General features: G+C 70.9%; 48 protein-coding genes, 1 tRNA gene and 1 pseudogene (2 of these 50 only partly in view). 24 read left to right on the top strand and 26 right to left on the bottom strand.

Going from position 1 to position 57,477, the window contains the following annotated elements; genetic code table 11:
- Positions 1–243, top strand: partial view of a molybdenum cofactor biosynthesis protein MoaE gene (locus ACRYCC_RS12955; RefSeq protein WP_433811612.1) — the 3' portion only. Its footprint begins 180 nt before the window's first position; only the last 243 of its 423 coding nucleotides appear in the window; its start codon lies off the left edge, out of view; the stop codon is at positions 241–243.
- Positions 244–264: 21 nt separating this feature from the next.
- Positions 265–1,323, top strand: coding sequence for a YlbL family protein (locus ACRYCC_RS12960; protein ID WP_433811614.1), 1,059 nt, complete (start codon positions 265–267; stop codon positions 1,321–1,323).
- Positions 1,324–1,339: 16 nt separating this feature from the next.
- Here ACRYCC_RS12960 and ACRYCC_RS12965 read toward each other — a convergent pair whose 3' ends face one another.
- Entirely contained in the window at positions 1,340–1,861 is a 522-nt protein-coding gene (locus tag ACRYCC_RS12965; protein WP_433811616.1) for a PPA1309 family protein, read from the bottom strand.
- 157 nt (positions 1,862–2,018) lie between these two features.
- On the opposite strand from ACRYCC_RS12965, the gene ACRYCC_RS12970 reads away from it, so the two are divergent.
- Positions 2,019–4,886 carry a UPF0182 family membrane protein gene (locus ACRYCC_RS12970; RefSeq protein WP_433811618.1) on the top strand — a complete coding sequence of 956 codons (2,868 nt, stop codon included), beginning with the start codon at positions 2,019–2,021 and terminating at the stop codon, positions 4,884–4,886.
- 72 nt (positions 4,887–4,958) lie between these two features.
- A tRNA-Met gene (locus ACRYCC_RS12975) sits at positions 4,959–5,035 on the top strand.
- Between the two features lie 150 nt (positions 5,036–5,185).
- Here ACRYCC_RS12975 and ACRYCC_RS12980 read toward each other — a convergent pair.
- Positions 5,186–6,079: a LysR substrate-binding domain-containing protein gene (locus ACRYCC_RS12980; RefSeq protein WP_433811620.1), complete on the bottom strand. Its 894-nt coding sequence runs from the start codon at positions 6,077–6,079 to the stop codon at positions 5,186–5,188.
- Positions 6,080–6,158: 79 nt separating this feature from the next.
- Between ACRYCC_RS12980 and ACRYCC_RS12985 the strand changes: the two genes are divergently transcribed.
- Positions 6,159–7,412, top strand: coding sequence for an MFS transporter (locus ACRYCC_RS12985; protein ID WP_433811622.1), 1,254 nt, complete (start codon positions 6,159–6,161; stop codon positions 7,410–7,412).
- Positions 7,413–7,437: 25 nt separating this feature from the next.
- The gene (locus ACRYCC_RS12990; RefSeq protein ID WP_433811624.1) at positions 7,438–8,322 is read left to right on the top strand and encodes an SDR family oxidoreductase; all 885 of its coding nucleotides are present in this window, start codon (positions 7,438–7,440) and stop codon (positions 8,320–8,322) included.
- An 11-nt stretch (positions 8,323–8,333) separates the two neighbouring features.
- On the opposite strand, the gene ACRYCC_RS12995 is transcribed toward ACRYCC_RS12990, so the two are convergent.
- Positions 8,334–9,338, bottom strand: coding sequence for a LacI family DNA-binding transcriptional regulator (locus ACRYCC_RS12995; RefSeq protein ID WP_433811626.1), 1,005 nt, complete (start codon positions 9,336–9,338; stop codon positions 8,334–8,336).
- Positions 9,339–9,453: 115 nt separating this feature from the next.
- Between ACRYCC_RS12995 and ACRYCC_RS13000 the strand changes: the two are divergent.
- Positions 9,454–9,498: pseudogene (locus ACRYCC_RS13000) on the top strand (hypothetical protein); the annotation flags it as partial.
- Between the two features lie 101 nt (positions 9,499–9,599).
- Here ACRYCC_RS13000 and ACRYCC_RS13005 read toward each other — a convergent pair.
- From ACRYCC_RS13005 to ACRYCC_RS13055, 11 genes are all read right to left on the bottom strand, one after another.
- Complete coding sequence (locus tag ACRYCC_RS13005) at positions 9,600–10,493, bottom strand: acyl-CoA desaturase (RefSeq protein ID WP_433812166.1); 894 nt, start codon at positions 10,491–10,493, stop codon at positions 9,600–9,602.
- 47 nt (positions 10,494–10,540) lie between these two features.
- A complete protein-coding gene (locus tag ACRYCC_RS13010; RefSeq protein WP_433811628.1) occupies positions 10,541–12,166 on the bottom strand; it encodes a peroxidase family protein in 1,626 nt (541 codons plus the stop codon).
- Positions 12,163–13,473 (bottom strand): cytochrome P450, encoded by a 1,311-nt coding sequence (locus ACRYCC_RS13015; protein ID WP_433811630.1) that lies wholly within the window; start codon positions 13,471–13,473, stop codon positions 12,163–12,165. Before ACRYCC_RS13015 ends, ACRYCC_RS13010 begins: the two co-directional genes overlap by 4 nt.
- A gap of 36 nt (positions 13,474–13,509) precedes the next feature.
- Positions 13,510–15,090 (bottom strand): flavin monoamine oxidase family protein, encoded by a 1,581-nt coding sequence (locus tag ACRYCC_RS13020; protein ID WP_433811632.1) that lies wholly within the window; start codon positions 15,088–15,090, stop codon positions 13,510–13,512.
- A gap of 24 nt (positions 15,091–15,114) precedes the next feature.
- The gene (locus ACRYCC_RS13025; protein WP_433811634.1) at positions 15,115–15,369 is read right to left on the bottom strand and encodes a hypothetical protein; all 255 of its coding nucleotides are present in this window, start codon (positions 15,367–15,369) and stop codon (positions 15,115–15,117) included.
- A gap of 98 nt (positions 15,370–15,467) precedes the next feature.
- Positions 15,468–17,750, bottom strand: a complete 2,283-nt coding sequence (locus tag ACRYCC_RS13030; RefSeq protein ID WP_433811636.1) for an acetoacetate decarboxylase family protein — start codon at positions 17,748–17,750, stop codon at positions 15,468–15,470.
- A 70-nt stretch (positions 17,751–17,820) separates the two neighbouring features.
- Positions 17,821–18,012: a hypothetical protein gene (locus ACRYCC_RS13035; RefSeq protein ID WP_433811638.1), complete on the bottom strand. Its 192-nt coding sequence runs from the start codon at positions 18,010–18,012 to the stop codon at positions 17,821–17,823.
- Between the two features lie 240 nt (positions 18,013–18,252).
- Positions 18,253–18,867, bottom strand: coding sequence for an FMN reductase (locus ACRYCC_RS13040; protein ID WP_433811640.1), 615 nt, complete (start codon positions 18,865–18,867; stop codon positions 18,253–18,255).
- Entirely contained in the window at positions 18,864–20,003 is a 1,140-nt protein-coding gene (locus tag ACRYCC_RS13045) for an LLM class flavin-dependent oxidoreductase (protein WP_433811642.1), read from the bottom strand. Before ACRYCC_RS13045 ends, ACRYCC_RS13040 begins: the two co-directional genes overlap by 4 nt.
- A 120-nt stretch (positions 20,004–20,123) precedes the next feature.
- Complete coding sequence (locus ACRYCC_RS13050; RefSeq protein WP_433811643.1) at positions 20,124–20,918, bottom strand: polysaccharide deacetylase family protein; 795 nt, start codon at positions 20,916–20,918, stop codon at positions 20,124–20,126.
- A gap of 34 nt (positions 20,919–20,952) precedes the next feature.
- Positions 20,953–21,771 (bottom strand): N-acetylmuramoyl-L-alanine amidase, encoded by an 819-nt coding sequence (locus ACRYCC_RS13055; protein ID WP_433811644.1) that lies wholly within the window; start codon positions 21,769–21,771, stop codon positions 20,953–20,955.
- A 263-nt stretch (positions 21,772–22,034) separates the two neighbouring features.
- Between ACRYCC_RS13055 and ACRYCC_RS13060 the strand changes: the two genes are divergently transcribed.
- Positions 22,035–22,736 carry a TetR/AcrR family transcriptional regulator gene (locus ACRYCC_RS13060; RefSeq protein ID WP_433811646.1) on the top strand — a complete coding sequence of 234 codons (702 nt, stop codon included), beginning with the start codon at positions 22,035–22,037 and terminating at the stop codon, positions 22,734–22,736.
- Here ACRYCC_RS13060 and ACRYCC_RS13065 read toward each other — a convergent pair.
- Complete coding sequence (locus ACRYCC_RS13065; RefSeq protein ID WP_433811647.1) at positions 22,722–23,372, bottom strand: TetR/AcrR family transcriptional regulator; 651 nt, start codon at positions 23,370–23,372, stop codon at positions 22,722–22,724. The genes ACRYCC_RS13060 and ACRYCC_RS13065 overlap by 15 nt on opposite strands.
- Positions 23,373–23,794: 422 nt before the next feature.
- Positions 23,795–24,970 carry a hypothetical protein gene (locus ACRYCC_RS13070; protein ID WP_433811648.1) on the bottom strand — a complete coding sequence of 392 codons (1,176 nt, stop codon included), beginning with the start codon at positions 24,968–24,970 and terminating at the stop codon, positions 23,795–23,797.
- 258 nt (positions 24,971–25,228) lie between these two features.
- On the opposite strand from ACRYCC_RS13070, the gene ACRYCC_RS13075 reads away from it, so the two are divergent.
- Together ACRYCC_RS13075 and ACRYCC_RS13080 are read left to right on the top strand one after the other, a co-directional pair.
- Positions 25,229–26,242: a hypothetical protein gene (locus ACRYCC_RS13075; RefSeq protein WP_433811650.1), complete on the top strand. Its 1,014-nt coding sequence runs from the start codon at positions 25,229–25,231 to the stop codon at positions 26,240–26,242.
- Between the two features lie 39 nt (positions 26,243–26,281).
- On the top strand, positions 26,282–26,797 hold the full coding sequence (locus ACRYCC_RS13080; protein ID WP_433811652.1) for a hypothetical protein: 516 nt from the start codon (positions 26,282–26,284) through the stop codon (positions 26,795–26,797).
- Positions 26,798–26,955: 158 nt separating this feature from the next.
- On the opposite strand, the gene ACRYCC_RS13085 is transcribed toward ACRYCC_RS13080, so the two are convergent.
- Together ACRYCC_RS13085 and ACRYCC_RS13090 are read right to left on the bottom strand one after the other, a co-directional pair.
- The gene (locus ACRYCC_RS13085) at positions 26,956–28,455 is read right to left on the bottom strand and encodes a hypothetical protein (RefSeq protein ID WP_433811654.1); all 1,500 of its coding nucleotides are present in this window, start codon (positions 28,453–28,455) and stop codon (positions 26,956–26,958) included.
- Between the two features lie 54 nt (positions 28,456–28,509).
- Positions 28,510–30,120, bottom strand: a complete 1,611-nt coding sequence (locus ACRYCC_RS13090) for a CpaE/TadZ family protein (protein WP_433811656.1) — start codon at positions 30,118–30,120, stop codon at positions 28,510–28,512.
- Positions 30,121–30,276: 156 nt separating this feature from the next.
- Between ACRYCC_RS13090 and ACRYCC_RS13095 the strand changes: the two genes are divergently transcribed.
- Both ACRYCC_RS13095 and ACRYCC_RS13100 read left to right on the top strand, forming a co-directional pair.
- The gene (locus ACRYCC_RS13095) at positions 30,277–32,802 is read left to right on the top strand and encodes an ATP-binding protein (RefSeq protein WP_433811658.1); all 2,526 of its coding nucleotides are present in this window, start codon (positions 30,277–30,279) and stop codon (positions 32,800–32,802) included.
- Positions 32,803–32,888: 86 nt separating this feature from the next.
- Positions 32,889–36,785, top strand: coding sequence for a hypothetical protein (locus ACRYCC_RS13100; RefSeq protein ID WP_433811660.1), 3,897 nt, complete (start codon positions 32,889–32,891; stop codon positions 36,783–36,785).
- A gap of 310 nt (positions 36,786–37,095) precedes the next feature.
- Here the strand turns inward: ACRYCC_RS13100 and ACRYCC_RS13105 are convergent, their stop codons facing one another.
- Positions 37,096–41,028: a peptidoglycan amidohydrolase family protein gene (locus ACRYCC_RS13105; RefSeq protein ID WP_433811662.1), complete on the bottom strand. Its 3,933-nt coding sequence runs from the start codon at positions 41,026–41,028 to the stop codon at positions 37,096–37,098.
- 97 nt (positions 41,029–41,125) lie between these two features.
- Positions 41,126–41,788 (bottom strand): hypothetical protein, encoded by a 663-nt coding sequence (locus ACRYCC_RS13110; RefSeq protein ID WP_433811664.1) that lies wholly within the window; start codon positions 41,786–41,788, stop codon positions 41,126–41,128.
- A gap of 155 nt (positions 41,789–41,943) precedes the next feature.
- Between ACRYCC_RS13110 and ACRYCC_RS13115 the strand changes: the two genes are divergently transcribed.
- From ACRYCC_RS13115 to ACRYCC_RS13150, 8 genes are all read left to right on the top strand, one after another.
- Positions 41,944–42,546 (top strand): ECF transporter S component family protein, encoded by a 603-nt coding sequence (locus ACRYCC_RS13115; protein ID WP_433811666.1) that lies wholly within the window; start codon positions 41,944–41,946, stop codon positions 42,544–42,546.
- A gap of 97 nt (positions 42,547–42,643) precedes the next feature.
- Positions 42,644–43,897, top strand: coding sequence for a hypothetical protein (locus ACRYCC_RS13120; protein ID WP_433811668.1), 1,254 nt, complete (start codon positions 42,644–42,646; stop codon positions 43,895–43,897).
- Positions 43,898–43,926: 29 nt separating this feature from the next.
- A complete protein-coding gene (locus ACRYCC_RS13125) occupies positions 43,927–44,256 on the top strand; it encodes a hypothetical protein (protein ID WP_433811670.1) in 330 nt (109 codons plus the stop codon).
- 103 nt (positions 44,257–44,359) lie between these two features.
- Positions 44,360–46,147 carry a type IV secretory system conjugative DNA transfer family protein gene (locus ACRYCC_RS13130; RefSeq protein WP_433811672.1) on the top strand — a complete coding sequence of 596 codons (1,788 nt, stop codon included), beginning with the start codon at positions 44,360–44,362 and terminating at the stop codon, positions 46,145–46,147.
- Positions 46,144–46,842 carry a hypothetical protein gene (locus tag ACRYCC_RS13135; RefSeq protein WP_433811674.1) on the top strand — a complete coding sequence of 233 codons (699 nt, stop codon included), beginning with the start codon at positions 46,144–46,146 and terminating at the stop codon, positions 46,840–46,842. Before ACRYCC_RS13130 ends, ACRYCC_RS13135 begins: the two co-directional genes overlap by 4 nt.
- Complete coding sequence (locus tag ACRYCC_RS13140; protein WP_433811676.1) at positions 46,817–47,467, top strand: hypothetical protein; 651 nt, start codon at positions 46,817–46,819, stop codon at positions 47,465–47,467. Before ACRYCC_RS13135 ends, ACRYCC_RS13140 begins: the two co-directional genes overlap by 26 nt.
- A 40-nt stretch (positions 47,468–47,507) precedes the next feature.
- The gene (locus ACRYCC_RS13145) at positions 47,508–48,197 is read left to right on the top strand and encodes a TIGR00266 family protein (protein ID WP_433811678.1); all 690 of its coding nucleotides are present in this window, start codon (positions 47,508–47,510) and stop codon (positions 48,195–48,197) included.
- Positions 48,190–48,906 carry an NERD domain-containing protein gene (locus ACRYCC_RS13150; RefSeq protein WP_433811680.1) on the top strand — a complete coding sequence of 239 codons (717 nt, stop codon included), beginning with the start codon at positions 48,190–48,192 and terminating at the stop codon, positions 48,904–48,906. Before ACRYCC_RS13145 ends, ACRYCC_RS13150 begins: the two co-directional genes overlap by 8 nt.
- Before the next feature lie 91 nt (positions 48,907–48,997).
- Here the strand turns inward: ACRYCC_RS13150 and ACRYCC_RS13155 are convergent, their stop codons facing one another.
- Positions 48,998–49,672: a hypothetical protein gene (locus tag ACRYCC_RS13155; RefSeq protein ID WP_433811681.1), complete on the bottom strand. Its 675-nt coding sequence runs from the start codon at positions 49,670–49,672 to the stop codon at positions 48,998–49,000.
- A gap of 46 nt (positions 49,673–49,718) precedes the next feature.
- Entirely contained in the window at positions 49,719–50,714 is a 996-nt protein-coding gene (locus ACRYCC_RS13160; protein ID WP_433811683.1) for a sigma-70 family RNA polymerase sigma factor, read from the bottom strand.
- A 391-nt stretch (positions 50,715–51,105) separates the two neighbouring features.
- Between ACRYCC_RS13160 and ACRYCC_RS13165 the strand changes: the two genes are divergently transcribed.
- Positions 51,106–51,909, top strand: a complete 804-nt coding sequence (locus tag ACRYCC_RS13165) for a hypothetical protein (protein WP_433811685.1) — start codon at positions 51,106–51,108, stop codon at positions 51,907–51,909.
- 10 nt (positions 51,910–51,919) lie between these two features.
- Positions 51,920–52,717, top strand: coding sequence for a hypothetical protein (locus tag ACRYCC_RS13170; RefSeq protein WP_433811687.1), 798 nt, complete (start codon positions 51,920–51,922; stop codon positions 52,715–52,717).
- Here ACRYCC_RS13170 and ACRYCC_RS13175 read toward each other — a convergent pair.
- A complete protein-coding gene (locus ACRYCC_RS13175; protein ID WP_433811689.1) occupies positions 52,635–53,357 on the bottom strand; it encodes a response regulator transcription factor in 723 nt (240 codons plus the stop codon). The two genes, ACRYCC_RS13170 and ACRYCC_RS13175, sit on opposite strands and share 83 nt — an antisense overlap.
- A 65-nt stretch (positions 53,358–53,422) precedes the next feature.
- Here ACRYCC_RS13175 and ACRYCC_RS13180 point away from each other — a divergent pair, with 65 nt between their 5' ends.
- Positions 53,423–54,343, top strand: a complete 921-nt coding sequence (locus ACRYCC_RS13180; RefSeq protein ID WP_433811691.1) for a hypothetical protein — start codon at positions 53,423–53,425, stop codon at positions 54,341–54,343.
- Between the two features lie 89 nt (positions 54,344–54,432).
- Here the strand turns inward: ACRYCC_RS13180 and ACRYCC_RS13185 are convergent, their stop codons facing one another.
- On the bottom strand, positions 54,433–55,944 hold the full coding sequence (locus ACRYCC_RS13185; RefSeq protein ID WP_433811693.1) for a J domain-containing protein: 1,512 nt from the start codon (positions 55,942–55,944) through the stop codon (positions 54,433–54,435).
- Positions 55,945–56,093: 149 nt separating this feature from the next.
- Here ACRYCC_RS13185 and ACRYCC_RS13190 point away from each other — a divergent pair, with 149 nt between their 5' ends.
- Positions 56,094–56,453 carry a response regulator gene (locus ACRYCC_RS13190; RefSeq protein WP_433811695.1) on the top strand — a complete coding sequence of 120 codons (360 nt, stop codon included), beginning with the start codon at positions 56,094–56,096 and terminating at the stop codon, positions 56,451–56,453.
- A gap of 106 nt (positions 56,454–56,559) precedes the next feature.
- Here ACRYCC_RS13190 and ACRYCC_RS13195 read toward each other — a convergent pair whose 3' ends face one another.
- Both ACRYCC_RS13195 and ACRYCC_RS13200 read right to left on the bottom strand, forming a co-directional pair.
- On the bottom strand, positions 56,560–56,901 hold the full coding sequence (locus ACRYCC_RS13195; protein WP_433811696.1) for a hypothetical protein: 342 nt from the start codon (positions 56,899–56,901) through the stop codon (positions 56,560–56,562).
- Between the two features lie 113 nt (positions 56,902–57,014).
- Positions 57,015–57,477, bottom strand: the end of a protein-coding gene (locus ACRYCC_RS13200) for an ATP-binding protein (protein ID WP_433811697.1). 1,676 nt of this gene lie beyond the right edge of the window; only the last 463 of its 2,139 coding nucleotides appear in the window; the start codon falls outside the window, past its right edge; it ends in the stop codon at positions 57,015–57,017.

The following is a 57,477-nucleotide window of genomic DNA, read 5'->3' on the forward strand; positions in this document are numbered from 1 at the left end:
GAGCTCCGCGCGGTGATGGACAAGATCGTGGCCGACTTCCCGATCAAGGCCCTCGCCGCCGTCCACCGGGTGGGGGACCTGGAGATCGGTGACCTGGCGGTGGTCGTCGCCGCGGCCTGCCCGCACCGGGGCGAGGCCTTCGAGGCCTGCCGGCGGCTGATCGATGATCTCAAGGCGCAGGTGCCGATCTGGAAACACCAAGTCTTCGCCGATGGTGACACAGAGTGGGTCGGAGCCTGCTGAGAACGGATTACGCTCGGACCCATGTCTCGTCGTGGCCTGACCCTCGTCGTCGTCAGCGTGCTCATCCTGGTGCTGGGCGCGGTCGGTTCCCTCATGCCGGTGCCGTACGTCGCGCTGAATCCGGGACCCACGACCAACACGCTGGGCACCACCTCGGACAAGAAGACCCCGCTGATCCAGATCCAGGGTCACCCCGTCTATGACGACGAGGGCCATCTCAACTTCACCACGGTCTCCTACCAGGGCGGCCCGGCCCAGCCGCTCGGCCTGCTCACCGCCCTGCGCGGCTGGCTCAACGACTCGACCTCGGTGGTGCCGCAGGAGGCGATCTTCCCCAAGGACGAGAGCGCGCAGAAGGTCGAGCAGGAGAACACCCAGCAGATGCGCAGCTCCCAGCAGGACGCCATCGCGGCGGCGCTGAAGCAGCTCAAGGTGCCGGTGACCACCGTCACCGCGATCGGCTCGGTGACCAAGGGCCTGCCCGCGGACGGCCTGCTGCGCCCGGACGACAAGATCATCTCGATCGACGGGGCCAAGGCGGCCGACATGACCTCGGTCACCACGATCATGAAGAAGCACAAGCCGGGCGACACGGTGAAGCTGGTGATCGACCGCGCCTCCAAGCAGCAGCCGGTCGAGATCAAGACCGTGGCCGCGCCGGGCGATCCGACCCGGGCCGTGATGGGCGTGATCCTCCGGGACGACTACACCTTCCCGTTCACCGTCAAGATCAGCGTGGGGGACGTCGGCGGGCCCAGCGCGGGCCTGATGTTCTCACTGGGCATCTACGACAAGCTCACGCCCGGCAGCCTCACCGCCGGCAAGTTCATCGCCGGGACCGGCACCATCACCCCCGACGGCAAGGTCGGCCCGATCGGCGGCATCCAGCAGAAGCTGATCGGCGCCCGCAACGCCGGGGCGACGATCTTCTTCACCCCCGCGGACAACTGCAAGGACGCGGTGGCCACCGTGCCCAAGGGGCTGCGGCTGGTCCGGGCCGACACCCTCGACAGCGCGATCAAGTCGCTGGACGCCCTGCGCACCGGCCAGGGCTCGCTGCCCGCCTGCCCGCGATCATGAGGGCCGCCCGGGCCGGTCAGTGCTCCGTCTCGGGTTCGAGGGTGGCCGCGAGGGCGTCGGCCAATGCCGGGACCAGATCGGCCTCGGAGAGCACCTCGTCGGCCGAGTCGTGCTTGCGGAGCCGGAGCGCCGAGTGCCGGCTGCCGTCCCGCAGCACCCCGACCACCATCCGTACGTCCTCGCGGAGCGGATGCTCGGCCAGCCAGGCCAGTGCCTCGCCGTCGTCCTCGGGCATCTGCTCCTCGACCTCCGGCGGCAGCACGACCCGCTCGACGACCAGCGCGCAGCCGGTGACGGCCTCCGGCCAGACGATCGTGGCCAGGGCGTCCTCGATGGAGACCGCCTCGGGCAGCGGCGGCTGTTCCAGTGCCGCGATCGTGTCGGTGTCGGCGGAGAGCCCGAGCTGTTCGGCCAGTCCGGGCTCCTGGCGGCGCAGTTCAGTGCTCTCGACCAGTGCGTACAGGCGGGGCGGCGCGTCCCAGCCCTCCTCGGCCGTGTGCCGCTCGAGATCCCGTACGACTTCTTCCAAGTGGGTCACGCCATCATCTTTCCAGGCAATCGGCCCGGCTAACGCCGGGAACTGACGGCATGCTCGGTAAGTTGCACAGGAAGCACCAGCTTGCGAAGAACGAGGTGGAGAGTTGACCTTCCGGACTCCTGGTTTCGGACGCCGTCTAGGCGCCGGCCGATCACGGGTGCTCATACCCACGCTGGTGGTGCTCGCGGTTCTCCTCGTGCTCTTCCTGGTGTTCACCGCCATCTGGACCGATCTGCTGTGGTATCGCTCCCTCGGCTTCTCGTCGGTCTACACCACCCAGCTGCGGACGAAGGTGCTGCTGTTCATCGGCGCCGGGATCCTGATGGCCATCGTGGTGGGCGCCAACATGGTGACCGCCTACCGGCTGCGGCCCGCGTACCGGCCGCTGTCGGTCGAGCAGCAGGGACTGGAGCGGTATCGCTCGGTCATCGATCCGCACCGGAGGCTGATCGGCGGCGGCCTGCTCGCGCTGCTGGCGCTGCTCACCGGTTCGTCGGCCTCGGGGCAGTGGCGGATCTGGCTCGCCTTCATGAACCGCACGTCCTTCGGGGTGAAGGATCCGCAGTTCCACAAGGACATCTCGTTCTTCGTCTTCACCTACCCGTTCCTGCGGCTGATCCTGGGCTACATCTTCGCCACGGTGATCCTTTCGGTGCTGGTCTCGCTGGTCGTCCACTACCTGTACGGCGGCCTGCGGCTGCAGGGCCCCGGTGACAAGGCCAGCCCGCCCGCGCGGGCCCACCTGTCGGTGCTGGTCGGGGTGTTCGTGCTGCTGAAGGCCGTCGGCTACTGGTTCGACCGGTGGGGTCTGGCGCAGTCCGAACGCGGCGTGGTGACCGGGCCGTCCTACACCGACGTCAACGCCGTGCTCCCGGCCAAGACCATCCTCGCCGTGATCGCGTTGATCTGCGCCGCACTGTTCCTGGTGAACATCGTGCGGCGGGGGATGACGCTGCCCGGTGTGGGCCTGGCCCTGCTGGTGCTGTCGGCGATCCTGGTCGGCGGGGTCTACCCGCTGCTCATCCAGCAGTTCCAGGTGCGCCCGAACGAGGTCGACAAGGAGACTCCGTACATCGGCCGCAACATCGTCGCCACCCGGGACGCCTACGGCGTGGCGGGCGCCAAGGTCAGCGAGTACAACGCCTCCACCCAGCTGTCCCCGGAGCAGGTCAAGGACGACACCACGACCCTGCCCAACGTCCGGCTGCTGGACCCCGCCGTCGTCTCCGCCACCTACCAGCAGCTCCAGCAGATCAGGGGCTTCTACAAGTTCGCCGACCCGGTGGACATCGACCGGTATCCGATCGACGGCGGGGCGCTGCGCGACTCGGTCGTGGCCGTCCGCGAGCTCGGGGGCCCGCCGCAGGGCGACGCCAACTGGATCAACTCGCATCTGGTCTACACGCACGGCTTCGGCTTCGTCGGCGCGCCGGGCAACCAGGTCGACTCGCAGGGCGCCCCGATCTTCAGCGAGGGCGGAATTCCGCCCAAGGGCGCGCTCAACATCACCCAGCCGAGGGTCTACTTCGGGGAGCGGTCGACGTACTACTCGATCGTCGGCGGGGCGAGGGCGCGTGAGCTGGACTACCCCGACGACAAGAGCCCGTCGGGTCAGGCCAACAACGCCTACGCGGGCCGGGGCGGCGTGCCGCTGGGCTCCTTCCTCAACCGGATGCTGTACTCGCTGAAGTTCAGGGAGAAGAACCTCCTGCTCTCCGGGGCGATCAACTCCCAGTCCAAGATCCTTTATGACCGTACGCCGCGGGAGCGCGTGGAGAAGGCCGCCCCGTGGCTCACCGTGGACGGCAACATCTACCCGGCGGTCGTCGGCGGCCGGATGGTCTGGATCGTCGACGGCTACACCACCTCGGACGGCTACCCGTACTCCGAGCGGACCAGCCTCGCGGACGCGACCAGGGACACCAACACGGTGCGCCCCTCGGTCGCCGCGCAGTCCAGCGACCGCATCAACTACATCCGCAACTCGGTCAAGGCGACCGTGGACGCCTACGACGGCACCGTCAACCTCTACAAGTGGGACGAGTCCGACCCGGTCCTGCGGACCTGGGAGAAGGTCTTCCCCGGCACGGTCAAGCCCAAGTCGGCCATCAGCCCCGAGCTGCTGGCGCACCTGCGCTACCCCGAGGACCTGTTCAAGGTGCAGCGCCGCGTCCTGTCGCGTTACCACGTCACCAACCCGCAGGCCTTCTACAGCGGGCAGGACTTCTGGCAGATCCCGGACGACCCCACCAAGGAGGGGTTCACCGAGCCGCCGTACTACCTGAGCGTCAAGATGCCCGAGCAGTCCGCCGCGGCGTTCTCGCTGACCTCGACGTTCGTGCCCAAGGGCCGGCCCAACCTGGCCTCGTACATGGCCGTGGACAGCGTGCCCACCAGCCCGACGTACGGTCAGATCCGCATCCTGCAGGTGCCGCGCGGCCAGGTGATCGCGGGGCCCGGCCAGGTGCAGAACACCTTCCAGAACAATCCGACGGCCTCCCAGCAGCTCACCCTGCTGGCGGGCAAGGGCTCACAGGTACGTTTCGGCAACCTGCTCACGCTGCCGCTGGGCGGCGGGTTCCTCTACGTGGAGCCGGTGTACGTGCAGGCCTCCAACGGCGAGACCTACCCGCTGCTGAAACGGGTGCTGGTGTCGTTCGGTGACACCATCGGGTTCGCGCCGACGTTCCAGGAGGCCCTCGACCAAGTCCTCAAGGGCGGTGGCACGGCCGCGCCGCCGCCGAACGGCAGCCCGCCGGCCGGCGCCGGGACCGGCGCTCTCTCCGAGCAGGTCCGCAAGGCCATCGACGCCGCGGGCAAGGCCTTCACCGAAGGCCAGGAGGCCCTGAAGAAGCAGGACTGGGCGGCGTACGGCGAGGCCCAGAAGCGGCTGCAGGCAGCGCTGGACCAGCTGAACAAGGCCCAGCAGGCCGCGGCGAAGCAGCCGGCGGCCTCACCCACCCCGGCCACCTCGTCGCCCCCGGCCACGCCGTCGGCGACGCCGACCGCGACCCCCAAGAGCTGAGCGTGGGGGCCCGGCACCGTGCGGCAACGGATTTGCCTAAGGGTGCCGGGCCCCTTACAGTTGGGGCATCGCCGCGGGGTGGAGCAGTTCGGTAGCTCGCTGGGCTCATAACCCAGAGGTCGTAGGTTCAAATCCTACCCCCGCTACCAAGAAGTAGCAGGTCAGAGGCCGGTTCCCAGAGTCTGGGACCGGCCTTTCGATCGTTCGTCCGTGGTTCGCCCGTGGAATCGAACGCCATTGGTGGCCCATGCCTGGGCCGAGCCGACAGACGGTTCAACGTGCGGTGGCCGGTCCTCAGATCATGCTGATGGGCTCGGGTCCGCTGCCGAGATCCCCAGCGCGGACAGGAAGGCCGCGGCAGCGGGTGAGGGCTGGAAGCGACTCCAGATGAGATGCTCTATGCGGGTCGGAGTGTCACGAAGCCGGACGATGGGCAGGTCGGGGAGTTCGGACGCGAAGGCGGCGGGCAGCATCCCGATCCCCAGGCCCTGCCGGATCAGGCGAGCCATGAAGTCAGCGGACGTCACTTCGAAGGCGACCTCGCGCCGCAGTCCGGCCGCTGCGAAGGCCGCGTCCGCATAGGTCCGCCCGGCGGTGCCTGCGGGGAAGTCGACGAAGGGTTCGTCCGCCAGCCGGCGCAGGTCCACGTGTTCCTCGCCCGCCAGCGGGTGGTCGGGCGCCACCACGGCGACGAAGTCACCGCGCGCCAGTTCGCGGCCGCGGACGCCCTGGGGTCGTACGCCCAGTGGAAGCCCCAGGAAGGCGGCGTCCAGAGTGCCCTGCCGCACCCGTTCGATCAGCTCCTCGCTGGGACCCGAGCGGAGGCTGATCCGTACCGCTCGATGGCGCAGGCGGAATTGTTTCAGCACAGCTGGAAGATCGACTGCGGCGACGGTGGAGATGGCGCCGATGGCGAGCCGGCCGCGGATCTCACCGGCGGCGGCAGCCACCTCGGCGCGGGCCCGCTCGGCGGCGTCGAGTGCCTGCCGTGCAGCGGGGAGAAACGCCTCGCCGGCCGGGGTCAACCGGACGCGGCGGCTGGTGCGGGCGAAAAGCTTGGCGCCCAGCTCACGTTCCAGCCGGGCGATCTGGTGGCTCAGCGCGGACTGGACGACAAGGCACTGCTCGGCGGCGCGGGTGAAGTTGCTCGTCTCCGCGACCGCGACGACGTAACGCATCTGCTGAAGCTCCATGAATCAATCGTGATACACGATTGTTCGGATGACAAACATGTGTTGGACTCATTGATCGTCCATCGCCGAGGCTGGGCGCATGACGGCGACGAGACTTCACCCGGACCGCGGTATGTCGCGCGGGCTGCTCCTGCTCATGTCGGTGGCGACCGGGCTGGCGGTCGCGGGCAACTACTTCACGCAGCCGCTGCTTGACCTGATCGGCCGGGAACTGAGGCTTGGGCCCTCGCTGGCGGCGCTGACGGTGACGGCCGCGCAGGGCGGGTACGCACTGGGGCTGATCCTGCTGGTGCCGCTCGGTGACCTCGTGGAGCGGCGGCGGCTTACCGTGTCCCTCTACGCGGTGACCGCGGTGTTCCTGCTGGTGTCGGCCACCGCGGCCAACGGCACCGTGCTCCTGGCCAGTACGGCCCTGACCGCGCTGACCTCGGTGGGAGCGCAGGTCGTGGTGCCGTTCGCGGTGACGCTGGCGGCCCCGGCCGAGCGTGGCCGGGTGGTCGGCACGGTGATGACCGGGCTGCTGCTCGGTGCGTTGCTGGCGCGCACCGCGTCCGGAGCGTTGTCGGAGCTGGGCGGCTGGCGGACGGTCTACTGGGTCAACGCGGCTCTGATGGCGCTGATGGCCGTGCTGCTGCGTGTCTTCCTGCCTCGGCTCGGCGGCGACCGGGCACGCCTGTCCTACGCTGGTCTGCTGCGCTCCACGGTGGCGATGTTCCGGTACGAGCCGCTGCTGCGGTGGCGGGCGGGTATCGCCGCCTTGAGCATGGCTTCGTTCAGCGTCCTGTGGACGGCGCTGACCTTCCTGCTGGTGCGGTCGCCGTACGGCTGGTCGGAGTCGGCTGTCGGACTGTTCAGCCTGGTCGGCGCCGCGGGTGCGCTGACCGCCTCGGTAACGGGGCGGCTGGCCGACCGCGGGCACGTACAGATCGTGACCGGCGCCGGGACCGTCCTGCTGGTGGCGTCCTGGCCGGCGATCGCTGTGGGGGCGCACTCGCTGGTCTGGCTGCTCGTCGGCGTGATCGTGCTGGACCTGGCGCACAAGGCGGTGCTCAACAGCAACCAGAACGTCATCTACGCGCTCCGGCCGGAGGCCCGCAACCGGATCAACTCCGCCTTCACGACCTCCTTCTTCGCCGGCGGCGCGGCGGGCTCCGCGCTGACTTCGGTGGCCTGGGCGCACGGCGGCTGGACCGGCGTGTGCACCCTGGGCGCCATCCTCGCGGCCGGGACCGTCGCGCTCTGGGTCCTGGAGCGCATCACCATCGACCGGGCCGCGGCGAAGCCCTCGGTTCACCAAGGCCATGACCCCGCACCGGCCACCTCGACCAACTGATCCAAAGAGCCCAGGGAGAATGAGCGTGTCGCGCACCGTGCTGATCACCGGAGCCACCGGAACCGTGTCCACCGCACTCATGAGTGCGCTGCGAGGGGCCGATGTGAACCTTCGTGCTCTCGTCCGCGAAGAGTCCAAAGCGGACGGCCCGCGCGAGCAGAACGCCGAGGTCTTCGTCGGTGACCTCGACGACGCCCGGTCGCTGCCGCCCGCCTTCGAGGGCGTGCAGGACGTGTGGCTGCTCACCCCGAACGGCCCGCGCGCTCCGGAGAACAACATGAACGCCGTCTGGGCAGCACGCCAAGCCGGTGTGGAGCGCATCGTGCGCTTGTCCGTCGTCGGCGCGGCACACGACGCACCGAACCGCAGCGGCAGGCTGCACGCGCTGTCCGACCGGGAGACCGAACGGTGCGGCGTGCGCTGGACGATCCTGCGTCCACTCTGGTTCATGCAGAACCTGCTGAACGAGGCGCGCGACATCTCCGCCACCGGCACCTTCTCGCTGAACATGGCCGCGGCGCGCATCGGCATGATCGACGTACGCGACATCGCCGAGTGCGCCGCCCGTGTGCTCCTCGACGACCCCGACCGCCACCACGGCCGGACGTACACCCTCACCGGCCCGCGCTCGCTGACCTTTGAGGACGTCGCCGATCAATTGAGTCTCGCTCTCGGCAGGCCCATCACGTACCTGCCGGTAAGCGACGACACCAAGCGGAAGACACTACTCGGCTACGGCGTTCCGAAATGGATCGCCGACATGGTCGAGGAGTACGCGCAGGCGTACGTCTCCGGCTGGGGCGACTTCACCACCGATACGGTCGCCGACCTTCTCGGCCACCCCCCGCGCGATATCGCCGACTTCGTCCGGGACCACGCCGCGGCGCTCAGCCCGGCCCACGACAACTGAAAGCTCGGTCGTCAGGAGGGCGTGGACTCCCGGACGATCAGTTCCGGCTGGAACATGATCTGCTGGTGGGCGTGTCCCCCGGGGCTGTCGCACTCGTCGAGCAGCAGTTCGGCGGCGATCCGGCCGAGTTGATAGGTCGGCTGCCGTATCGAACTGAGCGGCACCGCCGCCGCGGCGGTGAACTCGATGTCGTCATATCCGATCAAGGCGACGTCCTTGGGGACGCGTACGTCTCGCTGGATGAGCGTACGAAGCATCCCCAGGGCCAGCAGGTCGTTCGCGCAGAAGATCGCTTCCGGTAGCTCGCCGAGCAACGTCTCGGCCGCCTCCTGCCCGGCCCGTGCGGTCATCGCGGGAACGACGATCTCGCGGAGCGTGCCGGTTCCCACGGCCGCCACCGCCTGCCGTGCGCCGGTGAGCCGGTCCATGCACTGCCGGATGGACAACTGGCCGCTCACATACGCCACGTCCCGCGCACCGTTCTCCAGCAGATGACCCATGGCGAGCCGGCCGCCGGCCACGTCGTCAACGGTCACCGAGCACTGGTCGGACTGCGTCGCGGGATGGTCCAGCATCACGGTGGCGACCCCCCGCTCGCGCAGAACGTCCAAGGGGGCGGGATCGTCGCTCACCGGGGTGACCAGAACGCCGCGCACCTGCTGTTCGGCGAGCATCAGGAGGTTGCGCCTCTCGCGTTCTCGAGAGGTGTTCGAGCTGCACAGAATGACCGCGTACCCACGTTCGCTGAGAGCGTCCTCGACGCCTCGGGCCATGTCGGTGAAGAACGGATTTCCCAAATCCAGGATCATCAATCCGACGGTGCGGCTCTGCCCGGCGCGCAGGCTCGACGCGGAGGCGTTGCGGACGAATCCAAGCTCCCGAATGGCATCGAGGACCCGAACCCGGGTGGCGGCGGCGACCCGCTCCGGCCGGTTGAGCACGTTCGACACCGTTCCGGGTGAGACACCCGCCCGCTGCGCGACCTGCCTGATGTCCACCGAGTGAGAACCGTCCACGGGAGTGCTCGTACCTGCCTCTCGCTGGACAGCCTAGAGCCAGCCCGTGGCCACCGGACTCCTGACTTCATTCACGGAACACGGCGACATCCGGCCCGGTGAGGTGCACGCCGTGGTGAGGGAGAACGGCGCCGGAAAATCGACACTGCCGAAGGTTCTCGGCGGGGTTCACCGGCCGAGCGCGGGTGAGGTCCGCTTGGCGGGCACGCGCTACCGTCCCCGCCGGCCTGCGGACGCCTGCCCGGGCGGCCGGTGGGGTGGTCACCCGGCCCGGCGGGCGGCGATGCGGCGGGGGTCGGGCCAGCGTACGTCGTGGACCCAGCCGAGCCGCTCCAGCACCCGGATCAGGCGGGCACTGGGATCGAGCTGCCCCTTGAGGACTCCGTGCCGGGCGGAGGTCGGATCCGCGTGGTGCCAGTTGTGCCACCCCTCGCCCAGGGTGAGCAGGGCCACCCAGCGCACGTCGCGGGACTGGTCCCGGGTCACGAAGTGCTGCTCGCCGAAGGTGTGCGCGATGGAGTTCACCGACCAGGTGACATGGTGCACGACGGCGTAGCGGACGAACCCGCCCCAGAACAGGGCGGTCAGCGCGCCGTGCCACGAGAGCGCCCACAGACCGCCGATCACGGCGGGCAGCAGCAGGGACCCTGCCGCGATCAGCGGGTAGAGGGCGTCGAGCCGCCGGATCGCCGGATCGGCGAGGAGGTCGGGTGCCCAGTGCTCGCGGTCGGAACGGTACCGGGCGGCGAAGAACCAGCCGATCTGGGCCCAGAGCAGGCCCTTGAGCAGCGCGAACCCGCTGTCCCCGAACCGCCACGGCGAATGCGGGTCGCCGGGACGGTCCGCGAACTTGTGGTGCCGCCGGTGCTCGGCCACCCACAGCGTGACCGGTCCCTCCAGCGCGACGCCGCCGACGACGGCCAGGGCGATCCGCAGTCGCCTGCCGCACTTGAAGGCCCGATGGGTGAAGTAGCGGTGGTATCCGATGGTGATCCCGAAGATGCTGAGGAGGTACATCAGCACCGCGATCACCACGTCGTGCCAGCCGAGGCCCCACTGCCACAGCGCCGGGACCGCGGCGGCCAGGGCGAGCACGGGCAGCACCAGCAGTGTGATCAGGAAGCCGATCCGGCGTCCGGTCGTGGCCGGCACCATGCCGGGCGGCTGGAACTCCGCCACCCGGGTCTCCGGCACCGAGGGGGTCACGAGGATCTCCCTGCCCGCGGCGCGTGCTTGCCGCCGCGGCCCATCGCGATGTCGTACCGCCCGGGATCCTCGGGGATGTTGCGGTGCAGGACGTCGGAGAGGCAGCGGGTGCCGCGCAGGATGCGCATGCCGATCGGGGAGAAGGTCTCCGGGGTGAAGATCCGGGGCGCCAGCAGCGGATTGGTGAGGGCCTGCGAGAGCGCGTCGACCGTGACGATCCGGCCGAGGAGCCGTCCGAGGACCCCGCCCTCGCGAGGTTCCTCGGCGAAGAGCCCGGTGTACAGCTCGATGTCCGCCACGCTCCGGTAGGTGGCCCGCAGTCCTTCCTGGACCTGCGGGTCCCCGGAGATCTGGCCGACGTCGGTCACCCGCGGGAAGCCGCAGTAGGCGCGGTAGTCGTTGTAGGAGGCCAGCTGCACCGCCCGGCCCTCGGCCAGGCTCGCGGTCTCGACCGGCAGGAGGACCGGATCGGTGTTGAACAGGCCGATCCGGCCTGCGGGCTGGGCCGAGGCGTCGGCCATGGCCGGGCCGAGACCGCGCTCGACCAGCATCCGCCCGTTGTGCAGGGTCTCCGCCAGCGGGACCGGCCGCCCGCCCACCAGCACCGTCGAGGGCACCAGGCCGTGCCACCGGTAGAGCAGGTTGAACTCCACGGACGCCCAGTTCTGCCGGTTCCACCGGGCCGTGGCCGCGATCCGGTGGTCCAGGACGAAGCGGAAGTGGTACGGCGTGATGTGGTTGATGTACTCCTCCAGCACGATCCTGATCAGCATCACGATCAGGATGTTGCGGGTGGTCTGGAAGATCCGCTCGTCGTCCCAGCGGGGGTGGCCTTCGGCCAGCTCTCCGGCGATGCGGTTGTGCTCCCGGAGGAAGAGCACGTTCATCATCATCGGCCCGAGGTTGGAGTTGGCCCGGTCGCTCCCGGCCGCGAACAGGTCGTCGCGCCGGTCGGCCGGCACCTGGTCGAAGTGCGCGACCGACAGGGCGGAGAACTCCGGCTTGACGGCTCCGTGCTCGCACAGCGCGGGCGGGAACTCCGCGCCGTTGATCAGCCGGCTCTTGAGCCGGCCGCCGGAGAAGGTGCGCAGGCAGGCGGTGACCTCGTCGTCGAGCCCGTACAGCTGGCACAGGTCGATCTCATGGGGGGACAGCGTGCGGCGCGGATCGCGTCCGTCCCTGGTCTCGCCGCGCAGGAAGCCGTCGGTGAACCACTGGGCGAAGGCGGGGAAGAGCACCGTGGACCGGGGACAGAGCTTGGTCCGGCCCTCCCGGGCGAACAGCTTCGCGACCTCGTCGACGCCGGGCCGGCCGCTCTCCTGGTCGGGGACCGGCGGCAGGTGCCGGGAGGAGTAGGTCCGGTCGATCAGCGAGGCCCACGAGGTGTAGGCGCTCATCGTGCTGAGCGGATTGGGGCGGGCGGGCATCTTGCGGACACCGCTGTTGATCAGTGCCCGGTTGGCCGCCCGCCGCACCGACGGATGGCCTTGCAGGGCCCGCCAGATCGGCTCGCCGTGGCCGAGCGCGTACGCCTCCAGCCGGTTGCGCAGGCCGTCGCGGGAGGTGTCCCGCCGTCCGCGGTGGTCCGTCGCGGTGCCCGGCTCCCTGGTCTCCGTGGTCATGTCAGGGCCTCCTGGCGCCGGCCGGCGGACGAGCCGACGGCGAGGGCGAACCGGGTGGGGAACGCCGTGCCGTCGAAGCCGATGGCTCCGTCGGGTGGGGGCAGCAACTGGAGCTCCGGGCGGAGAAGGACCCGCCGGACCATCTCCGTGATGGTCGCCGCGCCGGCGTAGCCGCCCACGCAGTCGTGCACCCCGTGGCCGAAGTGCAGGTAGGCGAAGGCGGGCCGGTCGATCCGGAAGGCGTCGGGCTCGGGCACCACGGCCGGGTCGGACATGGCGGCGGGATGGCAGGCCATGACGACCGTGCCGGCCGGGATGACCGTCTCCCGGGGGGTGCCGGACGCGAGCGTGTAGGTCTCCTCGCACAGCCGGAAGACGTACGCCGCGAACGGGTTCAGCCGGAGGGCCTCCCAGACGTAGCGGTCGAACAGCGCCGGGTCGTCGGCCGCCGCCCGCTCCGCCTCGCGGCGGACGCCGGGGCGCAGCATGAGCTGCTCGATCACCTGGACCACCGACTGCGCGGTGTTCTCGAGATAGCCGATGAGCATCCCGGCGAGATTGGCCGCCACCCGGTGATCGTCGAAGGACAGCTCAGCGGGCGGGCACAGGCGCAGCAGCCTGCCGAGGACGTCCTGGGGCACCTCCTCGGGCCGGTCCTGGAGGGACGCGCGGCGTTCGGCGATCAGCCCGGCCAGGTAGGCGCGCATCTCCTTCCCGGCGGCGGCCGCCGCGGCGTTCGGCTCCGGATCGCGCCGCGGGTTCCGGAAGATCGCGATCTGGCTGGCCTGGGACCAGCGGGTCATGCTCTCCTCGTCCGGGCCGGGGAAGCCGAGATAGGCACCGCAGATCTTCAGCGGAACGCGCCGGGCGAAGTCCCTGACGAGATCGATCCGGTCCTCGCCGCGGGCTCGGGCCCGCTCCAGCAGGCCGTCCAGCGCGGCGTCGGCGAACCCGCCGGCCAGTTCCCGTACGTGCTGCGCGTCGTGCGGCAGCAGGACCGCCTGCGCCACGCCCCGCTCCGCCCGGTGCTCACGGCCGTCCCGGGACAGGATGAAGGGCCCGTCCAGCACCACGTCCATCATCGGCGCGTACGCGCGGACCGTGAACACCTCGCTCCGCGACAGCACCTCGGTGACGTCGGCGAACCGGGTGACGAAGACCCCGAAAGGGGTGACCAGGACGGGCCGGTCCCTGCAGAGCCGGGCGTAGAACGCCCGCCGGTCGGTGGTGAGCCACTGGGCCAGCAGAGCACCTTGGCGCGCCGGCCCCTCGGCGGCCGCCGCGTCGTACTCCTCGAGAAAATCCATGGGTGCCCCCTGTTCTGACATCGGTGACCTCGCGGGTCAGTGAGTGTGAGTGCCGGACTCGCCGGGCGAGGCGCCGGGTCGATCGCTGCCGACGCGGGGCACGGGAACATGCGGGTCGGATGTAGGTGCCGGAGCCGGTGCCCGGTGGACGGCGTGGGCGGCGCGGAGCCCGGATTCGAGTGCCCCCTCTATCCAGGCGTGCCAGAGGGAGCAGTGCTCGCCGGCGAAGTGGACGCGCCCCTCGGGCTCGAGGATGTGCGCGTGCAGGGCGGTCTGCTGATGCGGCTCGAAGAGCGCGAAGGCTCCCGCCGCGAAGGGATCGTCGTACCAGGCGTGGCTGGCGCCGAACTCGAACACCTCACGGATCTGGGGATGAATCTTGGCGACGTCCTCGAGGGCCTGCTCGATGCGGCGCTCGGGGCTCATCGCTCCCCAGCGCAGCGCGTCCTGACCCCAGGTGTAGCTGGCCAGCAGCACGGCCCGCCGCTCGTCCGGATCGGAGTAGGAGGGATAGCAGATCCGCCGGATCGGCAGATCGGTGACCGTGGTGCCGCCGACGATCCCGTCGGTCCGCTCCCAGAAGCGCTCGCGCACCTGAAAAAGGATCTTGGTCGAGGCGTTGTAGTTGAGCTCCCGGATCGCCCGTTGCTTGGGCCGGGAGAAGGCGGGGATCACCTCGATGTCGCGCAGCACCGAGAACGGGATGGTGCAGATCGCGTAGTCGGCCCTCAGCCGGGTGCGCCCGGCGGCGGTGCGTACGTGCAGCACGACCTCTTCGTCGTTCTGCTCGATGGCGTGCACCTCGTGGCCGAGCCGTACCCGGTCCGAGATCTCCTGGTAGAAGGCCCGGGGGAGCTGGTCCGCACCGCCGACGATCTCCTGCATGTCCTCGAACGCCCGCCCGATGATCTCCCGGAACTGCTCGATCACGGCGGCGTTGAGGTTGGACTCCCGGAAGCTCATGATCCCGTAGAGCTCGATGGCGCCCGGTGAGAACCCGCGCTCCTGCAGGAAGCTCCGGATGGAGTAGCGGTCGTACTCCGCGCAGAGCCGGTCGAGGGCGAACTCGCCCTCCTGCCGGTAGAGCTCCCGGATCTCCTCGGTGGCGGTGCCCCACAGATCGTTGTAGGTCCGTCCGCGCTCGTGAGCGGCCAGGTCGAAGTCGAGCCGGTCCGGGTGCGCGTTGAGCTCCCGCATGGTCAGCCGGCGCCCCTGGATGTAGACCAGGGAGTCGGGATTGTCCATGGTGAACGGCCGTAGCCGCAGCCCGAACCTGCGGCAGTACGCCAGCGTGAGGTCGTGCACCCGGGGAATGCGCATCGCTCCCGCCTCGGCGTACAGGCCGGGGGCGAAGCTCCGCAGGGTGTGGACGCGGCCGCCGACCCGGCTCTGCGCCTCCAGCAGGATCGGGTCATGGCCCTGCCGGGCGAGCTCGTAGGCGGCGACCAGCCCGGCCATCCCCGCGCCGATGATCAGGACGCGTTTGGGGGAGGCGGTCCGCTCGGTGGACTCTTCCACGGCGGCGACCAGGTCCGGGTCGACCCTGGTGCCCGCGCCGGGGGTCAGGGCGCCCGCGGCGGTCATTTCGGAGGGAGTGGCCGATGGCAGGTTGTGCACGATGACGGTCCTCTCGTCGTCGGGTCAGGGAGCGGGAGGCAGGGCGACGGCGCGGCCGTGCTCCTCGAGCCGGGCGGCGGCCGTGGCCAGGTCCGCGGAGGCGGCGAGGCAGCGGGTGACGTGGCCGTGCAGCACGTCCTCGAGCCAGGCGGGTGCGGCGGCGGTCTCCGCCAGGCCGCGGGCGATGTCGCCCAGCCGCGCGGCGCATGCGGCGAGCGAGCCGGAATCGGTGTGCAGGGTCGTGGCGTGGGCGGCGATGGCCGAGGGGTCGGCGGGCATGGACCTCTCCGGTTCGGTGTCGCTGGGGCGGGGTGGTCGGCTCGGTGCGGGTGGTTTGGAGGCGGTACGGGGGCGGCGGGAGCCGGCTGGTGGTCCGGTCAGTGGAGGAGAACGGGCACTCCGGCGCCCCAGCGGGCCTGGTACGCGGGGGCGGACAGCACGGCGAACGGGCGGGCACCGTCGAGGCGGAGGTCACGCAGGCGCCGCGCCATGGGATGGCCGGACGCGCCCACAGTGAGCCGGGCCCGCGCGGCGAGATGGGCGCGTACGGCGCCCCGGGTGTGCACGAGTGTGCGCAGCGTCTCGGTGCCGAGCCGGGAGTAGCGGACCTGGTCCAGCAGCGGGCCGGGCAGGCCGAGCCCGAGGGGCCCCGCGAGGGTCATGATCGGTGACCCCTGGCCGGGGTCGTGGACGGTCACCGACAGCTCCTCGCGCCCGAGGTCCACCTCGACCGGGGTGAGGAACGTGGGGTGCCCCCAGATCTCCCGCCCAGCGGCGTGCGCCTTCGCCGAGGTGACGGGCAGGTCGATGACACAGGACCCGGAGCGGCGCAGGTCGGCCCTGGCCAAGAGCTCCGTCCAGGCTCTGATCGCCTGCCGGTGCCAGGGGTCGTGCACGAAGACGTGCACGCCGACCTCGTTGTACGGGCCGAGGCCGGTGCGGAGGTGGCGGGAGCCGGCCACCGCGACCAGCGCGCGGTCACCGATACGCAGCGCCCGCCCGGCGAACGCTCCGGTGAGGCAGCGCTCGGCGGCGGCCGCGTCGGCGGTGAACAGCGCGACCACGGCGCTGCCCTGGTGGCACAGGACCGGCAGCTCGACCGGCCCCTCGGTGGTGGTCACGGGGTGGGCGGGGACGGTGAGGAACGGGAAGCCGTCCGGCGGTGCCGCCCGGTCGAGGAGCCGGTAGGCCTGGGACCGGGTCGTGCCGCCGTGGTAGGCCGTCAGCCGGCCGTCGATGTACTCCCGGGCCTCGGGCAGGTCGTTCTCGAGGTTGGCCAGGTAGTGCTCGATGGCGTGACAGCCGGGGAACTCGTGGGTCGCGTCGGTGTAGTCGACCACGCACCAGCCGGGACGCGGATCGGCGCGGGTGCCCGCACCCTGGCCGTCCAGCGACGGGACGAGATCGTGCTGATTGGTGATCGAGGCGACCCAGGTGCCCGGGTCGGCCGGTGACTTGAAGTCGATCGGGGATCCGACGGCGACGACGTGGGTCACCGTGTAGCGCCGGCAGAACTCGGTGTTCTGTGCCACGTTCATGACCGCCGCGCCGCCCGCGCTGTGGCCGATCAGGGCGATCTCCGCGCCTTCGGGGATGCCGAAGTGCTCGACCGCCCGCATGATCGCGCCGGTGTAGGGGGAGTCGTCGAGCAGCGTGCTGCGGAAGGCCCCCACGAGGTCCTGCGGGGAGTCGGTGCGGGGGCGGCCGGCCCGCATCCCGGGTGCCTGCACGACGTACCTGGTCTCGCCGTCGGGTCCGTACACGCTCTGGATCAGCATCCGCCCGGTGGTGCCGATCACGCGGATGTTGTGGAGGAAGGCGACCAGCGAGCCCTCGGTCCGGATCTCGGCGGCCTCGCGCAGGGGCAGCTCGATCGGCCGGGCCGCGCCCGGCCCGGTGTCCAGCATGGCGACGACGGTGTTCGGCAGGCCGGTGACCGGATCGGCGCCCGGCTGGGCCCTGCCGGTCGCGATGGCCCAGGCCGCCGCGTCGTTGAGGGGGTTCTCGTCGAGGAGGGCCTTCATCGAGGTGATCTCGGCGAACATCGGCGCGATGTCGCTGAGCGCCTTCGCCGCGCCACGTTGCCCGAACAGGGCGCGCACCGCGCGTACGGTCTCGATGTCCCGGTCGGCGCCGACCGCCTCGATCAGCCGGCGCAGCAGCGGATCCCTGGCCAGCTCCGGGTGGGCGAGCGTCAGGCCCGCGATGCGCAGCCGCAGCGACGTCACCAGGACGAGCACGGCGAGGCTCTCTTTTCCCATCATCTCGCCGAGCCTGGCCGCGGGGGTGCCCAGCCGCCCGCCGGCCGGCGCGAAGCCCAGACCCGACGGGTTGGTCAGGGCCCGGAGCAGGCTGCGCTGGGCGGGCAGGCCGGTGCGCGGTGCCCGCAACGTGGCCGCGGCCACCGCGCCGTCGGTGAGGGCGGCGGTGGTGCGCACGGAGATCTCACGGAGCTCGTCGGCGACCTCGGCGAGCTCGGTCGCGGCCCGCCGCAGCGCCCGCAGGGCCGCACCGTAGGGTGCTTCGTTCGGTGAGGTGAACCGTACGCCGGCGGCGGAGTCGTCGGGTAAGGGCCGTTCGGAGCGATCCCGGGGTTGGTGCCCGGGATGGGCGTTGTCGGTGCCGGCCGGGTCAGGGACGGCGGCATCGTCGGCGCGCATGACGGTCTCCTGGGTACGCGGGGCTGAGGGGTCGGGCCGGCACGGCGGGCCGGCCTGATACGCGCTGCGGTCAGCGGGTGCGGCGGCGCCGCCGCACCACCAGCAGCCCCAGCAGGGCGGTCACGGCGCCGATGGCCCACATCGCGGTGGTGCGGGGCGCGAACCGGCCGCGGGAGGGGGGCGGCGGGGCGAGCGAGAGCGGAGACGCCACCTGCTCGGCGCTCGCGTCCGGTGACTCGTCAGGTGACCTACGAGGACTCATCGGGCTCCTTCTGCGGACGATCACTGGCTGTCGCTCGCGCCTGTCACCGGGAAGAGGCGACGTGCCGGGGCCCGCTCGTCGAAACGCCCGAGCGGGATGGCGTGCTCGTCGGCGGATCAGTGGGGCTGACCTGCGCGGGAGCGAGCTCCGCTCTAGGTATATCACTTATAGTAAGTAAATGACTACAATAAGCGATCTCCGGAAAGCTGGATTAATGTGCCGCCCGGGTAAGGAGCGGGGTCAGCCGCGGGCCAGCAGTTCCTCGAAGGGGGTCGGTTCGTCGAAGGGGTCGGGCCGGGCGGCCGGGGCGAGGGCGCCGATCAGGGCGGCGAGTTCACCGGCCGCCCGGTCGATGCGTTCGATCAGCGCGTGCCCGTCGTCGCTGCCGGCTCCCCAGTCCGCGGAGGCGGCGTACACCGCCGTGGGCACGACGACCGAGCGCAGGTAGGCGAACATCGGGCGCATGGCGTGCTCCAGCGCCAGCGAGTGACGGGCCGTACCGCCGGTGGCCGCGATCAGCACGGGCTTGCCGGCCAGCGAGCCCTCATCGAGGACGTCGAAGAACGACTTGAACAGCCCGCTGTAGGAGGCGTTGAAGATCGGGCTGACCGCGATCAGCCCGTCCGCGCCGGTCACGCTCTCGACGGCGTGCCGCAGGTTCCCGGCGGGAAAGCCGGTGAGCAGGTTGTTGGCCAGGTCGTGAGCGTGATCCCGCAACTCGACCACCTCGACCTCGACGTCGAGTCCCCGCTCGCTCAGCGTTCTGGTCGTGGCCGTCGCGAGCCGGTCGGCCAGCAGCCGGGTCGACGAGGGCTCGCTGAGCCCCGCCGACACCACGGCGAGCCTGCGCGTCATGGGGTCACCTCGCTGTCCTTGGCGTTGTCGTCCCGAGTGCCGTCCCGGGCGTCGTCCCGGGTGGCCGTGGCCGCCCGGAGGAGGCTCGCGTGCGTCGGCGCGTCCGGGACGTGCGCGGGCCGCAGCGCGTCGAGTTCCTTGCGCAGGACCGGCACGACCTCCTCGCCCAGCAGGTCGAGCTGCTCCAGCACGGTCTTGAGGGGAAGGCCGGCGTGGTCCATGAGGAAGAGCTGCCGCTGGTAGTCGCCGAAGTGCTCGCGGAAGGTCAGGGTCTTGTCGATCACTTCCTGCGGGCTGCCCACGGTGAGCGGGGTCTGCTCGGTGAACTCCTCCAGCGACGGGCCGTGCCCGTACACGGGGGCGTTGTCGAAGTACGGCCGGAACTCGGCCACGGCGTCCTGTGAGTTGCGGCGCATGAACACCTGGCCGCCCAGGCCCACGATCGCCTGGTCGGCGCGGCCGTGGCCGTAGTGCTCGAAGCGCTTGCGATACAGGCCGATGAGGCGCATGAAGTGCTCCTTCGGCCAGAAGATGTGGTTGGCGAAGAACCCGTCGCCGTAGTAGGCGGCCTGCTCGGCGATCTCCGGGCTGCGGATGGAGCCGTGCCAGACGAACGGCGGCACCCCGTCGAGCGGCCGCGGCGTCGAGGTGAAGCCCTGGAGCGGGGTACGGAACTTGCCCTCCCAGTCCACGATGTCCTCGCGCCACAGCCGGTGCAGCAGGTTGTAGTTCTCCAGGGCGAGCGGGATGCCCTGCCGGATGTCCTGGCCGAACCAGGGGTACACCGGGCCGGTGTTGCCGCGGCCCATCATCAGGTCGACCCGGCCGCCGGCCAGGTGCTGCAGCATCGCGAAGTCCTCGGCGATCTTCACCGGGTCGTTGGTGGTGATCAGCGTCGTGGCGGTCGACAGGATGATCCGCTCGGTACGGGCGGCGATGAAGCCCAGCATCGTGGTCGGCGACGACGGCACGAAGGGCGGGTTGTGGTGCTCGCCGGTGGCGAAGACGTCCAGGCCCACCTCCTCCGCCTTGCGGGCGATCGTGACCATCGAGGTGATGCGCTCCGCCTCGGACGGTGTACGGCCGGTCGTCGGGTCGGTGGTGACGTCACCGACAGTGAAGATCCCGAACTGCATGGCGACCCTTCCCGAAGTAGTTTAACTTTCAACTGCACGTTGTGAACCGCCAGCGTAGTGGATGTATTCCTGGCATCGCACTCGCGGCGGTGTGCCCCGGGCCCGGCGGGGCGGCCGGGCTCAGAGCGAGACGAAGGCCATCCCGCGCTGCTTGAGGCGGGGGATGACGGTGCGCAGCGCCTTGATGGTCTCGGAGCGGTCGCCGCCGCCGTCGTGGCAGAGCAGGATGTCGCCCGGGGCGCAGCGCAGCATGGCCTTGGTGATGTGCGTGGTGCCCGGCCGCGCCCAGTCGCGGGGGTCGATGTCCCAGTCGATGCAGATCATGTCCTGGCCGTGCGCGGTGTGCACGATGGACGGTGACCAGGAGCCTCCCGGTGCCCGGAAGAACCTGGGCGTGATCCCGGTCGCGTCGGCGATGCGCACGCGCGCCTCGGTCACCTCGGACACCAGGCGCCGGTGGGGCAGCGCGTTGAACGGGATCGGGTGGTTCATCGTGTGATTGCACAGCTGGTGCCCGGCGGTGGCGATGCGCTCGGCGAGCTTGGGGAACCGCTTCACCTCCAGGCCGATCAGTGAGAACGTCGCGTGCACCTGATGCTCGGCCAGCAGGTCGAGCATCCTGGGCGTCCACTCGGGGTGCGGCCCGTCGTCGATGGTCAGTGAGATGGCGTTGGCGGGCGCGGCCGGGAGGAGGTCGTGCAGGGTGCGGACGGGCTGGTGGCTCGCCGTGAGCGGGGTCCGGGTCCAGCCCGGGGGCTGGACCGGCGGGCGGACGAGCGCGCGCCGCCGGCCGGCCGGAGCGGCGGCGAACTCCCGGGCCGTGCGATGCGCGCCGTCGCCCGCGGTCACCGCGGCCAGGCCCGCCGCGCCCAGCGCCCACAGTGCCCGGCGGCGGGTCGGCTCGCTCTGCTCCATGCCCCTCACGTTATCCAGCCGGCGCCCTCCGGGTTCAGGAAAAGTACGCCTCGAACCCGGCGGCCAGGGATTCGGCGATCCGCTGGCGGAACCGCGGATCGGTGAGCTTCGCGGCGTCACCCGGATTGCGCATGTTGCCGCATTCGATGAACACCTTGGGCGCCGTGGAGAGGTTGAGGCCGCCCAGGTCGCTCCGCCGGTCGAGGGCCTTCTTGCCGATGTAGCTGGAGTACGCGGTGCCGGTGCCCTCGTGGAAGGCGTCGCGCAGCGCCAGGGCCAGCCGGTCCGAGGCGGGCACGATCTTGGCGTTGTGGCCGGGGATGGCGCTGGGCTGGATGATGTGGAAGCCGTGCCCGCTGGCGGGAGCGCCGTCCGCGTGGATGGAGAGCGCCGCGTCGGCATGCGCGCGGTTGCCGGCCGCCGCCCGCTCGGTGATGCAGGGGCCGACCCCGGTGTCGTTGGGCCGGGTGAGGAGCACCGTGGCGCCCCGTGCCTTCAGGAGTTTCTCCAGGCGCTTGGCGACGTCCCAGGTGAAGGCGTGCTCGGGGTAGCCCGCCTTGGTGTCGGCCCCGGCGGTGTCGCACTCCTTGTGGCCGTTGATGATGTCGACCTGCTTGCGGATCTCGGCCGGATGGCTTCCGTTGCCGCCGTTGTGGCCTGGGTCGAGCACGATGGTCCGGCCCGCCAGGGATCCGTCCCCCGAGCTCTGCGGGGTGCTCTGGCCGGTGGGCGTGCCGTCGGCGCGGGGTGGCGCGGCCGCCGGTGTCCTGGGGGTGGCACCGCCTCCGCATCCGGCGAGGATTCCCAGCGTCAGGGCCAGGATGACCCCGCCGATGGCCGGCTGATGTCGCACGCGGGCAACCTCCGTTGTCGATGGTCCTACCGTAGCCACCCCTCGGTGATGACCGGAGCCTATGCAAGGGGCGCCGGATATATCGGTCTCCGGGTGACCGATGGTGCCTTGGTGCCTGGTGGGAGACATGACGGCCCGGATCCTGCATGCTGATCCTGGTGGGCGGGGGCCGGAAGTGTGACATGAACCGTAATCGTCGCGCCTCGTTGCCGCCTGCGTACGGGAGGTATCGTGCTTCTGACGGTGAGTAGGTAGGGTCTTCGATGCCAAGGCAGTCTTCCCCGGAGCCGGCGGAGCTCGTCCTGCCCGGGTCCCGGTCGGCACTCGACCCAGGGCGGGCCATCAAGCCGGGCCGCCACGGGCTGCCGCCGGAGAAGGTCGCGCAGATCCAGCGGGACCGGCTCATCGACGGGTTCGTCCTCGTGGTCGCGGAGCACGGCTACTCCGCGGTGACGATCAGCAAGGTCACCGAGGCCGCCGGCGTCACCAAGAAGGCCTTCTACGATCACTTCGCGAGCCTGGACGACTGCTTTCTCGCCGCCTACGAGTACGGCACCGGCATGGTGCTGGCGCTGATGACCCGTTCCTACCGGGCCGCGCCGTCCTGGCCCGAGGGGATCCGGGCGGCCCTGCGGGTCATGCTCAAGGTGCTGGCGGCCGAGGAGCCCTTCACCCGCGCCTCGGTGGTGGAGATCAACGCCGCCGGTCCGCGGGTGCGCAGCGCGCGGAGCCGCTACCTCGAAGGCTTCCGGGCCTTCTTCGCCGATCCCGGCGACGGGCTTCCGTCCGTCCCCGCCGTCGTCGTGGACGCGGTGGTGGGCGGTGTCTACGGAGCGATCTATGTCCGGGTCGAGGCCGGCGAGACCAGCGAGCTGCCGGCGCTGCTCCCCTCACTGACGTACTTCGCGCTGCTGCCGCTGCTGGGCAGGCACGAGGCGGCGCGCATCTCCTCAGTGCCCGAGTAGCTCCTCGGCCGCCTCGTCCCTGCTGACGAAGGGCAGCAGTGCGAAGAAGCTCATCGCGGGCAGCAGTTCGGGAAGTTCGGCGGTACGGTCCGACTCGACGTAGCTGTAGATGGTGGTGTAGATCCCGCCGATGAGGGCGTCGCGCACCGTGCCCGGTATGGGGGGCATATCGGGTCCGCTGAAGAAGCCGCGGAAGTTCGCCATCGTCGAGAGACGGGCCCGGCGGACCCGCGGCCCGGCGGAGCCGGTCTCGATGACGGCGATCCGGGCGAACGCGGGTTCGGCGGCCATCGCCTCGAACAGCACCCGCAGACCGGCCCGCAGGGCGTCACGCCAGCCGGGCTGCGCCAGCCGGGCCGCGTGCATCCGGGCGAGCAGTATTCCGGCGCCGTGGTCGTAGGCGGCGAGGAAGCAGTCTTCGAGATCGCCGAAATGGGCGTAGAAGGCCTGCTCGGGGACTCCGGCCGCCTCGGTGACCTGGGCGATGGTGGTCCGCGAGTAGCCGTGCTCGGCGGCGACCCGGGCGAACGCGCCGATCAGCCGCCGGCGCCGGCCGGCCGCCCCCGCGCCGGGCGGGTGACCGTCACCGGGCCGATGGAGCTCTTCCGGCTGCTCCGGGGGAGGTGCTGCCGACATTTCGGCCCTCGGTTTCGCGTGGCTGGTCCGGACGATTCCCCATGGTGTTCTCCCTCCGCACAGACGAGTACGTCAGAAGCCGCCCGCGTACACCGAGGGACAACTGTAGGGCGTTCCGGGGGCCGATCAATGGCTTGCCTGGCGACTCTTGTCCCCGGCCGCACGGGGAGTCATCCGCGCGGTCGGAGACAGGGAGGTCGTCGCGGTGCGGGCCGTACCGGAGGGCCGCCGCCCGCCGGATGCTGACCGGATCCGGCCGCGGTGGAACGGCGTCCTCGCGCGGCCGCCGTCGATCCGGAGGCCGGACCGCGGCCGGATCCGTCGCGGGCCGCGGCCGGTGCGCGGAACGCGGGCCACGGTGGGCGTGGCCGGGCACCGTCGGCCCGCCGGTCACCAGGTGCCGGCGGGCCGGGGCCGGTCCGTCAGGCGACGGGCTGGCGAGGCGCCGGTGGCATCGAACGGACCTCGGCCTGGTCGGGCTTGGCGGCCAGGCCGGGGAAGCCCTCCGTCGCGGCGCGCAGGGCCGTCACGGACTCACCGCCGAGGTCGGACAGCATGATGTCGTAGGCGATGTCCCGCGCGGTCTCCGCGCCCAGGACGGAGTGGACCACCGCGGCGATGGTCTCGCCGAGCACCCGCTCGTAGGCGCGCAGCCGTACCTCCGGCGGGCCGACGGTCGCGGCCACCTCGGGATTCCACTCCAGCGGCTCGCTCTCCTTGAGGTGGAACTTCAGGCTCCCGGTGATCGGGTCGATGTGATCCAGGTCGATCTCCGCGCTGAGGTGGCCGCGGGCCGCGGGAGTTCCGTCGGCGGTGAACAGCATCACCGGCACGCGGAAGGTCACCCGCTCGGCGGGCTTGCGGGAACGGACGGCGCCGCCGACCGAGAGCACCGGGACGTCGACCTGGTCCAGCCCGGACAGCATCTTGAAGGTCGCGAGGCCGAGGAGGTTGTTGAGCGCCAGCGCGGTCGCCCGGGTCACCGTCTCCATCTCACCGGGCTTGCGGGTGAGGTAGCCGCTGAAACCGTAGGCGAGGACGCGGTCCCTGATCGGCGACCGCAGGAACACGCGGAGCCGGATACCGGTGATCGGCAGTTCGAACTGCACGTCCTCCTGGTCGGTCGCGGACCGCTGGTAACCGGTCTCCGTGGCGGCCAGTGTGCCGGTGAGCTGCAGCCGGCCCTCGTTCCCCGAGCGCGTCAGTGACAGCACGTACAGCTCGTCGTTCAGCTCGGCGATGACATCGTCGCCCAGGACGGAGGAGAGGGCGCGCGCCGTCTCGTTCAGGGCGTGCAGGGTCTTGCGGGGCATGCGCGGACGGAGCAGGTTCTTCGAGGTGACCTTGCCGGCCTCGGTGGACTCGACGTTCTCGATCTCCTTCTCGGCCTGCTTGCTGGTGTAGTTGCGCAGGCTGAAGGCGACGACCTCGTTGTCGGTACGTACTCCGCAGGTCGCTTTCAGTGACTTCTTCGCGCTGAGCGCATAGGGAAGATTCAGCTTGACGCACTTCGTGGCGTCCACGAAAACCGGGATCTCGTCATCGAAGCGCTGCCGGACGTAGAATTCTTCCTTGGTCTGACTAGTGCGAGTCACCATGCACCTTTTCCGTATCCTGCCGGGGGCCGGTCGAATGGCCCCCGGTAACGTCAGACGCCTGGCAAGGTCCGACCAGGCGTCGCACCGGCGGGTCAACGCCGATGTTCCCTACTCCTGGATCGTCTGGGACGGGAGCGGATCGGCAACCTGCTCGGCGCAGGAGGCGCGTGCGTGACGACCCTCAACCGGCACTGTCGTGAGCATATGAGTACGCCGGTGTGAGATAAACGATCCGGTGAGACAGCGCGGAGGAGACCGATGCACCAGATAACCGACTATGTGCTCGCCATCCGGGCCGCCGGCGCGCCGCCGGCGCCCGAGGGCGTCACGACGGTCGACCTCATCCCCGGCGAGGGCGACGACGTCATATCCTCGACGATCAGTGGACTGCGGGCGAGCGGCCTGAAGGCCGCCGACTTCCGGTCGCGCGTCATCTACCTGGCCCCCGAAGGCCCGACCGCCATCGTGCCGTACGCGGCGCTGTGCGGATTCGCGGGCCGCCGGATCGACGCGTACGCCGACGGCACGGTCCTGGAGTTCTCCCGGCTGGACCAGCACGGCGGGGTGTTCAAGGACGCGGGCAGACCCCCGGAGCACCTGATGTGGGCGCAGGTCGGCGGCCCGGAGGCGGAGGGGATTCCGACCGTGCACATCGGCTCGGGACCCGAGGAGGGACTGGTCGCCCCGGAGGCCGCCTCGATCATCCGGTACGCGGCGCGGCTGCGCATGGTCCCCCCGGCCTCGTCGCGGGACGCCCTGGCGGCCTTCGTCCTCATCGCGGCGGTACGACGGCGGACCGAGGACCGGTTCCCGTTCCTGTCCACCGGGACCGAACCCGTCCCGGTCAGCAAGGACGACAAGCGCCAGGGGGTCGACCTGGAGCTCCTGCGGCGGGAGGCGGGACAGTACCGGCAGGAACTGCGGGCGGAACGCGCCGGGGCCGAGATCGTTACGCCGGTCCCCGTCTCGCCGCGCGACCAGCGGATCTCCACCGCCAACGCGTCCGACATCAAGGAGGTGCTGCGGCGGCTGGGCTCCTCCAGCGACGAACGCGGGCTGTGGCACTGCCCCCGCCCGTGGAACCACACCAACGGCGACCAGAATCCGTCGATGCGGGTGTCCGGCGACAACCGGACCAGGTGCCCGCGCTGTGACGCCGAGAAGGTCGGTTCCACCCGGCTCGTCGTGGACGTGCTCGGCCTGACTCCGGACGAGGCCGTGAGTTTCATCCTGGACTCGACGAGGGTAGTGGACACCCGGCACGTGGGCTGAGCCGGCACCCCGGAGCGACGTCGTGGACAAGGAGCACCGATGCCCGACCAGCGCCCGCCCGGACCTCCGGACCGGTTGGGGATGGTGCTCCTCGCCGTCGACGGCGACGCGGCCGGGCTGATCCACCGCAGTGTGCTGGACCGGGTGGCCGACCTCGACGCCCGGCTGGGATGCGTCGGCGCGCTCACGCTCCGCAAGCTGCCCACGGTGTTCGAGGGCGGAAGCCTGCGCAGGCTGCGGCGCGACCTCGAGCAGATCATCGCTTTCGCGGACGCCGCGCGCAGCTCCGGGTGGGCGCTGGACGAGCTGACGGCCGCTCCGGGCGACGATCCGGTGCCGGTGCTGGACGATCCGCGCGGCAGGATCTGGGCGCATCCGGTGCGCGGGTTCGAGCTGCACGGCAAGAGCGGCGTGCAGCGGGTCACCGAGCTGCCGCAGATGCCCGGGGCGACGGCCCGCCGGGTGCCGCTGACCGATCTGATCGTCCCGCTGGTGGAGGCCGCCGCCCGCGCCAGGGTGCTGGCAGTGTACGAGCACCCGGTGGACGGGCCGTGAGGCCCGCACGGGCGGCGATCAGATCATGAAAAGCACGGCGGCGCAGCGCCCGCCTGCTGTTCGCGTGCTGCGATGACCGCCCGCGCGCCCACCTCGGGTAGCGCGGGAGCCGGCGCGAAGGGCCCCCGCGGCGGGGAGCCCTCGCGCGGACGCTCAGGTCACGCGGCCGGATCGGGCTTGAGCGCCGTCACCTTCCCCGGCGCGCAGGTCCGGCCGGTGACGGTCAGCCGCACCGTCGCCTGGAACGAGGACTCGGGGTTGGCGATGATGGCGCCGACCTGTCCCGCCGCCGCCATCTCCTCCGCGAGGAGGCCGGGGCGGACCCCCACCACGTAGTCGGCGTCCAGCGGGCTCGCCGCGGCGACGCAGCCGGCGGGCAGCACACCGTAGGGGCCTTCGAAGATCCGGCTGCCCGCGGGGATGAGCGAGGCGAACGCCCGCGCGATGCCCGGTGCCGCCGCGCCCGTGATGACGACGGACCCCGTCCGCTCCAGTGCCCGCTCGACCTCGGACAGCAGCTTCGCGGAGACGACCCCGCCGGCCAGCAGGGCGCTCGTGTCGGGCCGGCTGCCGTACCTGCGGCTCACCACGATGGAGCCGCCGATCTCGGTGACGGTGGCACCCGCGTCGGCCTGTCCCCTCGTGATCGTCTCCAGGGTCCGCCGGGCGGTGGCGAGGTCGAGGAAGCCGGGGACCTGCTGCACGCCGTGCGTGCCGACGACGGTCACCTGCACGCCGCGGACGTGCACCTCGCCGACGTTCTCGTCGCGCCACAGCCGGCCGAGCAGGTGCCAGCCGGTGAGCACGTCGTAGACCATGTCGGCGAGCGCGCCGTCCCCGCCGGCGTACTGGGTGAGCATGCCGCGCCAGGCCTCCTGCTGCCGCAGTTCGGTCTCGCCGTCCGCCAGTTCGACGACGACCCGCGGGCGGAGCGCCTCGGCGATCCGCTCCGCGGTCACCCAGGCGAGCTCGGCCTCGGGCGTTGTACGGGACCCGGCCGGCCGCGCGGCGTCCTTCGGCGACGCGGGGGCGGCGGTCTGGGAGGTCTCGGCGGGGGCCGGGGTGCGTGGCCGGGCCGGCCGGGCGGCGTCCTTCGTCGCGTCCGTGACGGGGGCCGCCGGAGCGGCCGGGGAGTTCTGGGCCGGGGCCGGGGTACGCGGTTTGGCCGGGCCCTTGGCCTTGTCGGGCGCCGCCGTGCTCTTGGCGGCCGGTGCGATGACCTTGCCGGACGAGGACGCGGCCTTTCCCGCCGGCGCGGTGGTCTTGGCGGGCGGTGCCGCCACGGGTGCGGCGGGTGCGGGCACGGCCGGGGCGGGGGCGGAGGCGCGCGACTCGGCCGGTGCGGGTGCGGTCGCGGCGGTGGCGGTGGCGGCGGTGGCCTTGTCGAACCACGTCGCGGCGGGATCGTCCGCGGGGGCGGTCTGGGGCGGGGCGGGCTGTGCGCTCTCCGCTGCGGCCTGGTCCGTTCCGGCGGGCGGCTTCCAGGTGGAGAACATGGAGCCCCATTGCTGCTGCGCCTCCGCCGCCTCCTGCTCGGGCTGCCCGGCGGGGGGCGAGGCCGGCTGCTGGGCCGCGGTGTCCTTGGAGCTCGCGGAGTTCTCTTGGCCGACGCCGAGGTTCGCCCAGAAGTCAGCTCCGGGCCGAGTCTCAGTTGCCATGGAGATTCATGTCCTTTCGTGAGAGGTCTGGTGGGGAGCCGGATTCGGCGACGATCAGGCGGGCTTCAGGCCGAGCAGCTTCTTCCACTTGCGCCAGCCGGGTGCCGGGCCCGCGCCCAGCGCGGCCGTGAACACCGGTTCGTTGGTGATCACCTGGAGGATGTTGCGGAAGGTCGACTCGAGCGCCGGGTTGGCCTCCATGGCGAGGAGCTGGTGGTTGTTCACCGCCTGCATCCATTCCTCGTTCTCCGGGATCATGCCGATGAACCGCCAGCCCGGCATCAGGTCCATGACCTCCTCCGGGCTGCAGTCGACGTCCATGCGCGCCCGGTTGAGGATCAGCGACAGCTTCGCGGGATCGACTCCGCCACCCCGGGCGTGCTGGGGCAACGTGATCGCCTGCAACCAGGAGCGGGCCGCCGCCAGCGTCACCCGGTTGGGCTCGACCGGGACCAGGATGGCGTCCGCCTCGGGCAGGATCAGGTCCGTGAACGTCGTGTGGTACAGCTCGGCGACCGGCGTGTCGATGAACACGTAGTCGAAGGTGTCCCGCAGCACCTTGAGGATCCGCTGGTACAACAGCGAATTGATCAACGCCGGATCCGCCGTGATCGCGTCCGGCGGCCCGAGCAGCGCGTACAGGTTGATCGACGGGATGTGCGCGAGGTGGTTGCGCACGGTTCCCGGGGTCAGTGCTCCGGGGGTCTGGAACAGGTCCAGGATCGTCGGCGACTCCAGATCGAGGTAACGGGCGACGTCGGCCTGCTGGAAGTTGGTGTCCACCAGCACCACGGACCCCGGCCGGCCGGCCGCCTGCAGGATCCTGGCCGCGTAGACCGACAGGTTCACGGTCGTGCTGGTCTTGCCGACTCCGCCCTTCGCGGAGGCGACCGCGATGACCCGGCCGCGCCTGCGCTCGACGGCGGTGGCCGCCGCGGCCCAGGGATTGACGGGCACCGGCTGCGGCCCCGGCCAGCCGTTCGACGTCGGAACCGGCACCGGAAAGGGCGGCGCCACCGGAGCCGGAAGCGGAGCGGAGACCGGAGCCGGGAGCGGCGCGGACACCGGAGCCGGGAGCGGCGCGGACACCGGCGCGGGGAGGGGCGCCGATACCGGTGCGGGCGCCGACCCGTTCACCGGCCCGTGCGCCGACCCGTTCATCGGTGCGGGCGCTGTTCCGTTCATCGGCCCAGGCACCGGACCAGGCACCGGCCCGTTCATCGGCCCGTTCACCGGCCCGGGCGCCGGGGGCACCGGACCGGGCGCCGGGGGCGCCGGGGGCGCCGCTTCGGCCGCCGGCCGGGGAGCCGGGTCGGCGGCGCCGAGCGTCGCCAGCAGGTCCGACAGCACCAGTTTCCGGCCGGTGACCTTCACCTGGTCGTTGAAGACGTCGCCACGTGCGGCGTACGAACTGTGGACCAGCACGGTGAATCCGTTGCCGGCCAGTCCGTTGGCCAGTTCGGCGACCCCGGCACCGGGGATGTCCTCGGTGAAGCCCGGGGCGAACATGAACGCCGCAGGGGGCGTGACCTGGCCGCTCTTGGACAGGTCACGAAGTTCCGTTGCGGATGCCGCGTCGAACACCGCCTGAAACCGGCCGGTTTCCTGCAGTTTCCGGGCGACGACCGGATCCCCGGCCACAACGAGGTTCGGGGCTGTAGTCATCACAGTGTCCTAAGTGCTCTGCTTGTCGGCCGACCCGAGGAGTGGGCGGTCTTTGAAACCGACCGTACGGACAACAGCGGCTGCGGCCAGGATCGGAGTGCGGACTGTCTCCAGCGCAGGCAAAAAAAGATGAGGCAGTCTGGGGAGAGAACGCACATGGGCAACTTGAGAGCCACGTTCGGGCGACTCACGGGGACCAGCCGCGCCGGCCGGTCCGAGGCCGACACGGCCACCATGTGGACAACTCCGTACGCGTGGCGGACCGCCGACGGGATCTACGTCGGGCACAACGGCGAAGTGTGGATGTACCGCACCGTACGGCTGTCGCCCATGAAGTGGGAGGACCCGGAACAGCAACTCGCGCTGGCCGCGCCGCTCTCGAGGCTCATCGGTGATCTGGGCGGGACGTCGAGGCAGCCCATCGGAGGTCTGGCGACGCTGTCCAACAACCGGTCCATCCATCTGGTGTCGATCACCTGGGAGGACCTGGTCACGCCGCCGAAGGACAACTCCGAGGCGCTGCGCTCCTACCAGGCCGGTGCCTTCGGGTTCCTGGCGCCCAAGCGCGTGCTGTTCGTCGGCGTCCAGCTCAGGTCCTCCCTGCGGACCAAGGCGACCAAGAAGAGCGATGGCGCGGGAAGCATGTCCATGCTCAAGGCGATGACGGAACTGGTGAAGGAGTCCATCACCGAGGACGTCCCGGACCTGGTGCCGTACGAGAAGGACATCGAGCTGATCACGTCGATCTTCGACCGGAGCAACGCGGAGCTGCCGACCCGGATGGAGATGGACCAGCTGGAGTCCTGGTACAACCTCGGGCGCGGTTCGGACGCGGTGATCGAGGAACGGCCGACGCGCCTGGTCGTGAGCGGTATCGGGGAGCTGGAGATGGCCGCCGTCATGCGGTTCGACCAGCCGATGATGCCGTCGCCCTACGCCCAGTGGGCGCTGGACGCGATCAGCCACCCCGGTGACGCGCCGCACGTCATCTCGATCCGCGCCGAATTGGAGCCGCCCAACCTGACGCGGGCCCGGGCCCGCCGGGCGCAGCGCCGGATCATGAGCAACATGGAGGAGGAGCGCAAGACCCAGGACCTGGAGAAGGTCGAGCTCTCGCAGACCTTCAAGCAGGCCAAGGAGGTCGAGGACTACCTCGCCAACTCCAACCAGCCCATCCTGGCCAACTGCAGCTTCATCATGGGTCGCGAGGTGACCGAGGCGACCGAGACCTACCTGGAGTTCCTCGGCCAGAACTACGGCATCCAGATGAAGGCGCTGGAGCACCGGCAGATCCAGGCGCTGGAGGAGACCCTGCCCTGCTCCTCGGTGCGGGTGAACCCGTTCCTGCAGGACGTCAACGTGCCGATGGTCTCGCACGCGGGGCTGCAGTCGTTCTCCAACCTGGGCGATGACACCGGGGTCTTCGGCGGGCTCATCGACCCGGACGGCTCCCCGTTCTTCATCGATCCGCTGGGCGCTCCCCGCCGGAACCTGCCGCCGGTCTTCGGGATCTTCGGTGACCCCGGCAGCGGAAAGACGTTCTTCGCGCAGTCCCTCGCCGTCCAGGCCGCGCTGCAGGGCCTCCCGGTCATCTTCGTCAACCCCAAGGGCGGCGACTCGCTGTACGGGATGGTCGACTACGCGCAGAGCCTGGGGGTGCCCGCGGGCCGGGTGTCCATGTCCGCGCTGGAGGAGTCGCCGGGGGCCTTCGACCCGTTCCGGTACGCCCCGCCGCTGATCGCGGCGGAGATCGCCAACGTGCACATCCTGTCGGCCCTGGACGACTCCCGGGACGGACTCACCCTGCCCGAACGGCTCGCCCTGGGCTCCGGGCTCAAGCGGGGCGCGATGAACGGCGCGCTGTGCGTCTGGGACGCCCTGCAGTACGTGCCGGGAACCGAGGCGGATCGCCTCCGTGACCTGGTGCAGCAGCAGATGGAGGCGTCCAGCATGTTCTCGCTGGGCGTCGCGGTGCAGCCGCTGCCCCGGCTGGACGTGACCCAGCGCCTCACCCTGGTCGACTTCGACCGGGAGCTGGGCCTGCCCGACGGCAAGACCCCGAGCGAGTACTCGGTGTCGGAACGGATCGCGCTGGCGGCCGTGCGCCTGGTGATCCGGGCCTCGCTGGAGATCCTGATCGCCAACCGGTCCGGCCTGCTGCTGGTGGACGAGGCGTGGACGTTCCTGTCCCAGGCGGAGGGGCTGGCCTCGCTGCAGCGCATCTCCCGTGAGGGCCGGTCCCTGAACGTCCTGCCGGTGTTCCTCACCCAGCGGATCGCCGACGTGGTGACCAAGGACCTGGAGTCCTACCTCAGCCGCGTCCTGGTGCTGAAGCTGAACGAGAAGAAGGAGGCCGAGACGGCACTGCGGCTGTGCGGCCTGCAGGCGACGCCCAGCCGGCTCGCCGAACTGCGCGAGTTCGGGCCGCTGCCGCCGGAGCGGGGCAAGCCGGCCAGGTGGGCCCGTGGCATCTTCCGCGACCTGAACGGCAGGCACGCCCAGGTGGTCCTGGGGCCGACGCCTCCGGACGCCGCGGCCGCGTACAGCACCAACCCGCAGGACCGCCAGAAGCGCGAACAGACGAGGCTGGCCAGGGAACAGGCCGAACGCGAGGCGCACAACGCCGCGGTGCTCGCAGCGGCCGGAGCGGACGACATGTCGGGCTCATGGCAGCTCGACTGAGCCGGGCCGGGTGCCGTCCGGGCCCCGCCCCGGACGGTCCTGGAACAGCCACGTCCCGCCCGTCGCGTACCAGGGGGTCACACTCGATGCGCACCCGAACAGCCGTGCCGCGCCGTCGTCTCCAGCTGCTGGTGTGGGTGCTGGTCGCCGGCGTGTTCTCCGGCTTCGCCGTGCTCGCCGATCAGGCCGGTGGGTCCGGGGGCGGCGGCCCGGCGGCCGGATCCGTGGTCTCCATGGCGAGCGAGCGGCCCACCGCCGCACCGGCCGCCACCACGCCGGTCACCACCGCACCGTCGGTCACCACGCCGGGCTCCGCGGCGGCCGGCGCGGGGGGCTCCGCGGGGGGCCGGGTGCTCGCCGCGGACGTCTCGGGCTGGGGCCGTCCGCTCAACACGGTGTGCTCCACGCAGAAGGAGAACACCGACTTCCTGCCCATGCACCGGTGGACGTCCTTCGACCTGGCCGTGGTCGACAATGCCAGGATCATCAAGACGCGGTTGTTCATGACGATGATCGCCAGCCTGATGTTCATGGCGGCCGCGCTGATCTGGCGGCTCATCGGCATGGTCATGGGCTTCAGCTACTCCTACGACATGGTCTGCTCCGCCGCGGATCCGATCAACACGGCGGCCGGGATGATCGCGGAGTACGCCGCGTGGTTCATGATCCCGGCATGGTTGATCGTGCTCGTGGCGGCCGCGAAGCGGGCCACCGACAAGTACAGCACCGGCGTGAACAAGGGCCCCTGGGGAGCCATCCGCCTGATCGTGGTGTTCCTGGTGGCGACCGGCGCGATCTTCTTCCTGGCGGACCAGTCCAACAAGCACCAGCAGGATCCGTTGTCCCCGTACACCGGGCCGTGGATGGCCGCGAAGGTGCAGAGCTACTTCGGCGAGGCGTCCGCTTCGCTGCTCAGGCTGGGTGATCTGTCGAAGGTCCAGTCCAGCGACCGGGGAAGCGCCTTCTACGACACCGACCCGGCGACGGCCGGCAACGTGACCTGCGCCAAACTCGACGCCGCGCTGTACACGCGGTACATCAGCGACAACGGGCACACGGACCTCGGTACCGGTGGTTCCGCCGTGATGGCACAGTTGAGCAAGATCTGGGAGGTCTCCCTGGTCCGCTCCTGGACCGCGGCGCAGTTCGGGGAGGGCACGACGGCCTACCCCTCGCCCGCGCACGCCGCCTGCCGGATGCTCGAGGCGCACGCGGACGTCAGCAACGACAAGAAGTACGAGGCCTACGACCTGTCGACCGGTAACGCGGTCGGCACCACGAACAAGAACACCTGGCGCGGGTTCTTCATCGCCCCACCGGACGGAGAACAGACCGTCATGGTCGCGTGGGGGGCGTGCAAGGGAGACGACAACGGCCGCGGCAGCTCGCACACGATCCCGCAGTGGGACGCCGCCACGGGGATGCCCAACAAGGCGAAGTCCTGCGGCAGGCTCTACAGCGGCGACAACCCGAACGGCGTGAAGGGATTCCTGAAGCAGCTCTTCACCGGTGCCGGCGATCTGGACGCCTTCTACTTCAACGGAGGCGACGAGCTGAGCGACAAGCTCGGCGACTGTGTGACGACCAAGGTGGAGTGCAGGTACGACTGGGACTTCGTCGACGGCTGGCTGGGCGCCAACAAGGCCGAGCGGCTGACCCAGGGCATGATGTCGCTGATCGTGGCGATCGTCTTCCTGCTCGCGCTCGGCCCGATGGCGATCGGCCTCATGGTCATCAGCGACGCCCTCGCCATCCTGGTCGTCCTACTCGCGATCACCCTGCTCCTGCTCGCCCTGGGCAAGGACTCGGGCAAGCGGCTCATCAAGCTCACCGGGGCGGCCGCGGCCGGGAAGTTCATCTTCGGCGTGGCCCTGACCTTCCTGATGATGTTCATCCAGATCAGCTACGCGGCGATCAACGCCGCCCTCGGTGATGATCCACCGAGCTTCACCGAACAGATGCTGCAGGGCGCGACGCCATTGGTCGCCCTGTTCATCTTCAAGAAGCTCAGTAAGGCCGTCGGCCTGGGGAACATCTCCAGCCTGTCCGGAGCCCTCGGGTTCGCCGGGGCCGCCGCGCTGAAGGCCACCGGTGACCGGGAGACCTCCGCCGCCGCCGAGCGCGGCTGGTCCGGTGCGACCGGTTTCCTGACCGCCGGCACCAGGCGGCTCAACGGGCTGACCGAGCAGTCGCTGGAGAACCGCATGCTCGGGTCCCAGTCGCTGGTCGGCCGCGGGGTGAGACGCCTCGCCCGGCCGATCACCGCCAAGGTGGGCGACACCTACGAGTCCGGCCGCGCGGGCCTGCTCAGGGCGTCGCACGCCCTGCAACGCGCGGCGGTGTCGGGATCACCGGCGAAACGCGCGGCCGCCTACGGCGCGGTGACGGCGGGTCTGGCCGCGGGCACGCTGGTGGCGCCCGCCGCGGGCATCGCCACGGTGCCGCTGATGGCGGGTACCGGTCTCGCCGCGATGGGCAGCGGTGCCCAGGCGGGGTGGCGCAGGATCCGCCCGCGCCCCGGGATCGGCGACGGACCGACCGGCCTCGGCGGCTACGACCCCGACTCCGCGGCGGGCATCGCGCTGACCAAGAACGACCGGACGGCGGCCCGGCACGCCGACATCTGGCACCGCCGGATCAGCAAGGTCCCGCTGGCCGACCGCAAGGAGCTGGAGGGCGCGCGCACGAACCAGACGCTCGACCTGCAACGGGCCCGCCAGTGGGGTGCCGGCTACGAGAACGGGCTCAACGCGGAGTTCGCCGGGTTCGCCAACACCGACGAGATGATGCGGGCGCGAGGTGACCTGGCCGAGGCCATGGGCGTGCCGGAGGACCAGCTCCTGGTCGGCAGCCACGGGCTGGCCATCCCGACCCCCGCCTTCGTCGACCACCGTGGCCAGCGGGTGTTCCCGCCGGGCATCAGCATCGAACAGGCCTCGCACCCGATCCACTACCTCGACCGGTACACCCTCCGGCGGCAGAAGATCGACGGTGTCGAGGAGAACGACGACCAGTACATCGTGCGCATCACGACCCAGCTCCGGGAGCGCGGTTACGTGACCGACAACGGCGAGTTCGTCGACGTCTTCGCGGCGCACGGGTACGACTCGCGCGATCCGAAGACGCGCGAGCGGATCGCGGCCTTCATCTCCGGTAGCAAGGACGAGGAACTGTCGAAGATCGTCGTTACCGCCCGCCGCTCGGAGGACGTGGCCGTGGCCGCGGCCCGCGAGTGGGCGGAGGCACAGGGACCGAAGCTGCAGGTGTTCCAGGAGCGCAACGCCCAGTCGGTGAACGTGCTGATGGAGACCGCCCAGCGGGAGATCGGCGACTTCGGCACGATCAAGGTGGAGCGGCTGGACGGCAGCGAGACGACCGCCGGCCAGATCCACGTCGAGCTCGACCGGAAGTTCCAGGACATGGAGAGCGTCGTCCAGCAGGTAAGGGACCTCTACGAGCATGGGGGCTCCATCACGCCGGACCTCCAGATCGAACTCCGGTCCGGCGCGCAGGACATCGACGGGCTGAGCACGGCACTGCGCGACGCCATCGACGTCTCCTCGGCGGCCCGCAGCGTCACCCAGCTGCGCGTCGAGATGGTCGATCCCACCGTGAGCCTGGACTCCACCCAGGTGACGGCGGCGGCGAAGAAGCTCAACGAGGAGGTGCAGCGGCAGCAGGACGCCCTGCACAAGCTGATCGACAAGCAGATCGGCGGTCTCTCCCGGGTGCCGGCCGACCAAGCGCAGGCCGACGAGGTGTACAAGGCGCTGAACGACCTGCGGAAGCTGGTGAGCGACCAGATCGACGCCGAGCGGAAGAACAACGAGGACGTCCTCCGGGAGCTGAGCGAGGCGCAGACGCTGTTCGAGAACCGGCAGGCGATCGCCGATCCGCGCAGGGTCCGGACACGGATGCGCAGCGTCCACGACATCCTGGCCGACCAGCACCGGGCCGAGTCCGACCGGGTGTCCACCCCGTAGCGGCGGCCGAGCGGGTCCGGTGGCGGTGTCCGGCCGGCCCGTCGCCGGAGAGCGCCGGGCTCTGGGCGTCACCGCTGAGAGTCCTCGTGCGGGCTTGAGGGCGCGGGGCCGGCCCGCCCGATGTGCCGTCGAGCTCGCTGGACGGTCCGCGCCGCGTACTCGGGAGACCGCCCGCGTACCGGGGGAACCGCCCGGGTGCGTGGGGAACCACCCGCGCACCCGGGAGACCACCGTGTACTCGGCAGACGGGCCGGCAGACCGCCGGTGGGCTCCCGGGCGGTCGATGGATCCTCCGCCCGGGAGCCGGTCGTCACACCGCGCTGGGGACGACCTTGCCGACCCAGTAGGCCGAGCTGTACGCGCGCTCGACCCTGGAGACGTCAGTGCGCGTGTTGGTGTGCACCTTGTAGCCGTCCGCGAGCTGCATGGCCACATGGCCCGAGTGCGGCTCCACCAGGTCGCCGGGCTGCGCCTGGCTCAGCGAGATCTGTTTCATCCACCGGACCACCCGGAACGTGCCCGTGGTCGGCGCGTTGCCCCGGTAGAGGTTCGGGATCGCACCGCTGTCCCGGTAGGCGCGCGAGACGAAACTCGAGCAGTCGGCAATGTTGGGCTCGTTGCGGCGCTCCATGCTGTAAACCCAGCCGAGGTGCGACAACGCCCACTTGATCGCCATCGCGGCCTGCGGGGTTCCGGCCTTGGCCACCGAGTCGACGCACAGCTGATGTATACCGATCTTGTCGGAGCCCGCCCGCAGCGTGTTCTGCGGGGCGTTCGTCGGGCAGCCGTCCGGTCCGATCGTCTGCTGGGTCGTGCCGGGGGTGCCCTCCGAAGTCGTGGCGGTCGCCAGTGAGCCGATCCGCTGACCCGCGCTGTTGAACGGTGAGATCACGCCGCCGAAGAACCAGGCGTACTCGATGGCGAGCTGCTCTACGGGGATGGAGACACCGCTGTTCGAGCCGAGCTTGGACCACACGTCGGTCGCGTCCGGAGCGATCGGGGCGTCGATCTCCTTCAGCGGGCGCAGCGCGAGTCGCGGGATGACCAGGGTGTCCTGGCCGACGACCGGATCGATCGGCTCGAGCGCCTGCTCCGCGGCCAGGTAGAAGTTCCCGAGCCCGTTGAGGTTGGCGGCGTTCGCGGTGTCGGTGCCGGCCAGGTCGGCGGTGACCTGCGCCATCGTCGAGTTGAATCCCGGCGCCCACGACCCGATCACGCACTCGGTGGTGTACCCGGGATCGGTGAGATCGCTCGCGGTCTCCAGCGCCGTCAGCTTCTGCTGCCAGGTGCTCAGCTCGGCCGCCTTGGGCGGGTCGTGCAACGCCGCGAACGCGGAGGCCTGCGGAGCGATCGCCTTCAGGAACCTGGTCATCACCTTGGTGCACTCGGGCGAGGCGGTGAACGACGCCCCGGGGCCGACCGCCGAGAAGAGCTTGAGATCGTCGCCCATGGCGATGTGCAGGTTCTGCCAGCCGCCGGCCATCGGCTGGAAGACCCCGAGGTCGTGGGCGCGCTTCGCGGGCTCTATCTGCTCCGTGGACAGCACGAGCGTGGCGGCCCCTTCGATGTTCTTCGCCACGTCGCACCGGTCGGTCACCTTGGCCGCCTCGGCCTCCTGCTTGGTCATCGGGAAGATGCCCTGTGCCGAGTCCTTGCCGTTGTCGCAGCCCTCGGTCTTCCACTTCCCGGCCCCGTAACTGACCGCCAGGGCCTCGTTGACCAGGAGCTCGGCGGCGGCGAACCGGTCGGTCTCGATGGTGTAGACGAACTTGTCGTCGACGTACTTGCCGCCGGTGACGACGGAGAGCTCGGCGACGCGGTTGGTCGCGCAGCGCCAGATATAAATGATCTTGAAGCTGACCGAGTATGGCTTGTCCGGCTCCTCCGGCGGCAGCGCGCACGGCTGGCCGGGCTGGGCGCTGCGGTCCATGAAGATGCCGGACACGCCGATGGCCTTGCTCCAGTACTTGCGCGCGTTCTCCTGGTCCTTGGGCGTGCCGTCGGGCACCCACTTGGGGCTCTCCGGGTCGCCGGCGACGCGGCGGGCCGCTTCGGAGAGCTTCCGGGCGGCGTACGCCGAGGAATCGCATGGGTTGTTGGGGTCCAGGTCCTGGTTTCGCATGTCGGCCGCCGCCGCCGGGCTGAGCAGGTACGGCCCGGTGCCCTGACCGCTCTTTCCGCCGATGACGGGGCTCGGGTTGGGGACCGGGCAGCCGTCGGCGTACAGGCCGGTGCCGAGAGCGCCCGGACCGCTGGGACCGCCCGAACCGCCCGGACCGCCCGAAGCATTGGAGACCACGGGACCGGCGGGGGTGCGGGGCATCGGGTAGGCGGCCGGCTGCGTGGCGGTGGCCGGGTGGCTCTGCGCCGCCTTCTGCATCCGCTTGATCACGTCATCGACGAAGCCCCAGACGGTCGGGTTGATGCTGCAGTTGTCGTTCGGGCACCGGCCCCACTGCGCGGGCGTGGGCGCCCAGATCGGATAGAAGTGGGAGACGATGACCTGCTGCCAGTTGTGGTACTTGTTCCAGCTCCTGAGGGTGTCCTCGATCTTCCGGCGGTCCTGGACGCTCGGCGGTGCGTCGCACGCCGTGGCGTACCCGCCGTAGTTGTTCCAGGTGCTCGTCAGGTACTGGTAGGCGCCGCAGGCGTCGCTGCCCTTCGGGTGGCCGGAGTTGTAGTTGCCGTTCGACTCGTGCATGCGCAGCGCCCACAGATACCAGCCGAGCTGCTGGCTGAGGTTTCCCGCGGGCGGCGCGGGGTGCGACGGTGACATCGACGCGGTGCTGCCCTCACCGCTGACGCCGGCCACCGGCCCCGGGCCTGCCCCGGTGGTGTTACCGATGATCGTCCCGTCGCCGACGTTGCCCCCGCCGCCGATCACGGTGACCGCGCGCCCGGGGTCGCGGTCGACGTTGTCGTACGGGCTGTAGCGGCCGAAGTCGGTCTGTACCTGGACGAGGCCGGCCAGGATCGTCCAGGGCACGATCGCGTAGTCGGGCTGCTGGGAGGTCCTCTCCGCCGCGGCCTTGAGAACCTCCTGCCAGCCCTTCGGTATGTACTGCGCGACCTTGGCGTTGGACTTGTCGTCCGGCTGCACCTCCGTCTGGTTGGCGGTCACCTCGGTCGCCATGATCATCATGATGAGCAGGAAGATGAGGGCGACCGGGAGCAGGATCGGCAGGCCGACGGCCAGGGCCACGACGTACTTGCCCTTGCCACCGCCCTCCTTCTCCCCACCGGGTGCCTTCTTTTCGTCCTTCTTCTTTTCTTTCGTGTCCTTCTTGGTGGCGCCGGGGCCCGCCGCGGCGGCCGTGGACTTCGACGACCGGAACCTGCGCCGCTTCTTCTTCTTGGCCGCGTCGGCCGCGGCCTGTTCGTCGTCCGCGGCCTTCTTGCCACTGGCGGCGTCGCCCGCCGCCCCGCCCGCGGCCCCACCGAGCACGCTGCCCGCGAGGCCGGCCGCGCCGGCACCCAGGGCTCCGCCCGCGAGGCTGCCCGCCGCTCCGGCCGCGCTGGTGCCTCCGCCGAATCCCGCTGGGGCGGCGCTCTCCGAGCCGGTGCGCCGCGGGTCCTTGCCGCGCCCGGCGTCGTCGCCCGTGCCGGGGTCCGATGCCGCTGCGGGTGCGGCGGCCGGTTCGGTGGAGAGCTGGTCCTCGTCCCGGCGCCCGGCGGCGCCGGACTTCAGCGGGTTCTCCTCCGGTCTCCCGGCGGCCAGGTCCGAGGTGGCACCGCCGGGATCCACGGACGTCCCGGCCGGCGGCCCGATCTCCACCTCGACCGGCCACGTCTCGCCGTCGGCGAGGCCGCCCGCCGGTTCCGATGAGGTGTTGTTCTGCGCGATGAGATCGGCGGCACGCTGCGGGGACTGCTCTGACGCCAGCATGCGGGGATCCGAGGTGTCCCCATCGTCCTCGACGACCGGCTCGGCATCCGGCTCGAGGACGACCGCATCGGCAGGCTCGCCGGTGGGCTCGAGCACGACCTCACCGGTGGGCTCGAGGACTGGCTCACCGGTGGGCTCGAAGACGGGCTCGCCGACGAGTTCGAAGGCGGACTCGCCGGTTCCGGTGTCGAGTTCGAAGGCGGATTCGTCGCCGGTCCCGGTGTCGAGTTCGAAGCCTGCCTCGCCGTCGGCGGTGGAGCCCGTGCCGTAGGCAGAGGGGGGAACCGCATCGTCCGGGAGACCGGACACCGAAGCCGGATCGGTGGGATGCTGCGGTGTGTTGTCCGCCTCGCTCACGCGGTACCTCACGGGTGTCGACTGGCCGATTACCGATCAGAAAGCCTGATCGGTGATGACCGTCCGCCGCCCTGATCCGCGGGCAACGTCCTGCGTGCTATTGCGCCGTCCTGATCGCGTAACCGCGGGAAGTGCGTTCGACCGTGAGCTGCACGAGGTAGGGCTTCGCGCCGCCGTCGTGGCTGACCGTCGCGCTGAACATGTACGTGTTGGTGCCGGTCACCGAGGGGTCGGTGACGGTGACCTGCCCGACCACCACTCCGCCCGGTGTCCTGGCCCGCTTCGGCGGCTTGGCCGCGCCGGCGAGCGGAATTCCCGTCCAGTCACCGGTCGCCTCCGCCTTGGCCGCCGCCACCCCCACGTTGCGGGCACCGGTCGGCACGACCGTGGACCCGCCGCCGGTGAGCGGCACCTGAGCCGGTGCGGTCGCGGCGAAGTCCGCCGCGGTGAACGCCGTCGGAACGGGGCCGGGGCCCGCCGGGGGCGCGGTGGCCGGGCCCGTGACGGATCCGGTCGCCGGTGCGGAGGGCGCCGCGGTGGGGGAGTACGGGTTCAACGTCTCCACCGCGTACCTGCGGGGGGACTGCCCCACCTTCGGCGATGACCCGTCGGCGAGGATCATGCCGACCACCAGGATCCCCCCGACCACGGCCAGGCCCACCCAGACCATGAGGTTCCACCACTCGGGCAGCTCGGCCGTCTCCCAGGGACGCCGCCGCTTCTGGAAGCCCTCGCGTACGTAGTCGGTCATCTTCGGCATGGTGTCGACCGTCGGCGGGCGGGACCGGTGGGCAACCCCCCGGCGGCGACTACTGCGCACGACCTCGCTGGGCGCCCCCCGGGTGGACCGGCCGGTGCGGGACTCGGTGGGCGAGGGCTGTGGCCATGTGCGCCAAGGCGCGCACGGTCGGTGCCATGAGCGAAGAATCCGACAACCGGGTACGCGGGCCGGTGATGCTCGCGGCCACCAACATGCTCAAGCCGCCGCCGGCCGTCATCGGAAGCCTGAACAAGGACATCACGCTGCCCCGGACGCTCAAGCTGACCACGGTCGTCGCCATGGGCGTCGGGACGGTGCTCGGGTTCATCCTGGCGCTGTTCATCGTCGGCCCGAGTCTCGAGGCTCTCATGTACGGCCCGACGCTCGGCGGCGCGATCGGGTGGGCCGCCTCCAACTTCTCCCCGCTGCCGGGAGAGTCACTGGCCAAGTGGATCGGCCTGCAGGCGAACAGCTCCCGCAAGCGGAAGCTGCTCGTCGACGGGGAGCCGGTCCGGCTCTACGTGGGCATCGCGCCGCTTCGCCGTACGGCCGCGGGAACCATCCGGATGATCCCCGGAGGGGTCCCGGTCGACGCCGTCCGCTGGGACGAGCGGGGCATTCCGCAGCAGGAGATCCCCGTGACAGAGCGGATCAACGGCCGCGCCGGCAGCGCCGCCAAGCTGACCGCGTCCACCCAGATGTCCAGCCAGAACCTTCGCGCCGGGCGGAAGCGGCGGAGCAGCGGACGGCGCAAGTGAGCGCCGCTCGGCCCGCTTCGCGTCGCCGGCCCCTTGCGGATCCCCGCGCCTGCCGAACGGTCCTCCCTGGCCGGGTGGAGAACAACAGGAGAGGCACATGCCAGAAGAGTCACCTACCCGTTTCACCATGGTGCCGGCCAGGCGATCCAGTGAGCCGACGGCCCGTAAGCGGGCCAGGCGAATCCTGGCCGCGTTGTTCCTGGCCGCGAGCCTCAGCGTCATCGCGGTCGGCGTCGCCATGGCCAAGTCGAAGCCCAAGGCGGATCTGTCGACGGTCGATCCCAAGGGACGGGACCTGGCCTACACGGCGGCGGTGAACTTCCTGTCCGGCATCCCGCAGAAGGTGCCGCACGCGACGTCGTTCGATCCGGAGGAGGCCGCCAAGGCCTCGCTCGGACCGAACTCCGGTGCCGCACCGGTGCCGCTGGCCTACCAGTCGCTGACCTGGACCGGGTTCTCCGTGCAGCACTTCGGCTCCGCGAAGGCCGGCTTCACCGACTTCGAGGTGCACCACTTCCTCGTCGTGCTGGGCAGCCCGCCGGGCATCGTCCCGCAGGGCGGGAAGGCGAAGCCGAAGGACGCTAACCCGCAGACGGCCGTCACGACGCGGCCGTCCACCCCGGCCACGGCCGCGGCCACACCGACGGCCCAGCCGACCGACCAGGGCGCCGTGACCCCGGCGACCCCGGCGACCCCCGTCGATCCCAGCGGGTCACCGACGCCCGCCGTGCAGTCACCGTCCCCCTCGGCCTCACCGTCGCCGGGCCAGACGAGCGTGGACAAGAACAACACCCCGGTGCCCGCCGACAACGTGGTGCAGGTGGACGTGACCGTGCTCGCCACCGAGGAGGGGCCGCGGCTCGCCGCCGCGCCCGCCCTCTCGGTCTGGACCGGCGGGGTCGGCCGCTCGGCGGGAGCGGGGGACTACACCAACTACACGACCCTCGTCACGGAGGTCAGTGACGAGGCGAAGGGCCAGATCGCCGCGTGGGCGAAGGCGTACGTCACCGGCGACTCGGCCGGGCTGCTGACCCTCACGGCGGACCAGAACACCAACCATCGCTACCTCGGCCTGTCCGGGTTCACGCTGCCCGACACGGGCAACGCCGTGCAGGTCCTGTCGGCGATCAAGGCCGACAAAGGACAACTGGTCGTCCGGGCGAGAGTTCTGCTTGCCAGGGCGGCCCCGGGCGGCACGGTCTCTAACGGCACCGCCCAGCAGTTCGTCACCTTCGCGGACTTCGACCTGCTCGTGGCGGCGCCGAACGGAGCACGACCCCTGATTCTCGCGTGGGGACCCGCGGGGTCCGCGGCTGAGCTGGAGCCGTACTCCAACGCCCTGACCTCCTGATCACCAACCACACACAAAGGAGACGTGACATGAACCTGATCCATCCCGCTGCAGCTCAGCTCCACGTACTCGCCATCGGGACCGGCGAGGACGGCGCCAACAACTTCCTCAAGTCCTCGATCGGCACCGCGGTGGTCGGCCTCTGCGGAGCGTTCGGCATCGTCGTCGCGGTCATCTGCATCATGCGGATGGTCAAGCACGTGAGCGGTGGCAAGCCGGGCGAGGGCTTCAAGGTCCTCGTGTTCGGCCTGCTCATCGCGGGCCTGCTGTTCAACCTGAACCTGACCATCTCCGGGGCCAAGAGCATGGGCGGCCTGGTGGAGAAGGTCTTCTCGAGCGTCACCACCGTCACAGGCTGACGGAGGACGGACCCCGGAACGAGGAGGAGCGATGGCGAACGGTGCCGGACCTGGGAACGCGCCGGGAGAGACGTCGGACAGCGTTGCCTTTCTCATCCTGGCTGTGATCCTGGCGGGCCTCGCCCTCTGCATCGTGGCCTTGGTGCCCGTGGTGTGCGCAGCGTTGATCTTTTTCACGCTGCGCCCGTTCCTGGGCCGCCGGGACTGGGTCATCGTGGCTCTCGCGGGCATCATCGGCTTCTCCTGGTATCTGCAGGACAACGCCCTCGGGTACGGCTGGTGGCTGCTGAGCTTCCTCAATGTGGGGGAGTCCTCGCCCGGCCAGGTGCCCGTCACGGTGCTGCTCTGCCTGGGAGCGGTGTTCGCGGGCATCAGCGGCGCGGTGCTCGGCTCGTCGATAGCCGCGCAGGTCCCCGACGCCGGTTCCCTCTTCCGCAGGAAGAAACTGGTCGAGGACTCGATCACGCCGAAGAAGAGCCGGCGGGAATCGCTGAAACGCCGGGTGGCCAAGAACGTGCCGATGCGCGAGATCCCGGCCATCCGCGGTCCCTACGCGACCGAGAAGAGCCGGAAACTGCCGCTCAAGGCCAAGACCATCCCCCTCGGCCTGGGCATGCGGGGCCGGCTCATCCGGCTGAGCACCCGCGAGATGGGCATGCACGGCTGTGTCGTCGGATCCACCGGAAGCGGAAAGACCATCACCCTGATGTGGATCATCGGGGCGGCCCTGGACATGGGCTTCGACGTCACCGTCCTCGACATGAAGGAGGACACCGAGCCGGGTGGCCTGCGCGACTTCCTGCGGGCGTACTCGTCGATGCACCAGGTGCCGCTGCAGGAGATCGCCCTCGGCGACGAGCAGCCGAGCTACTGGTTCAACGTGCTCGCGGACATGACCGCGGACGAGTCCTTCGACACGATCATGTCCCTGGTCGAGTTCGACGACGCCTACTGGAAGGCCCTGAACCGCAAGGTTCTGCAGCAGGTCATCCAGCTCTGTCACCAGGCCGCCGAGGTGGCACCGGAGCGGTTCACGCCGCCGACCATGCTCGAGCTCGGCAAGATCATGGAGCAGGGCAGGAACATGAAGGCCGCCGTCAAGGATCGGGTCAACGCGATCGACGCGGCCGAGGGATTCGGGTACTGCAAGAACAGGTACACCAACGTACTGACCCCGAGCGACGACGAGGCCAAGTCGGCTGGAAGCTTCGGCACCAAACTGACCGGTCTGTACGACTCCACCGCGGGGCGGCGCATCCTCGTTCCCGGCGGCGACCGGAAGATGATCGATGTGCGGCTCGGCGGGCTGACCTACGTCGGGCTGAACTCGCTCGGCCAGCCGGACATGGCCAAGATCCTCTCCTCGTCCGCGCTGCAGCGCCTGTCGGTCTACGCCGCCCAGCGCATCCAGGGCCGCGCCCCCAAGGACCGCCCACGGCTGATCGTGGTCGACGAGGCGAACTTCATCGCCCGCGACATCGCCATGAACATGCTCTCCCGGGTGCGGTCCGCGCTCTTCAACATGATCCTCTGCACCCAGGGCCCGACGGACTGGATCGACGCCGACGGCGATGACTGGTCGCGGCTGACGCAGAACATCAACTGGCTGATCGCCATGGCGCAGTCCTCACCGGAGTCCGCAGAGAAGTGCGCCGAGTTCCTCGGCGAGCGGGACAACAACCAGCTGTCCCAGCGGGTGGTCGACGGTCAGACCGTCGAGGTGGGCACCGTCGCCATGAAAGAGGAATTCATCGTCACCGCGAAGGAACTCCGGGACCTGGGCACCGGCGAAGGCTACCTGCGGGTCAACAAGCCCGAGAGCAGGGTCGCCTACGTGTGCATGCCGATGCGAACCCAGGAGCTGACCTGGTACGAGGACCAGCAGGTATGAGATTTCAACCGGACTTCCAGGAGGCCAAGGTGGACGCCGATCCCGACGACGAGCTCGCCGAGCTGAGGCAACGCGTCGCCGCCCTGGAGCGGCACACCCTGACGCTGGCCGCGGCACTCGACTGGTTCGGGCGCTGGGAGACGACCGGCGGCGAGCGGGTCACCTCGCTGCGCGCGGCCCGGATCGCCACCGGCCTGGCGGCCGTCGCCGAAGAGGACTCCGGCGTGGGCCGGGTGTTCGACCGGGCCCGTGACGGTGCGCGACTCGTCATCCACCCCGACCTCGCCCGGTTCCTCCAGGTGCCGGAGTGGACCCAGGTCGGGCGGGTCACCGCCGCCTTCGCCCGGCGCATGATGCTGGCCGTGCCGGCCTCCGCGGCCGGACGCCACAAGATCATCGCGCTGGCCGACGCGCTGGAGCGACTGTGCACGAGCGCGGGCGCCGGGTTGGTGGTCTCCGAGGATCCGGTCCGCACGATCCTCGACGACATCACCGATCCCACCCCGGCCTGCCGGGTCGCCGCCGCCAAGGATCTGCTGCGGGAGGAGAACCTGTCGGCGGCCATGCTGGACGGCGACGGAGACGGCGACATGGTGATCCGGGAGGCCCAGTCCACCGTGATCGTCGAGTTCCTGTGCGAACTGGTGGGCGAGACGGTGGAGGGGCGGCATGTCGAAGACCAGGACAACCGATAGCCCGCGGCCGCGGCCGCGGGCACGCGCGATCGCCCGGGAGACGGTCATCGTCGTCCTGCTCGCGGTCGTCCTCGCGGGGGCCTCGATCGGCCTGCTCACCCTCCAGTACGGGGGGCTGCGGTTCGGGGCCGGGGACCTGCTCACCGTCGGGCTCTTCGGGGTCGTGGTCGCGGCGGTCGTGCGCGCCACGGTGCGGCTGCACCGCCGCTGGAAGGCCGCCATCGGCCGGTTCACCGCGGCGGCGGCGCTGTGCGCGCTGGCCGGCGTCACCGGAGCCCTCGTCGTGCTGGTCCCCGCGACCTGCCCGGGCGACCTGCCCGGCTCGGGACGGTGCGGGGTGCAGGAGGCGGCCGCGTGGGGCCAGGTCGGAGGGGTGGCGGCCGTGCTCAACTTCATGCTCGCCGGCCTAGCGCTGGCCACCTTCAGGGCGGTCGGGAACGTACTCCGGGACAGCTCGGAGCAGAGCGTCGTGTGGATCCGGGCGGCCGTGGCCGCCTGGCGCCGCCGTGCCGGGAGACGGGCGCCCAGCGTGCCGCGCGGGCCGCAGGACCCGAAGGGCCGGCCGACCCCGCGCCGGGCGGACGCACAACGGGCCCGCCGCGACCGGCCGCGTGCCCGGACCTGACCAGAGCCCGCGAGAGCGCTGACCGGAGTCTAGGAGAGCTGTGCACATCGATGTCTCGTGCGGTCCCGCCTACGCGGCGGCGGTCTGCCATCTCGACGGCAACGAATCGGTGTTCGTCGAGCGCGCGGCCCTGGCCGCGCTCTCCGGCAACGTGTCGGTGACCGCCACTCTCGGCGGCGGTGGCCTGGTCAGAGGCCTCACCCGCCGATTGCTGACCGAGCAGACCCTCATCGTCGCCAAGTACACCGCCGCCCGGGGCGGCGGATGGGTGCGCGCCGCCCCGTCGTTCCCCGGTGACATCGCCGTGGTCGACATCGGCGTGACCGGGCCGCTGAAGGCCCTCTCCGGGGCTGTGCTGGCCTACGCGACGACGGTCGAGGTCACCACCCGCCCGTCCGGGGCCGCCCCGCTGATCCTGCACGGTGGTGCGGTCGCCGTCGGCCTGACCGGGACCGGTGAGATCGCGCTGTGCACCTACGGGGGCATCGAGCACCTCGAACTGGCCCCCGGCGAGACGGTGATCATCGACTCCGGCCACCTGGTGGCCTGGTCGGCCGGGATGAAGATGAAGATCGGGCCGCTCGGCGGGCCGCTCCGCTCCGTACTGACCGGTGAGTTCCTGGTCGGTGAGTTCCGCGGGCCCGGGCACGTCCTGATCCAGACCAGGGCTCCCAACCAGTTCCGCGGCTGGTTGTTCCCCGAACGTGTGGAGGGCATGGGCCATGTATGAGGTCGGCAGTCCCGGAGAGTGGGTCATCGGGCAGAAGTGGAAACGGCGGGCCTCCGGGTCACTGCGCGCGGCCGGGGCGGTGCTGCTGGGAGTCGCCGCGGCGGCCTCCTTCGTCGCCGTGGCGCTCGCCGGCGCACCGGTGTGGCGCGCGCTGGCGGCGGTGGCGGGAGCGGCCTCCGCGGCCGGCTGCTGGTACCTGTGGGCCGGGGCGCGGGACGCCCTCAAGCAGGCCGGCCAGGCCTCCGTGGGCGTCAGGTCGGAGCGCGAGGTGCGGAGCGTGCTCCGCGGTACGAACTCGGTCGTGGCCGCCGCGTACGGGCTCAAGCTGGGGGAGCGGGCCGGCGACTGCGACGTGGTGGTCTTCACCCGCGAGGGGGGCGCCGTGGCCATCGAGGTGAAGACCGGGCACGGTGTGGTCACCCTCGAGAACGGCACGATGCGGGTGGGCACCCGGCGGCTGCAGAAGAGCCCGACCGCGCAGGCGGGCGACCAGGCGCGCAGGCTGTCGCGGATGCTGGGCCGCAAGGCCGTCCTGGCCGTGGTGTGCGTCCCCGGCATGTCCAACCGGCCGTTCAGCACCGAGCAAGGGGTGTGGGTCTGTGCCAAGAAGGACCTGCGGGAGGTGCTCCGGCGGGCGCCGCGCGTGTTCGGCTCGGCCGCCGAGGCGGAGCAGACCATGAAACGGCTCTGGGAGAAGAACGCGACGTAGCCGACGGTGCGGCCGGTCAGGTGGCGGCTGCGTGGTGGGCTGCTTGGCGGGCGCCGTGACCGGCGCCCGGAAGCCCGGCGGGGGTTCCCCTTCAGGGGACGCGCGGATGCCAGATGATCGACGAGATCGTCAGCAGGACGCTTCCGCAGATGACGACGAAGGTCACGAAGCCGGGCCCGAACGACAGGCTCAGCGACGGCAGCCGGTCGGTCAGCGTCGCGACGCTCCCGGACGCGGGGGCGTCGTCGTCGGCGAAGTCGCCCACGAGGTCGTCCTCGGCGAACCAGGGGTCCTGCGCGGGCTCCTCCGGCCGGCTCTGACCGGCGTCGTGCGTCTGGCCCGCGCCCTTCGGCTGACCGGAGTCGTACTGCGGTGCCCCCCAGCCGCCCGGCGCACCGGGGGCCGAGGCCCGCATGCCGTTCCAGGTGCCGGCCGACGCGAAGGAATCCCACCCCTGGCCCTGCTCCTGGCCTTGTTCCTGCTTCTGGCCCTGCTGCCTGCCTGGGCCGCGTTCCTCGCCCTGACCCCGGTCCTGGCTCTGCGGGCCGGGCCCGGGTCCGGCGGGGGGCTCCTGGGGCTCGGTGGCCTTGGCGGACTCGTCGGGCCCTCCGGCGGACGGGGCGCCCCAGGTGGTGCTCTGGGTCCAGAAATCCCCGGGGTCGGCGGCCGGCGGTTCCGCTTCCTCGGTGTCGTCGATCAGGATCCACGTGTCGGCCGGGTCGGCAGACGGGCTCGACGGCGGTTCCTGTCCGTGATCTGCGTTCACCTGTCCGTCCTTCGATTGGTCTGAGTCAGACCGTCCGGAGGTCGGCTCAGACCGCATCCGCGATGGACGCGATGGAGTCGATGCGGGGCTCCAGGCCGTCGTGACGCGACGAGGCCGGGGCGGAGCAGCCAGGTGCGGGCGTCCCGTTGCTCATCGGCTGGTTCAGCTTCGCCAGCGCCTTCTGCTGGATCTGCCGTACCCCCTCGCGGGACAGCCCGAGACCGTCACCGATCACGCGCAGCGACTGCTCCGGCTCGCCGTCCAGCCCGAACCGGCGCATCAGCACGTAGCGTTCCCGCGCGTCGAGGCTGGGCAGCCAGTACTTGCTGATGGCACGGAGATCGAACCGGTGCAGGACCTCGTCCTCGATGTTCAGCGACGGGTCCGCCAGCCGCTCCTCCCAGGGGACCTCGTCCTCGCCGTGGCTCCCGCCGGGCGTGTGCAGGCTGTCGAGCCGCGGGGCGTCCACGACCCTGCGCACCTGGGCCTCGGTCACCCCGGCGCGCCTGGCTATCTCGGCGTAGTCCAGCGGAACGTCCTGTGCCGCCTCCTCCAGGTAGGCCCGCTCGGCGGCCAGGATCGCGGGGCGCTTCTCGAAGTCGCCCGGGTTGAGGTTGGGGTGATCCGCGTCACGGACGGCACGCAGGACCTCACGCTGAATGGGCTTGAAGGCCCAGCTGGAAAAAGGACCCTTGGCCGGGTCATAGGAGGAGATGGCCCACAACAGCCCGACCTTGCCGGCGCTCTCGAAATCCTCACTGTGTTCGGTGGACTTGGAGGTGAACATGGACACATACCTGCGGACCAGGCCGTAGTTCGCCACCATGATTTCGTACGTCAGGTTCTCGAACTCCCGCTCGGCTCTCCGCAACGCGAGCTCCGCGAGCATGTCCACCTCGCCCCCCTCACCTGCGCCGACGCTGGCGCGCAACACGGTGAGCCGCTCCTGGAGTTCCCTACGCCGGGCGAACAGTTCGTCGTTGCGGGCACGAAAGTCGTCGCTTGTCGGTCGGCTCTCACCAGGCGGCTGCACGATGTCCATATTGGTCCCCTTCGCGTGGCTCACTGCTGCGCTTAAGGGAGACCATGCCGTTAACCCTCCGAGCCCGATCGGGGCGTTGACATGATGGGTACTCGTCCCGGTTCGATCGCTGTGATAAAGGGGTACCCCCCACGGGGTCGTTCGCCTGGTCACCGGCCTGCCGGGCCCTGAGGGAGTCTCGGCGGCGGAGGCCTCCGTTGACATAAAATTGACATGACGTCGGCTTTCTGTTGCGGTGAAGGAGATCAGACGGTGTCCTGCTGATGCGAACTTCAGTGGAACCGCCGGCCGGTTCGCTTCTGTAAGTTGCCGATTCGCCGGTGCCCGGACGTTCAGTAGAGAATGGGAAGCGGTGCGGCGGCTGCTCGCCAGCAACGAGAGGAATGGGCCAGTGCGAACGATCCTGAGTGATCTCGGCCTCGAGTCACCGCTCGTCGGCATGGCGGTGACCGCGCATATCAAGTCGAGTGGTCGCGACGGGCTCATGTGCACGGTCTACGACGCGGCCACCGGGCAGGGCCGCGAAGCGGTGCTGCCGCGTGCCGACGCCTACAACCTTCCCGAGGGCGTCGCGCCGCCCAGGCTGAAGGCGGGCGACACCGTCATCGCGCTGGTCGTCGGCGTGAGCAGCGTGGTGCCCGACGCCGCCGCCCCGGACGCGGCGCAGGCGGGCACCGAACGCCTGATGCTGTCGGCCACCACCCCGGAGCTGGTCGAACGGATCCTGTCGGGGTTCGTGGACGAGATCCTCACCGGAGACGTCGTCATCAAGGGCGTCGCCCGGGTCCCCGGGGCCAAGACGAAGATCGCCGTCGCCCCCACCAGGCCGGGCGTCGAGGCGAAGGGCGCGTGCATCGGGCGCGGAGCGAGCCGCCTCAAGGGAGCCGAGAGCCTGCTCAACCGCAGCTTCGGCAGGGAGAAGCTCGAGATCATCGAGTACTCCAGCGACCGGGCGGCCTTCCTGGTCAACGCGATGAACCCGGTGCAGGTCACCGGTGTCCTGGTCGAGGGCGACAACGCGGTGGCGGCCGTCGAGACGCATCAGCTGTCCGGTGGCATCGGCGAGGGCGGCCTGAACGCTCAGCTCGCCGGCCGCCTGACCGGCCTGTACGTACGCGTGGTCAAGGGCGGCACCGACCTCCGGGCGGCGCTCACCAAGCTCCAAGCCGACCGGGCCGCCGCCGAGACCACCTGAGCGGTAGCCGATGCGACCCTTGGTCGTGCATTCGCGGGCGGGGCTCCCGCCGCGCGGTGTACAGGATCTGAACGGCGGGGACGGAGCGTCCCTGGACCAGGCGGCGCTGGTCACGGTCGGCCAGGCACTGACCTGGCAGTCGACCTTCAGCAGCGGCCCGGTCATGGCCGTCCCGCTGACCGGCGCCAGCGCGCTGGTGCTCGCCGACCGCCCTCGCGCCGGCGCCGAGCAGTGGCACGACAGGTTCGCCCGCGGCCTCGCGCACCGGATGGCGGGCGAGCTCACCATCGCGTCCGTGACCGCCGGCCTCCTGGGGGCCGCCGCCGCGGACACGGGCGACGCCGGGGAGGACGAGGAGCTGCTGGGCTCGGCGATCGACGGGCTCATGCGGCTGCTCGGCGACCTCGAGCGGGCGGAGGCCACGGCCGATCTCGGCCAGATCGTGGCCGACGCGGCACGGACCCACCTGGTGCTCCTCGGCAGGGTCACCGACCAGCAGATCTCCTGCCGTGAGCACGAGGACTTCGCGCTGCACACCGTGCGGTCGGTCTCCGGCGAGCTCCAGGGCGACGATCTGGAACGCGTTCGGGGCCGGATCGGGCTACCGTGGCCGGCCCGTACCGAGACCGGGCTCGGCCCGGACCTCGGGCTGGCCCGCTGGCGTGCCACCGTCGAGGCCCACGGTCACCAGATGTGGTGCCGTGTCGAGGACGGCCGCACGCTCGTCACCGAGCTCTGGTTGCGGAATCCGCCGCGGGACCGGCGGGCGGTGCCGAGGGCACGAGATAGCCGAAGCCGCTCTGGGTGACGATCAGCTCCTCGCCGAGCTTGCGGCGCAGCCGGGAGACGTGCTCGGCGAGCGTCCGCGAGGCCCGTCTGCTGCCCCACACGTGCAGCATGAGCTCGTCCTTGGAGACGGCCCGGCCCCGGTTGGCGACCAGGAACTCCAGGACGGCGTACTCCATGGGGGCCAGCCGCACGGGCACGCCGTTCTTGAACACCTGCCGCGCGGTGAAGTCCACCTCGATCGGTTTGATCTCGAGCAGGTTGCGCCGGACGGTCTCGGTGCGCGCGGCCGTGGCGGGCGTGCTGCGCCGCAGCACGGCCTGGATGCGGGCGAGCAGCACCTCGGGGTTGAACGGCTTGGCGATGTAGTCGTCGCTGCCGAGCCGCAGGCCGAGTGCCTGCTCGTGCGCCTCCGCCCGCGAGCTCAGCAGGATGAGCGGAGTGCTGTTGCCCTCCTCGCGCAGCAGGTGGACCAGCGAGAGCCCGTCGATGCCGGGCAGGTTGATGTCCAGCAGGACGATGTCGATGCCGCCGCGACGCAGCGTCTGATGCGCGAGCTCACCGGTGGGCACCGACTCCACCAGATGACCACGCTGCCGCAACAGCTTCGCGACGGCCTTGATGAGTCGCGGATCATCATCTACGACCAAGATCCGTGCCACGTTTGTATGGTAACGGCCCATAAATCTATGTAGGCGGATAAAACGGGTATTTGGGAGAGATCACAGTGCGCCGATGGGCTCTCTGCTGCGGGGTGACCCTGTCCCTGATCATGGTGGCGGGATTCGGGGTGGGCACCGCACCGTATTACCGCGTCGGCGCCGGCCCGGTGGTCCAGGTCGGCCCGGCGGCGGGTGGGCGCTGGTCCGTCACCACGGTGCGGGTCAGGGACACCACCTGGTTCCAGTGGGCGGCGGCGGAGCTCACCGGAGAGCGCCTGGTCCGGGCGGGCGGCGGCCCGGCGGTGGCGCAGCACGCGGCGATGGACGGCGCGCAGACCAGCGCGACGCTGGTCGCCGCTCAGCTGGCGGCGAGGCGCATCCCGGTCGGCGCCGCCGGGCTGCAGGTCACCGACGCCTCCGCGGGGCTGCAGCCGGGTGACATCGTGCTGGCCGCCGGGGACACCGTGGCCCTGACGCCGCTGCGCGCGGCGTCGGACCTGCCGGTGGCCGCCGGGCGCCCGGGGGAGTCCCTGAGCGTCCTGGTCGTGCCCAGGGCCGCCGACGGCTCGTGGGGCGCGGCCGAGACCAGGCGGGTGCCCGGCTCCCGGCTGGCGCTGCTGCACGCCGTGCCGGAGGTCTCCGCCGTCGCGTACCGCCTCGGGGAGATCGAGGGCTCGTCGGCCGGCCTCATCCTGGCGCTGGCCCGCCTCGACGCGCTCACCGAGGGGGACCTGACGGGCGGGCGCCGCATCGCCGGGACCGGTTCGATCAGCCTCGACGGCACCGTGACCACCGTGGGCGAGGTCGGCGTGAAGGTGAAGGCCGCGGCGTCGGAGGGCGCCGGTGTCTTCTTCGTGCCGGCTCTCGAACGCGACCAGGCCGTGCGCGCGGCCCGCGGCACCGCGACGTCCGTCGTCGCGGTCGGCTCGGTGGCCGAGGCGGTCAGATGGCTGTGCGCCCACGGTGGCCACGCGACGATCTGCTGACGTGCCGCCCGGTCACCGGAGCAGGGTGCGGCCCGACGAGCTCATGGACCTCGACCTCGGCGACATCTCACCCGACGACGTCAGGCGAGTCAGGCGTTCTCGGGGCGGCGGACGTGCGGCAGCAGCGCGGCGAACATCCGCCGGTGCACCACCGGCTCGGCCTCACTCAGCCATTGGAACAGTTGCCCGTACACGTCCGCCGGTGACCCGGCGAACGCGGCGCCCCGCGAAGCCCGCGCCGCCTCGAACCGGGCGGTCTGCTCCAGGCCGTCGGGCTGTACGTAGACGAATCCGCGGACCTGGACGCCGCGGGGCACGGCCGAGCGCATCGACTTCACCGCGCCGGTGATGCCGGTGTCACCGCCGGGAAAGCGCTGGCCGTCGGCGAGCAGCGCTCCGCGATCGGTCCACGTGTAGGTGGCGGCGGGCCAGCATCGCACCATGATCAGTGCGAGCCGGTTGTCGCGAAGGACGGCGTGGTCCACGTGACAGCGGGCCTGGCCCGGCAGCTGTGGCGGGATGAGGGAATGCACGATCCGGGTGCCCGGCAGGCTGTGCAGGCCTTCCAGGTGTTCCGCGCTGGCTTGGGCGTTCTGGCGGGCGGCCGCGCTGGTCAGACCTGCTCCGGGAACGTTGAAGATCTGGTAGCCGAGGGAGTCGGGGCCGACCAGGCTGTCGAGTTCGCGGCCTCGCCGGACGATGTACGGTCCGGCCGCGAGACCGGCGCCGGCCGTGAAGAGCCCGGTCAGCGCCAGGCAGAGCGCCCAGGAGTCGGTCCCCCCGGCGTCGAGGGCGGTGAGCACGGCGGTGAGTGCGAAGATCGCCACGCACACCGCCCATGGCCAGGTCCGTGAGCGCAGCGCGGCCTGGGTGGAGATGATCGGTGCCGCCACGACGGGCAGGAGCAGCAGCAGCCCGAGATTCAGCGGGAGCCCCGCGGGCCACAGCGCGTACACCGCCACCAGGCAGACCACGCACCAGATCGCCGCCGCCAGCACCAGGGTCCAGTGCGCACCGAACCGCGGGCGTACCCGGACGGCCGGCTCCGTGTCAGGGGCCGCGCCCGCCTTGCCCTTGGCTCCCGGCCTCACCTTCGTCCAGCGCGCCGCCTTCCTCCAGCGCGCCGCTTTGGTCCAGCGCGCCGCCTTGGTCCAGCGCGCCGCCCTCTTCCAGCGGCCCGCCTTCTTCGAGCGGCTCCCCTTCTTCCAGAGATCCTCCTGGGTCCAGGGGTCCCCCTTGGCCCACGGATCGGACGCCGGCGACTCTCCGGCGGCCGAGGCTCCGTCCGGTTCGCCCGGGGCCCCGGGCCGGGGTGGTCGCGGTCCCGGCGGGTCCGGGGGCGGTGGGCTCGGTGGCGGTGGGCTCGGCGGCGGAGGGCTCGGCGGTGACCAGGTGCCGCGGGCGTCGTACGCGGCGCGGGCCAGCGGGTCCTTCAGGGTCTCGTGCGCGGTCTTGACGAGGCGGAACAGGCCGGTGGTCCCGCTGGTGTCGGGATGCACGGCACGCATCGTCTTGCGATAGGCCCGCGTGATCTCTTCGGACGTCGCGGACCGCGCGATCCCGAGGATCTCGTAATAGTCGGGTTGCTCGTCGTTTCCCATGGGTCTCATTCGTCATCGGTCGCTCCCGTACACCGCCGCACGGGACCGGTTCATCTGTGAACCGTCCGTGGAACCGCCGCGGGTGCCCGACCGGGTTGGCAGGGATTGGTAGGTTCGCTGGCCGGAATACCAGCGGATCGGACGGTTTCATGCGTGTGCTGATCATCGACGATGACGCCGCGATCCGGCGGCTGCTCCGGATGATCGTGGAGGGCGAGGGTCACGAGGTGACGCTGGCCGGGGACGGCGCGGACGGTTGGCGTACGCTCACCGGGCCCCTGCCGCCGGACGTGCTGATCCTGGACCGGATGCTGCCGGACATGGACGGCGCCGATCTGCTGCGGCGGCTGCGTGAGGAGGAGCGCACCAGGGATCTGCCGGTGCTGCTGCTGACCGCCGCGGCACACCGGTCGGCCCGGCTGGACGACGGCGGGCCCACCCGCGTCGTGGCCAAGCCCTTCGACCTCGCCGAGTTCCGCGCGCTGCTCGCCGAACTCGCGGCCGGATGAGCAGAAGCCGGTCGGCGGGACGGGACCTGTCAGAAGATGGAGGGCCCGCGCTGCGGGCCCTCCAGGTGATGCTGATCTCGCTCGCGTGCCGCGGGCGGGATCGGTCTCAGCAGAGCGCTTGGAGGCGCTCCGCGAAGGTCCTCGCCTCGGCCACCGCCTGACCGGCGGTCAGCTCCCGCGCGACGCGCTCCAGCGCCTCGAACGAAAGCTCGATCGGACCATCGGCGTGCAGCCGAGCACGTCGGTCGGTCGACTTGTAGTAGAGGTAGACGACCTTGACACGGCCGTCCACGACCAGGGCAGACGCGCCCCAGCCCGGCTCCCCGTCCCACTGGCCTCCCTGGGTCTGCCAGAGGTCGCAGGTAGCGTACGAGCCTTGCTGGCGAGCGGGAAGGAGGTGCTCCCTCTCCAGCACCGCGGCAGAGGTGTGGCGGAATTCGAGTTCCACTTCGATACTCCTTCTTGTTTGTACGACCACTGCCCACGACTGTTCGGTGGACGGTGGGGAGGCGCAACCACGTTCTCGTGCTGATCCTCGGCGGCGGCAGGCCCGGGGGGCGGTCAGCCGGTGGCGAGGGGCAGCCACAGGCTCACCCGCAGGCCGCCCGAGGGGGCGGTCGCCAGCTCGATCCGGCCGTGCATGGCCGTCATCATCACGTTGGCGATGTGCAGGCCCATTCCCGAGCCGGGAAGGTGCTCCGCGGCGGAGCGGTAGTACGGCTTGAGGACCAGGCGCTGTTCCTCGGCGGGGATGCCGGGCCCCTCGTCGGCGATACTGATCACGCCGTAGCGGCCGTCACGTTCGCGTACGGTCAGGGTGATCTTGCCGGTGGGGGCGTACTTCTCGGCGTTGCCGAGCACCAGCATGATGCACTGCCGGAGCCGTACCGGATCCCCCGAGACGACGGTGCCGGCCGGTGCGTCGAGCTCCGCGCGCGCCGCCACGGACGGGATGCCCCGCAGGGTCCTGCGCAGCACCGAGGCGACGTCGACGGGTACGGCCCTCGTCGCCGGCGCGGCGGCG

It is taken from the genome of Actinomadura scrupuli, from assembly GCF_050971785.1.
Taxonomy (GTDB): Bacteria; Actinomycetota; Actinomycetes; order Streptosporangiales; family Streptosporangiaceae; genus Actinomadura_E; species Actinomadura_E scrupuli.

Coding starts and splice junctions, on each gene's coding strand:
- ACRYCC_RS12960 (WP_433811614.1), top strand. CDS start 265: ATGTCTCGTCGTGGCCTGACCCTCGTCGTCGTCAGCGTGCTCATCCTG.
- ACRYCC_RS13075 (WP_433811650.1), top strand. CDS start 25,229: ATGCACCAGATAACCGACTATGTGCTCGCCATCCGGGCCGCCGGCGCG.
- ACRYCC_RS12985 (WP_433811622.1), top strand. CDS start 6,159: ATGACGGCGACGAGACTTCACCCGGACCGCGGTATGTCGCGCGGGCTG.
- ACRYCC_RS13090 (WP_433811656.1), bottom strand. CDS start 30,120: ATGACTACAGCCCCGAACCTCGTTGTGGCCGGGGATCCGGTCGTCGCC.
- ACRYCC_RS13185 (WP_433811693.1), bottom strand. CDS start 55,944: ATGGGAAACGACGAGCAACCCGACTATTACGAGATCCTCGGGATCGCG.
- ACRYCC_RS13190 (WP_433811695.1), top strand. CDS start 56,094: ATGCGTGTGCTGATCATCGACGATGACGCCGCGATCCGGCGGCTGCTC.
- ACRYCC_RS13030 (WP_433811636.1), bottom strand. CDS start 17,750: ATGCGCGCCGACGATGCCGCCGTCCCTGACCCGGCCGGCACCGACAAC.
- ACRYCC_RS13035 (WP_433811638.1), bottom strand. CDS start 18,012: ATGAGTCCTCGTAGGTCACCTGACGAGTCACCGGACGCGAGCGCCGAG.
- ACRYCC_RS12980 (WP_433811620.1), bottom strand. CDS start 6,079: ATGGAGCTTCAGCAGATGCGTTACGTCGTCGCGGTCGCGGAGACGAGC.
- ACRYCC_RS13135 (WP_433811674.1), top strand. CDS start 46,144: ATGAGATTTCAACCGGACTTCCAGGAGGCCAAGGTGGACGCCGATCCC.
- ACRYCC_RS13140 (WP_433811676.1), top strand. CDS start 46,817: ATGTCGAAGACCAGGACAACCGATAGCCCGCGGCCGCGGCCGCGGGCA.
- ACRYCC_RS13150 (WP_433811680.1), top strand. CDS start 48,190: ATGTATGAGGTCGGCAGTCCCGGAGAGTGGGTCATCGGGCAGAAGTGG.
- ACRYCC_RS13040 (WP_433811640.1), bottom strand. CDS start 18,867: ATGACGCGCAGGCTCGCCGTGGTGTCGGCGGGGCTCAGCGAGCCCTCG.
- ACRYCC_RS13005 (WP_433812166.1), bottom strand. CDS start 10,493: ATGGTGCCGGCCACGACCGGACGCCGGATCGGCTTCCTGATCACACTG.
- ACRYCC_RS13125 (WP_433811670.1), top strand. CDS start 43,927: ATGAACCTGATCCATCCCGCTGCAGCTCAGCTCCACGTACTCGCCATC.
- ACRYCC_RS13015 (WP_433811630.1), bottom strand. CDS start 13,473: ATGGATTTTCTCGAGGAGTACGACGCGGCGGCCGCCGAGGGGCCGGCG.
- ACRYCC_RS13070 (WP_433811648.1), bottom strand. CDS start 24,970: ATGGTGACTCGCACTAGTCAGACCAAGGAAGAATTCTACGTCCGGCAG.
- ACRYCC_RS13025 (WP_433811634.1), bottom strand. CDS start 15,369: ATGCCCGCCGACCCCTCGGCCATCGCCGCCCACGCCACGACCCTGCAC.
- ACRYCC_RS13100 (WP_433811660.1), top strand. CDS start 32,889: ATGCGCACCCGAACAGCCGTGCCGCGCCGTCGTCTCCAGCTGCTGGTG.
- ACRYCC_RS13045 (WP_433811642.1), bottom strand. CDS start 20,003: ATGCAGTTCGGGATCTTCACTGTCGGTGACGTCACCACCGACCCGACG.
- ACRYCC_RS13170 (WP_433811687.1), top strand. CDS start 51,920: ATGCGACCCTTGGTCGTGCATTCGCGGGCGGGGCTCCCGCCGCGCGGT.
- ACRYCC_RS13065 (WP_433811647.1), bottom strand. CDS start 23,372: ATGTCGGCAGCACCTCCCCCGGAGCAGCCGGAAGAGCTCCATCGGCCC.
- ACRYCC_RS13010 (WP_433811628.1), bottom strand. CDS start 12,166: ATGACCACGGAGACCAGGGAGCCGGGCACCGCGACGGACCACCGCGGA.
- ACRYCC_RS13160 (WP_433811683.1), bottom strand. CDS start 50,714: ATGGACATCGTGCAGCCGCCTGGTGAGAGCCGACCGACAAGCGACGAC.
- ACRYCC_RS13080 (WP_433811652.1), top strand. CDS start 26,282: ATGCCCGACCAGCGCCCGCCCGGACCTCCGGACCGGTTGGGGATGGTG.
- ACRYCC_RS13120 (WP_433811668.1), top strand. CDS start 42,644: ATGCCAGAAGAGTCACCTACCCGTTTCACCATGGTGCCGGCCAGGCGA.
- ACRYCC_RS13110 (WP_433811664.1), bottom strand. CDS start 41,788: ATGCCGAAGATGACCGACTACGTACGCGAGGGCTTCCAGAAGCGGCGG.
- ACRYCC_RS13095 (WP_433811658.1), top strand. CDS start 30,277: ATGGGCAACTTGAGAGCCACGTTCGGGCGACTCACGGGGACCAGCCGC.
- ACRYCC_RS13050 (WP_433811643.1), bottom strand. CDS start 20,918: ATGGAGCAGAGCGAGCCGACCCGCCGCCGGGCACTGTGGGCGCTGGGC.
- ACRYCC_RS13115 (WP_433811666.1), top strand. CDS start 41,944: ATGAGCGAAGAATCCGACAACCGGGTACGCGGGCCGGTGATGCTCGCG.
- ACRYCC_RS13060 (WP_433811646.1), top strand. CDS start 22,035: ATGCCAAGGCAGTCTTCCCCGGAGCCGGCGGAGCTCGTCCTGCCCGGG.
- ACRYCC_RS13085 (WP_433811654.1), bottom strand. CDS start 28,455: ATGGCAACTGAGACTCGGCCCGGAGCTGACTTCTGGGCGAACCTCGGC.